Genomic DNA, 45893 nt, shown 5'->3' with positions numbered 1-45893 from the left:
CCGCCGGGCAGTAGCACGCCGCCGCCGAAGGAGTCCACCACGTCGTCCCGGTAGACGGCCACCCGCGCCGCAGGCAAACCAAAAGTGCAACTAGTTGCATAAAAGAACCCAGCGCCCTACCGTTGCCGTCATGACCGCATACCCGCACCTGCTGACCCCCCTCGACCTCGGTTTCACCACCCTCCCGAACCGGGTCCTGATGGGCTCCATGCACGTGGGTCTGGAAGAAGCAGAGAACGGCTTCGAACGCATGGCGGCCTTCTACGCCGCCCGCGCCCGCGGCGGCGTAGGCCTCATGGTCACCGGCGGCATCGCCCCCAACGCCGAGGGCCGCCCCTCCCCGCACGGCGCCAAGCTCAGCACCGCCGCGGAAGCGGACCAGCACCGCACCGTGACCTCCGCCGTGCACGCCGCAGGCAGCCGCATCGCCCTGCAGATCCTCCACTTCGGCCGCTACGCCGCCCACCCCGACCTGGTCGCGCCCTCCGCGCTCCAAGCCCCGATCAGCCGCTTCACCCCCCGCGCGCTCACCGCCGCCGACGTCGAACGCACCATCGACGACTTCGTCCACACCGCGGCCCTGGCCCAGCAGGCGGGCTACGACGGCGTGGAGATCATGGGCTCCGAGGGCTACCTGATCAACGAGTTCATCGCCGCTGAGACCAACCACCGCACCGACGCCTGGGGCGGCGACTTCCGCAACCGGATCCGCTTCCCGCTGGAGATCGTGCGCCGGGTCCGCGCCCGGGTCGGAACGGACTTCATCCTCATCTACCGGCTGTCGATGCTCGACCTGGTCCCCGGCGGCTCCAGCCTCGACGAGGTGGTCACCCTCGCCAAGGAGATCGAGGCGGCCGGCGCGACCATCATCAACACCGGCATCGGCTGGCACGAGGCCCGTATCCCCACCATCGCCACCTCCGTCCCGCGCGGCGCGTACACCTGGGTCACCCGCAGGCTGATGGGCTCGGTCGACATCCCGCTGGTGACCAGCAACCGGATCAACACCCCTGCCCTGGCCGAGCAACTCCTCGCCGACGGGGCTGCCGACATGGTCTCCCTGGCGCGGCCCCTCCTCGCCGACCCTGACTTCGTCGCCAAAGCGACAAAGAACCAAGCCGACACGATCAACACCTGCATCGGCTGCAACCAGGCCTGCCTGGACCACACCTTCAGCGGCCGGATCACCTCCTGCCTGGTCAACCCCCGCGCCTGCCACGAGACCGAACTCCTGCTGACCCCGACCCGCCGCCGCAGGCACATCGCCGTGGTCGGCGCCGGTCCGGCCGGTCTGGCCTGCGCCGTCTCCGCCGCCGAACGCGGCCACACGGTCACCCTCTTCGACGCCGCCGCCGACATCGGCGGCCAGCTGAACGTGGCCCGCAACGTCCCCGGCAAGCAGGAGTTCGACGAGACGATCCGCTACTACCGAAGCCAACTGACCCGGCATCAGATCACCCTCCGGCTCGGCGCCGAAGTCGACGCGGCGACCCTCACCGCCCCCGGGGCCGACTTCGACGCCGTGGTCCTGGCCACCGGCGTCACCCCGCGCACCCCGGACATCCCCGGCGTGGACCACCCCAGCGTCCTGGGCTACCTGGACGTGCTCCGCGACGCCGCCCCGGTCGGCCTACGGGTGGCGATCCTCGGCGCGGGCGGCATCGGCTTCGACGTCGCCGCCTACCTCACCACCCCCGCCGAAGAGGACTTCCTCGCCCACTGGGGCGTCGACACCGACTACGCCGCCCGCGGCGGCCTGCGCGAGCCCCGTCGCACCCGCGCCCCCCGCACCGTCCACCTGCTCCAGCGCCGTACCGGCAAGGTCGGCGCGGGCCTCGGCCGGACCACCGGCTGGATCCACCGCACCGAGCTGAAGCACCGCGGCGTCCGCACGCTCTCCGGGGTGCGCTACGACCGCATCGACGACGCCGGTCTCCACCTCACCGTGGACGGCGAGAGCCGCACCCTCGCCGTGGACACCGTCGTCCTCTGCACCGGCCAGGAACCGCGCCGGGACCTCCATGCCGCGCTGCTCGCCGCGGGCCGCGAGACGCACCTGATCGGCGGAGCCGACCTCGCCGCCGAACTGGACGCCAAGCGGGCCATCCTCCAGGGCACCGAGCTGGCCGCGACGCTCTGAGCACACCGCTCTGAGCACACCGCTCTGACGCTCACACCGCTCTGACAGACTGAGCCCCGCACCCCCGCACGCATTCCCCGAGAGGCCGACCCCGTCGATGTCGCTGCCGCACGCGATCCTCACCGCCCTGCTGGAGAAGCCGTCCTCAGGCCTGGAGCTGACCCGTCGGTTCGACAAGTCGATCGGCTTCTTCTGGTCCGCCACCCACCAGCAGATCTACCGCGAACTCGGCCGACTGGAGGACGGCGGCCTGATCGAGGCGCTCCCGCAGCCGCCGTCGCGCGGGCAGCGCAAGGAGTACCGCGTCCTCCCGGACGGCCGCGCGGAACTGTCCCGCTGGGTGGGGGAGGGGCAGGACCCCAAACCGATCAGGGACCCGCTACTGCTGCGGCTCCGCGCCGCGGCCGTGGTCGGCACCGACGGCCTGGACGCGGAACTGCGCCGGCATCTGACCGTCCATCAGCAGCAGCTCGACGAGTACACCGCGATCGAGGCACGGGACTTCCCGGCCGAGACGTCCGCGCAGGAGAACCGACTGCACCACACGGTCCTCCGGGCCGGTATCGCTCTAGAGACCTTCTGGGTCGACTGGCTGTCCGAGGCCCTCGCCGCCCTCACGCCGCCCGCCTCCTAGGATGCTCAACAGAGATCACCCGCAGGGTCACCTCGCAGAGATCACCCCGCAGACCCAGGAGGCACCCCCGATGCAGCAGCGCCCCGTCACCGTGGTCACCGGCGGCAGCCGCGGCATCGGCGCAGCGATCTGCCTGCGCCTGGCCGCTGACGGCCACGACCTCGCCATCGGCTACCGCACCGACGCCGCCGCGGCCGAGGCGGTCGCCAAGGCGGCCCGCGCCGCCGGAGCGGCCTGCGTCACCGTCGCGGTGGACACCGCCGACGCCGACTCGGTGGACCAGCTGTTCCGCACCGCCGCAGCCGCGCTCGGCCCGGTCACCGGCCTGGTCAACAACGCCGGGGTACGCGGCCCGGTCGGCCGCCTCGCCGACGCCGACCCGGAGGGGATGCGCCGCGCGCTGGAGGTCAACTTCCTCGGCTACCTCCTCTGCGCCCGCCGCGCCGTCCAGGACATGCTGCACAACGCCGCACCGCGCGGCGCCATCGTGAACATCTCCTCGGCCGCCGCCACCATCGGCGGCGCCGGGGAGTACGTCCACTACGCCGCCGCGAAGGCCGCCGTGGACGGGATGACGGTCGGCCTGTCCCGGGAACTCGCAGCGGACGGCATCCGGGTCAACTGCGTCGCGCCGGGCATCATCTGGACCGAGTTCCACGAGGACCCGCAGCGCCCGGCGAAGCGCGCCCCGATGATCCCGCTGGGCCGCGCCGGTCAGCCCGAAGAGATCGCCGGGGCAGTCTCCTGGCTGCTCTCCGCCGACGCCTCCTACGCCACCGGCACCGTCATGCGCGTGGCCGGCGGAATCTAGGACCGGCCCGGCGGACGGTGCTCAGGCTGCCAGCGCGGCACGGAAGAACTCGCGGAGTTCCTCGTCCGTGACGGCGTCCGTGTCCGCGGCCGTGCCCGGGTCTGTGTTCGGGCCCGCGTCTCCGGAGCGGAGCTGGATCGTTGCCTTTCCGCTGAGCAGCTCTGGATGGCGGGAGGTGAATCCGGCGTCCCGGTCGCCGCCCCAGCCGTAGATCGAAACGCCGTGCTTCCACACGCCGACGTGCAGCTTTCGCTTGCCGACCCGGTAGGTCGGCATCCCGTACGACAGGACGGGGCGCGCCTCCGGGTGCAGTTCCAGGATCAACCGGTTCACGCGGTCGAACAGCGGACGGTGTTCGGCAGCGATCCCGTCGATGTACGTCTGCGCATCGGCTTCAGTGTCCATGGACCCATTCTGGCAGCGACCGCGATTCCCGGCGCAGCGGCGAAAAAGGGTTTGCCGTCCGCCGACTCGTTCGGATAGGAAGCATGCATGCTAAAGGGCGGCAAGGTCGGGCTCAGGGCCCGATACGAGGAAGACATCCCGATCCTGCGAACCGAGCTGTACGACGACGTGGTGAACTCCTCGCGGTCCGAAGGGCAGCCCTGGCGGCCGATCCCGCCTAGCGCGAGGGACTCGCGGCTCACGGCGGACGACGACGACCGGTCGCGCGTCCCGTTCTCCGTGGTGGAGCTGGACGGCGGCACGCTGATCGGCACGGCGACGCTGTGGGGCATCGACACCCACAACCGGTACGCGCACCTCGGTCTCGGCCTGCTGCCGTCCGCCCGGGGCAAGGGCTACGGCACCGACGTGGTCGCGGTGCTCTGCTACTACGGCTTCGTCGTGCGCAGCCTGCACCGGCTGCAGATCGAGACCCTGGCGGACAACGCCGCGATGCTGGGCTCCGCCGAGCGCAACGGCTTCGTCCGCGAGGGCGTGCTGCGCTCCTCGGCCTGGGTGATGGGCGAGTTCCTGGACGAGGTGCTGCTCGGGCTGCTCGCCCGGGACTGGAAGCCGGGCCCGGCGGTCCGGCCGACGGCGCTCTAGCCTGCGGCGCTCCAAGCCACGGTCCGGCTCGCAGGGGTCCAGCCTGCGGGGCTCCAAGCCGCGGTCCGCGCCAGGGCGGTGCGGTGGACTGCGGGCGCGATGGAGATGACCGGGTGCTGAGCGGGGTCGATCCACTTCATGACCCTGGTCATCACCGCCGCGGGCAGCGCCACGCAGCCCGCGGTGGGACCGGCCTGCGGGCCGAGGTCGTGCAGGAAGATGCCCGCGCCGCGACCGTGCACCGCCGGGTTCATGTTGAAGTTGACGACCAGTGCGTTGTGGTACTGGGTCGGGTAGTTGATGAGGTGCTCGCTGCCGTTGGCGCCGGACTCGGTCAGGTGGAAGCCGCCCAGCGTGGAGCTGCGCATCTGGTTGTAGTAGGCGGAGGTGGGGTCCTCCACCCACCAGTCGGTTGAAGTGACCTTGTGGTACGGCATCTTGGTGCCCGGGTTGGCGCCGACGCCGAAGCCCTGGGTGAGGGTGAAGACCCCGGACGGCGTAGTGCCGGTGTTCTGGACCCGGGCCGCGCCGTCGGTGATCCCATGGGCGCCGATCCGCGCCGCGGTGGTGCTGAACTCGCTGACCCAGCGGGCGCCGACCAACTGCCAGGCGGTGACCACCGCGTCGCTCCCGGTGGCCTGCACGGTGATGAGCTGTCGGGAGGCGGCGAACGCGGCGGGCAGCGTCGGCGGCGACGCGACGGGCGTGCTTCCGGCCGTGCCGAGTACCGGAGGGCGCGCCCCGACCGGGACCGCCGCCTGCGCCTGCGCGGTCCCCGCGCCGAGCAGACCGGCGACGGTGAGGGCCCCGAGCGCGGCGGCCCCGGCCGGGGAAGCGACGGCGCGGGCGGTCCAGGCGGGACGCGAGCACGCGTGGCGTCCCGGAGCGTGGCGGGTCATCAGGTCCGGCCGTCCTTCCGCGAAGCAGTCGGCGGTGCTGGTGCGACAAGCAAGTCGTACGACACGTTAGTGCCGCCGGAGTGGACCCGCGCGGCGAATGCGCACCGGCGAATGCGCACCGGGGAGTGCGCACCGCGAATGCGCAGAGCCGCCACCTGCCCGTCCCTGGACTCCGCGCGGACGGCTGCGTACCGTGACGGAACGTCCGACCCCGCCCAGCCCAGGAGCCCCCGTTGACCGACGCGCAGCCGGCCCGGCCCGTCCCCGCAGGTCCGCTCGCCGGGGTCAGGGTCGCCGAACTCGGCGGCATCGGGCCCGTCCCGTTCTGCGGCATGCTGCTCGGGGACCTCGGCGCCACCGTCGTCCGCGTGGACCACCCCGCCACGGCCGGACGCCCCAGCCCGTTCCCGGTGCTGCACCGCAACCGCCGCTCCATCGCGGTGGACCTCAAGCAGCCGCAGGGCGCGGACCTGGTGCTGCGCCTGGTCGAGGACTGCGACGCGGTGATCGAGGGCTTCCGCCCCGGCGCGGTCGAACGCCTGGGCCTCGGCCCCGACGCCTGCCTGGCCCGCAACCCACGCCTGGTGTACGGCAGGATGACCGGCTGGGGCCAGGACGGCCCGCTCGCGGCCGAGCCGGGGCACGACATCAACTACATCGCCCTGGCCGGCGCCCTGCACACGATCGGCCCGGCCGACGGCGACCCGGTGCCGCCGCTGAACCTGGTGGGCGACTTCGGCGGCGGCGGGATGCTGCTGGCCCTCGGCGTGCTCGGCGGTGTGCTCAGCGCCCGCGCCACCGGACGCGGCCAGGTCGTCGACGCCGCGATGACCGACGGCACCGCGCTGCAACTGGCGATGACCTACGGCTTCCTGGCCCAGGGCCGCTGGGAGGACCGACGCGGCGTCAACATGCTGGACGGCAGCGCTCCGTACTACGGGGTGTACCGCTGCGCGGACGGGCGGCATGTCGCGGTCGGGGCGATCGAACCCCCCTTCTACGTCGCGCTGCTGCGGGTGCTCGGGCTCACCGACGATCCGCTGTTCGCCCGGCAGCAGGACCGGGCGGCGTGGCCGGCCATGCGGGCCCGGCTGGAGCGGATCTTCGCGGACCGTCCCCGGGACGAGTGGGCGGGGCTGTTCGAGGGGCAGGGCGCCTGCGTGACCCCGGTCCTGTCCCTGACCGAGGCGGCGGAACACCCGCACAACGCTGCGCGCGGCACCTACCGCCCGCTGCCGCCCGGCGGCGGGTCCGAGTCGGCGTCGGCGTCCACCGCCGGGTCTGCGTCCACCGCCGGGCCCGCGCCTGCCCCCGCGCCGCGGTTCAGCGGCACGCCGTCCGCGGAGCCGTCCGCGGCGGTGCCGGTGGGTGCGGACACCGACCAGGTTCTGACCGGCCTGGGCGTCGCCCCGGCGGAGATCGCCGCGCTGCGCACCAAGGGCGTCCTGGGCTGACGCCCTGCGGGCCCCACCGTCCGCCGCTCGCCCGCCCCGGCCGACCACGCCCGTCAAGCGATCCGACCGACCGTCAGGCGATCCGACCGACCGTCGGGCGATCCGACCGACCGTCAGGTCATCCCGCGGCGGCTGCCGCGACCGTCTGGTTGTAGAGCGTCTGCACGGTCGTGCCGAACAGTGCCGCGTACGAGACGTCCTCGGTGTCGCCGCCGGTCTGGTAGCCGCCGATGACCCCGATCAGCGAGCCGGTCCCGGTCGCCGGGTCGTAGTTCTCGACCCACCCGCTGCCGCTGGTGCCGTTCGCGTAGCCGGTGCAGTAGACGGTGAGCTGGGTGGCGCTGAACGTCTGGCTGGTGCCGGTGCAGCTGATCGGCTCGTCCGTGGACGTCGGGTAGCCGGTGATCTGGACGGTGGTGTTCCCGCTCGCGGCCGTGTCCAGGCTGTAGCCGCCGACCACGGACTCCAGCGACTGCCCGTTCAGCGGCTCGACCAGGGCGAACGCCACGTCGCTGTCCGGATCCTGGTCGGACGTCCAGGCGCTGTCCTCCAGCACCTGGGAGATCTGCCAGACGCCGTAGGGCGCGGTGCCGTCCCGGTAGTCGGGGACGAAGACGTGGCCGCTCGCGCCGCTGCTCAGGCAGTGCGCGGCGGTGACGATGACGTCCCCGGCGGGGCTGTCCACGACGCTGGCGGTGCAGTGGTGGCCGTCGCTGATGGCGCCCGCGAAAAGCGCGCCGACCTGGCTCGGCTGCTGGGCCGCGGTGAGGGTGATCGACTGCCCGGTGCCGGTGATCGGGGGAGCGTCGGCCTGGGGCGCGAGGGTCGCCGTCGCGGACGACATCGCCGGAGACAGCGACGTCGTCTGCTGCGGCGCCGCGCTCCCCGCGGCGGCGGTCCCGGCCGGAGCGGTCGCCGCGGGGGTGGCAGGCGCCGCGGTCGCGCCGGCCGCGTCGCTCGCCGCCCCGGCCTGACCGCTCGCGTTGACGAACACGCCGCCACCGAGCAGCACCCCGAGCACCAGTCCCAGCGCCGCCCGCCGCTTGGTCCGCCCCGGGCGTGCTGCGCGTGCCGCGGACACTGTGCGCTCCGCGGGCTCCGCGGGCGCTGACTCCTCGTCCGGCATCGGTGGCTCCCAGGGGTCGGTGACGGGGACCCTCCTGATCATTGACGCTGCCGCTGAGAGCGTCGTAGGAGCAGCCTGAGAGGTTGATGAGGCATTCGGCCGACTTCGCCCCCTGGACAGTTAGCTCTCCTTAAGAGCTAAAATAGGGGAGTGGCCGAACAACGGGAAGAGGACATCACCGAACTCGCCGAACTCCTGGTCGGCATCCATCGGTTGATCCGGCGCAGGCTGCGCCAGGACCTGACCGGACCGCGCCTGCGCGGTGCCCAGGTGGAGCTGCTGCGCCTGGTCCGGGGACACCCGGGGATCGGGGTCGCCGCCGCCGCGAGGGAGCTGCATCTCGCCGGGAACTCGGTGTCCACCCTGGTCAACCAGCTGGTCGCGGACGGGCTGCTGGTCCGCGAACCCGATCCGCAGGACCGCAGGGCGGTCCGGCTCACGGTCAGCGGCGCAGCCGCCGAGCGGATGGCCGGATGGGACGCCAAGCGCGGGGACCTGGTCAACCGCCGGATCGCCGCGCTGTCCGAACAGGACCGGGCCGCGCTGTCCGCCGCACTGCCGGCGCTGCGCGGCCTCGCCGAGGGACTGCACAAGGAAGTCACGGAGGGGACATGACGCTACCGCTGCCCGACGAGATGACCGAGCCGCCGCAACGAGCGCGGGCCGAGGAGCCGGAACCGGCCGACGAAGCCGACAGGGCAGACGAAGCCGGCGAGGCCGAGGAGTCGGCCGGGACCGGCGAACCGCCCGCCGTCCGCTGCACCGGCCTGCGCTACTCCTTCGGCGCCACCAAGGCCGTCGACGACCTCGACCTCGCGGTCCGGGCCGGGGAGGTGTTCGGGCTGCTCGGGCCCAACGGCGCCGGGAAGACCACCGCGATCCGCGCCGTGACCACGCTGCTCCCGGTCCCGGCCGGGATGATCCGGGTGTTCGGCCACGACGCCGCCAAGGAGAAGATGGCGGTCCGCCGCCTCCTCGGCTACGTCCCGCAGGCGCTGTCCGCGGACAGCGGGCTGACCGGGCGCGAGAACGTCTCGCTGTTCGCCCGGGTCTTCGACGTCTCCCGCCGCGAGCGCGCCGCCCGGGTCGCCGAGGCACTGGAGGCGGTCGCCCTCACCGACGCCGCCGACCGGATGGCCGCGACCTACTCCGGCGGCATGGTCCGCCGCCTGGAACTGGCGCAGGCGCTGGTCAGCGCCCCGCGCCTGCTGATCCTGGACGAGCCGACGATCGGCCTGGACCCGATCGCCCGGACCAGCGTCTGGGACCGGATCAACGAGATCAAGCGGGCGACCGGGATGACCGTCCTGGTCACCACCCACTACATGGACGAGGCCGAGCAGCACTGCGACCGGGTCGCCCTGATGCACCGGGGACGGATCCGCGCCCTCGGCACTCCCGAGCGCCTCAAGGCGGACCTGGCCGACGTGCTGGAGTCGCCGACGCTGGAGGACGTGTTCCGCCACCACGCGGGCAGCGGCCTCACCGGCAGCCCGTCCGACAACGCCGACGGAGAGGACTTCCGCGATGTCCGCCGCACCCGCCGCACCGCATCCCGTGTCGGCTGACGCCGCCGTCGGCGCGACCCCCGTCACCGCCGCTCCGGGCGGCGGCTCGCTGTCGCTGCTGCTGGCGCCGCCGCGGGCCCGTACCGGGTGGCGGATCGTCCCGGCCCGGGTCGGCGCGATGTGTATCGTCGAGCTGCAGAAGCTGCGGCACGACCGCACCGAGCTGTACACCCGCGCGGTGCAGCCCGCGCTCTGGCTGCTGATCTTCGGTGAGACCTTCAACCGGATCCACGCCATCCCCACCGGGAGCGTCCCCTATCTGGACTTCCTCGCGCCGGGCATCATCGCCCAGTCGGCGATGTTCATCGCGATCTTCTACGGCATCATGATCATCTGGGAGCGGGACTCCGGCGTCCTGACCAAACTGCTGGTCACGCCGACCCCCAGAGCCGCGCTGGTGACCGGCAAGGCCTTCGCCGCCGGGGTGAAGGCGGTGATCCAGGCGCTGGTGGTGGTGGTCTTCGCGGCGATCCTCGGGGTCGGCATGACCTGGAACCCGCTGAAGCTGCTCGGCGTGGCCGCGATCGTCATCCTGGGCGGGGCGTTCTTCTCCTGCCTGTCCATGACCATCGCCGGGATCGTGCTCACCAGGGACCGGCTGATGGGCATCGGCCAGGCCATCACCATGCCGCTGTTCTTCAGCTCCAGCGCGCTCTACCCGGTCAGCATCATGCCCGGCTGGCTGCAGGCGATCAGCAAGGCCAACCCGCTCAGCTATCAGGTCGACGCCCTGCGCGGGCTGCTGCTCGGCACTCCGGCCCACATCGGGACCGACTTCGGGGTGCTGGTGGTCGCCGCGGCCTGCGGCATCGCCGCGGCCTCGGCACTGCTGGGGCGGCTGGCCAAGTAGCCCGGACGGCCAGTAGCCCGGACGGCGCGTCCGACGCGGCGCGCGGGGGTGTCCCGACGTACGGTGGCTCGCAGTAAGCGAACTGACGGGCGATCGAGGACGGGATACCCCAGGCGTGTCGGCGAAGTCGGCGAAGTCCGCCAAGCAGGAGAAGCGCAAGCCGCAGGAGAAGCAGCCCAAGCTGGAAAAGCTGCCGAAGAAGCCGTACGAGCGTGAACTCGTGCGGCTGCAGGCCGAGCTGGTGACCCTTCAGGAGTGGGTGCGCAGCACCGGCGCCCGGGTCGTGGTGGTCTTCGAGGGACGCGACGCGGCCGGCAAGGGCGGGGCGATCAAGCGGGTCACCGAGCACCTCAGCCCGCGCGTGGCCAGGGTCGCCGCGCTGCCCGCGCCGACCGAGCGGCAGCGGACCCAGTGGTACTTCCAGCGCTACGTGGACCATCTGCCCGCCGCTGGGGAGATCGTCCTGTTCGACCGCAGCTGGTACAACCGGGGCGGGGTCGAGCGGGTGATGGGCTTCTGCACCCACGACGAGTACCAGCGCTTCCTGCACCAGTGCCCGATCTTCGAGCGGATGCTGGTGGAGGACGGGATCCACCTGCTGAAGTACTGGTTCTCGGTCAGCGACCACGAGCAGGAGCGGCGCTTCCGGGCCCGCCGGGACGACCCGATGCGCCGCTGGAAGCTCTCGCCGATGGACCTGGAGTCGATCACCCGCTGGGAGGACTACTCCCGGGCCAAGGACGAGATGTTCGTGCACACCGACATCCCCGAGGCGCGCTGGCACGTGGTCGAGAGCGAGGACAAGCGCCGGGCCCGGATCAACATGATCGCGCACCTGCTCAGCGCCGTCCCCTACACCGAGATCCCGACCGAGGAGCTGGACTTCCCCGAGCGCCCGCCCTCGGCCGGCTACCAGCGCACCCCGCGCGAGGAGCAGCTCTACGTCCCCGACCACGCCGAGACGCTGCTGTAGCGGTTCGTCGCCTCAGCGATTTGTCGCTTCAGCGCTTTTCCTCGGTCACCCAGTAGAGCTGCTTGTGGCCGCGTGCCTCGAACTCCTCGGCGGCGGCCATGGCCGAGTCCTGGTCGGCGTAGCGGGCGACGGTGTAGCGGTTGCCGTTGTCGTCCTGACGCATCAGCAGGAAGCGGCGCGCGGCGCTCTCCGGCAGGACTGTCGAGAGGTGGGCGAGGTTGCGGAGGTCTTCCGGGTCCTGGCTGGGGACGCCGGTGAACCAGGCGTCGAGGATCTCGGTCAACAGCGCCGCCGTGGTCAGCCGCAGGCTGAGGGCCAGCACATTGGCGTCGTTCCAGCGCCGCGCGCCGTCCGCGGTGGCGGCGTCGCCGCAGAGCGCGGCCCGCACCCCGGAGACCTTGTTGGCGGCGATGGACGCGCCCGTCCCGGTCCAGCAGCAGACCACGGCCTGGTCCGCCCGCCCCTCCGCCACATCGCGCGCGGCGGCCTCGCTGCAGTAGGCCCAGCCGGAGTCGTCCGGTTGCTGCCCCGGCTCCCGCTGCCGCAGCGCGCCGTGTGCGACCACGGTGTGCCCACGGCCCCGCAGCTCCGCGGCGAGCAGCTGTGCGGCGCCCTGGTCCAGGTCCGAGGAGATCGAGATACGCATGGTCCCAACCTAGACCGGGCGCACCCGGACCGGTGGCCGTTCCGGTGGCCGTTCAACCGGCCGTCGCGGTGAGGCGGCGGAGCGAGGCGTGGCCGGGCGGGCCCCAGCTGGGCTTGCCGCCGGGGCGGCCGTGGTCGCCGGCGTCCCCGATCAGGACGCAGGCGAGGGCCTTCAGCACCGCGCAGCCGCGGGCGCGGCGCAGCGTCGCCTGATCTGCGGCGGGCCGGTAGGCGGCGTGGAAGCGGTCGGCGGCGCCGTCCGGCAGCAGCAGCCAGGCGGCGGCGAGGTCCCAGGCCGGATCGCCCGCGAAGAGGTCGCCGAAGTCGATCACGCCGCAGAAGGTGCCGTCCGCGGTGAGGATGTTGGCCGGATGCAGGTCGCCGTGGAGCCACAGCGCTGGGCCCGCCCAACCCGGCGCGGCGACGGCGTCCTCCCAGACCGCGCGGACGGCGTCCGGGTCGGGGAGCAGCCCCGCCTCGGTGGCCGAGGCGAGCATCCGGGCGAACCCCTCGGCATGGTCGGTCAGCGGGCCGCCGCGGTCGCGACCGGCGGGCGCCCCGGCGGGGGCGGGCCGGTGAAGCGCCGTCAGGAAGCCGGCCAGGCTGTCGGCCGCCGCCGCGGCGCGGGTGGCGGGGGCGCGGTCGGCGGGCTCGCCCGGCACCCAGGTGGTGACGATCCAGGAGCACGGGAACCGCTCGGAGGGCTCCCCGAGCCGCTGCGGGACGGGCACCGGCAGCGGAAGTCGCGGGGCGAGGGCGGGCACCCAGGCGTGCTCCTTGCGCAGCAGCGCGTCCGAGGACCGCGCCGCCCAGGGCAGCCGGACCACGAGGTCCTCGCCGAGCCGCCACAGCTGGTTGTCCCACCCCAGCGCGCCCAGCTCCAGGGGGTGGTCGGCCAGGTCGGGGTGCTGCTCCCGGAGCAGCTCCCGGACCAGCTCCGCGCTGACCTCGACCTCGGTGTGGGTCATGCCGTCCCTTCGGATACGGAGAGGCCCCCGCCCCGCCAAGCGGGGAAGGGGCCTCGGTGGAACAAGCGCAGACCGGGCGCGGGGCCGGGACGGTCAGAGCGCGGCGGTCGTGGTCGCGCCCGCGGCGCTCCCGGCCAGCCACTGGGACCAGCTCAGGTTGAAGGCCGCGTAGCCGTTGTCACCGGCCGCCTTGCCGCGCGGGGAGCCGGTGATGGTGACCGGGTCGCCCTGCTTGACGTAGTTGTAGTACCACTCCGCGTTGGCCAGCGACAGGTGCACGCAGCCGTGCGAGCCGTAGCTGTGGCCCGGGTACGGGTCGCCGGTGGAGTAGTGGATGTAGGTGCCGGAGAAGGTGAGGTGCACGTCCCACGGCAGGGTGAGGTCGTAGTAGTTCGGGTCGCTCTTGTCGCAGGCGATGCCGACGCTGCACGAGGTCATCCGGACCTCTTTCGCCTTGTCGGTGATCGCCATGGTGCCGTCCCAGGACGGGAAGCTCGGGCTGCCGGCGTCGATCGGCATGGTCTTCACCAGCGCGCCGTTGCGGTAGACCTTCATCGAGTGGCCGGGCACGGAGACCGTGGTCTCGGTGTCGGAGCCGATGGTGAAGTCATGGGTGTAGCTGTGGGTGCCGTAGCGGCCGTTGCCGTCGCCCACGTCGGTGAGGTCGGCGACGACCTGGACCTTGGTGCCGGGCTTCCAGTAGTTCTGCGGACGCCAGTCGACCCGCTGGCTGCTGAACCAGTGCCACGCGCCGGTGACCGGCGTCGAGGTGGTGACCTCGAGGTGCTGCTCGATCGCCTTGCGCGCGGAGGTGGCCACGGCCTTGGTGAAGACGATCGAGATGGGCATCGCCACGCCCACGGTGGTCCCGCTGGCCGGGGTGATCGAGTCCAGCTGCAGCGGCGGCCCGGACGGGTGCGTCGGGGTGGGACTGGTGGTCGGGGTGGCGCTCGCGCTGGTGCCGGCGCTCGCCCCCGCACTGCTGCCGGCGGTCGCGCCGGTACTGGCCCCGGCGACCGGGGAGGTCTGCTGCCCCGAGCCGGTGGCCGAGGCCGCGCCGCCGCAGGCGCTCGCTGTTGCCAGGACGGCACCCGCAAGCAGTGCTATCCCGATGCTGTTCTTGATCCGACCCACGCCCCTGCTCCACTCGCGTCACGTCACGCCATCCGAGGTCTGACGTCAGTAGGACCCCGATCCCCGCGTCGGCGGTTGCAGTGAAGCCTATATTTCAAAAATCAAGATTCGGACTCGATCACTCCAGGAGCAGCGAGAACTCAGGAAACTCCTAGAATCGGCCGCCGTCCCGGGGCGCGTCCCAGGCGGCCCCGAGGGCGAGCAGCCGCTCCCGGTACTCGATCACCCCGGTCCATGCCTCGGGCCAGGCCCCCGCCCCCATCCAGGCCCCGGCGAAGGCCCCGGCGAGCGCCGCGACGGAGTCGGAGTCGCCGGACGAGTACGCGCCCCGGCGCACCGCGCCCGCCGGGTCGTCGGGCTGCTGCAGGAAGCAGTACAGGCCGGTGGCGAACGCCTCCTCGGCGATCCAGCCGGCCCCGGTGGCCAGGCAGGGGTCGGCGTCCGGGTCCGGCGCGGCCAGGGCCGCCCCGAGCCGGTCCAGCACCGCCAGGCAGTCGTCCCAGCCCCGGGCGGCGAACGCGGCCCGGTCCCGGTCCTGGGCGTGTTCGGCCAGGTCGCCGAGCCAGTCCTGGCGGTAGACGCCGCGGTTCTGCTCGGCGTACCCGCGCAGCAGCGGCAGCAGTTCGGACGGCTCGGTGCCCTGCGCCAGCAGCAGCACGGCGTGCGCGGTGAGGTCGCTCGCGGCCAGCGCGGTGGGGTGGCCGTGGGTCAGCGCGGACTGGAACTGGGCCGCGCCGGACCGCTGCGCGGCGGTCAGACCGGGGACCAGCCCGATCGGCGCCACCCGCATATTGGCGCCGCAGCCCTTGGAGCCGACCTGGCTGGCCTGCTGCCAGCGGACGCCCCGGTTCAGCTGCTCGCAGGCGGTCAGGCAGGTCATCCCGGGCGCGCGGTTGTTCTCGGGGGAGCACCACCAGTCGACGAACGCCGCCCGGACCGGGCCCTCCATCCGCTCGGCGGTCAGCGGCCCGGCCGCCAGCGCGGTGACCAGGCCCTCGCCCAGCGCCAGCGTCATCTGGGTGTCATCGGTCACATACGCGGTCCCGGCCGAGACCGGGAGCCCCAGTTCGCGCCAGGGACCGTACTTCCGGCTGATCTGCTCGACCGTCTGGAACTCGGTGGGGAACCCCATCGCGTCCCCGATCGCCAGCCCCAGCAGTGCGCCTGTCGCGGCGCGCTTGTCCGTCGCCACCGTCATCGCCCGGCCCCCGTCCCGTGTCGTCCACCGATGAACCCCGCCCCGAGGGGATCCGCCCCGCGAACCCGCGAACCCGTCCCGCGGCGATCCAATCATGGCGGGCCGAGGATTCACCTGATCGGGCGGAGTGTCCGCGACATCGCCGTCCGTCCTCCGGCCGCCGCCTACGGTCGGAGCCGATGGAGGTCGGACGAGGAAAGGCCACAACTCGATGGCACAGCCGTTCACGCTGCCTGACTTCTACATGCCGTACCCGGCACGGATCAACCCCCACCTGGAGGAGGCCCGCGAGCACTCCAAGGCCTGGGCCCGCGGGATGACGATGGTGGAGGGTTCCGGCATCTGGGACGAGGCCACCTTCGACGCGCACGACTACGCGCTGCTCTGCGCCTACACCCACCCGGACTGCGACGGCCCGGAGCTCTCGCTGATCACCGACTGGTACGTGTGGGTGTTCTTCTTCGACGACCACTTCCTGGACATCTTCAAGCGGACCCAGGACATGGCCGGCGCCAAGGCCTACCTGGACCGGCTGCCGCGGTTCATGGCGGTCCAGGGGGTGCCCGAGCCGACCAACCCGGTCGAGCAGGGCCTGGCCGACCTGTGGGCGCGGACCGTCCCCGCCATGTCGCGGGACTGGGCCGAGCGCTTCGCCGAGAGCACCCGCGCGCTGCTGGCGGAGTCGCTCTGGGAGCTGAACAACATCAACGAGGGCCGGCTGTCCAACCCGGTGGAGTACATCGAGATGCGCCGCAAGGTCGGCGGCGCGCCCTGGTCGGCCGACCTGGTGGAGCACGCGGTGGGCGCTGAGGTCCCGGCCGGGATCGCCGCGAGCCGTCCGATGCAGGTGCTCAAGGACACCTTCGCGGACGGCGTGCACCTGCGCAACGACCTGTTCTCCTACCAGCGCGAGGTGGAGGACGAAGGCGAACTGGCCAACTGCGTCCTGGTGCTGGAGCAGTTCCTGGGCTGCTCCACCCAGCAGGCCGCGGAACTCACCAACGACCTGCTGACCTCCCGGCTGCAGCAGTTCGAGCACACCGCGCTGACCGAGGTCCCGGCGCTGCTGCTGACCCACGGCGCGGACCCGCGGTCCTGCCTGGACGTCGGCCTCTACGTCAAGGGCCTGCAGGACTGGCAGTCCGGCGGGCACGAGTGGCACCTGCGCTCCAGCCGCTACATGAACGGCGCGGGCGGGGCGGGCGGGCCCGGCGGCGGGCCCTCGGTCACCGACGGTCCGCTCGGCATCGGCACCTCCGCCGCCCGGCTGCTGGAATCGCTGGCCGGTTCGCTGCCGACCCGGGCCCGGCGGCACGGCAACGTCCCGCACCGCCCGGTGGGCCACCTGCCGGTGCCGGACGTCTTCATGCCCTTTCCGCTCCGGCTCAGCCCGCACCTGGACGCGGCCAGGGAGAACCTGGTGGAGTGGGCCGCCCGGACGGGCATCCTGGACGCCGTCCCCGGCCTCCCGGGCTCGGAGGTCTGGAGCGAGGAGAAGATCCGCGACTACGACCTCCCGCTGTGCGCGGCCGGGATCCACCCGGACGCGACCCCGGAGCAGCTCGACCTCACCAGCGGCTGGCTGGCCTGGGGCACCTACGGCGACGACCTCTACCCGGTGCTGTTCGGCCGCACCCTCGACCTGGCCGCGGCCAGGATCGCCACCGAGCGGCTCTCCCTGTTCATGCCGCTGGAGCAGGGTGACCCCGGCCCGCCGCCGAGCAGCGCGCTGGAACGCGGCCTGGCCGACCTCTGGCAGCGGACCGCAGGGCCGATGACCCCGACCGACCGCCGCACCTTCCGGACCGCGGTCGAGGAGATGGCGGACAGCTGGCTCTGGGAGCTGGCCAACCAGAAGCAGAACCGCATCCCGGACCCGGTCGACTACGTCGAGATGCGCCGGAAGACCTTCGGCTCGGACCTGACCATGAGCCTGTCCCGGCTCTCGCACGGCCTGGCCGTCCCGCCGGAGGTCTACCGCTCCCGGCCGCTCCGCGGCATGGAGAACGCCGCGGCGGACTACGCCTGCCTGCTCAACGACGTCTTCTCCTACCAGAAGGAGATCCAGTTCGAGGGGGAGATCCACAACGCGGTGCTGGTGGTGCAGAACTTCCTGGACTGCCCGCCGGACCAGGCGGTGACCGTGGTCAACAACCTGATGACGGCCAGGTTGCAGCAGTTCCAGCACATCGTCGAACGGGAACTCCCGGCCCTCTACGACGACTTCGACCTGTCCACGGAGAGCCGCCGACTGCTGGACGGCTACGCCGCCGAGCTGAGGGACTGGATGTCCGGCATCCTCAACTGGCACCGCGGCTGCCGCCGCTACGACGAGGCCTCGCTGCTGCGCCACCACGGCGTGGCGGCGCCGGAGGCGGCGCTGTCGGAGGCGGCGCTGCCGCCGGTCCGGATCCCGGCTCCGCTCACCGGCCTCGGCACCTCGGCTGCCCGGCTCACCGAGGCCCTGCGGGTGGGCTCACCGCTCTGATCCGGCCGGTCCCGCTGACGCCCCGACCGCCGCCGAGGCCAGCACGTCGAGTGCCCGGTCGACGTCGGCGGAGCTGTTGTGCAGATGGAAGGAGACCCTGAGGTTCCCGGCCCGGTCGGAGGTCACCACGTCCGCTCGGGCCAGCCTCGCCGCGGCCGGGCCCAGCCCGGGGACGGAGACGATGGCGGACCGGCCGGGCACGGGGGTGTGGCCGAGTTCCGCCAGGCCCTCGCGGAAGCGCTCGGCCAGCGCCAGGTTGTGCGCGCCGATCCGTTCCGGCGTCAGTTCCTCGATCAGCGACAGCGAGGCCGCCGCCCCCACGAACGCGGACCAGGCCGGGGCGACGTCGAACCGCCGTGCGCTGAGGGCGAGTTCGACCGAGTCATAGCAGTTGGCCCAGGGGTCCTCGCCGGCGTACCAGCCGGGGGTGATCGGACGCAGGGTCGCCGCCGCCTCCGGGGCGACCGCGAGGAACGCGGCGCCGCGCGGGCAGAGCAGCCACTTGTAGGCGGCGCAGACCAGGAAGTCGGCGTCGTCCGCGCGCAGCGGCAGCCAGCCCGCCGACTGGGTGGCGTCGGCGAGCAGCCGGGCGCCGTGGACGGCGGTGGCGGCGCGCAGCGCGGGCAGGTCGGTGACCCGTCCGTCCGCCGACTGCACCACGCTGACCGCGACCAGCGCGGTCGACGGGCGGACCGACTCGGCCAGCCGCTCCAGCGGGACGGTGCGGACGGCCAGATCGCCCCGGCCGTGGAAGGGCTGGGTCAGCGAGGTGAAGTCGCCCTCGGCGAGCAGCACGTCGGCCCCGGCCGGCAGCGCCGCCGCCACCAGCGCGACCAGCGACGACGCCTGCGCCCCGATCGCCACCCGCTCGGCGGTGCCGCCGACCAGCCGGGCGAACGCCGCGCGGGCCGCGCCCACCGGGACGTCGTAGCCCCTGGGGTCGCAGCGCCCGGCGGACCAGGCGGCGAGGTCGGCGCTGAGGGCCGTTCGGGTGCGCCCGGGAAGAAGACCCATCGAGGCGGTGTTCAGGTACAGGGTTTCGGGTGCGAACTCGTCGGGGGCGAGGGAGGGAATCTGGTCCGTCGTCATGGCTTCCAGCATTCCCGTTGCCGTCTGATAAGTCTACGGCGACTTTCGCACGAGAACCCAAAGCAATGCTTATGCGTGCAGTGAGCCCGACCGAGAACGTGGAGACGTTTCACCCATGACCACCACCATTCCCGCGTACGCAGCCCCCGCCGCCAAGGCCCCGCTGGAGCGCACCACGGTGTCGCGCCGCGCGGTCGGCGAGCACGACGTCCTGATCGACATCAAGTTCGCCGGGATCTGCCACTCGGACATCCACCAGGTCCGCGACGAGTGGGGCGGCGCGAGGTTCCCGATGGTGCCCGGCCACGAGATCACCGGCCTGGTCGCCGAGGTCGGCCCCGGGGTCACCCGCTACGCGGTCGGCGACCGGGTCGGCGTCGGCTGCTTCGTCGACTCCTGCCGTGAGTGCGCGAACTGCCTGGCGGGGGAGGAGCAGTACTGCCTCAAGGGGTTCACCGCCACCTACAACTCGGTCGGCCGCGACGGCGAGCCCACCTACGGCGGCTACAGCACCCAGCTGGTGGTGGACGAGAACTACGCGCTGCGGATCCCCGAGGGGATCGGGCTCGACGTCGCCGCGCCGCTGCTCTGCGCCGGGATCACCCTCTACTCGCCGCTGAAGCACTGGAACGCCGGTCCCGGCCGCAAGGTCGCCGTCGTCGGCATGGGCGGCCTCGGCCACATGGGCGTCAAGATCGCCGCGGCGCTGGGCGCGGACGTCACCGTGCTCAGCCAGAGCCTCAGCAAGAAGGCGGACGCGGAGCGCTTCGGCGCGCACCACTACTACGCGACCAGCGACGCCGACACCTTCGAGCAGCTCGCCGGGCACTTCGACCTGATCGTCAACACCGTCTCGGTCAACCTCGACCTGGACGCCTACCTGTCGCTGCTGGCCCTGGACGGCACCCTGGTCAACGTGGGCGCGCCGGAGCACCCGGCCTCGCTGAACGTGTTCTCGCTGCTGGGCGGGCGCCGCAGCCTGGCCGGCTCCAACATCGGCGGCATCCGGGAGACCCAGGAGATGCTGGAGTTCTGCGCCGAGCACGGTCTCGGCTCCGAGATCGAACTCATCGCGGCCGACCAGGTCAACGAGGCCTACGACCGGGTGGTGGCCAGCGACGTGCGCTACCGCTTCGTGATCGACACCGCCACGATCTGACCCGCGGTCTGACCGGGGAGGCGTCCGGGCCGGAGCGATCCTCCCCGGCCCGGACACGGTCAGGCCTTCGGGCCCGGTCAGGCCTTCAGCGCCTCCAACTGGGCGGTCAGGGTGGGGACGTCACGGAAGGTCAGGCCGAGCGCGGCCACGTGCTTCCAGCGGAGCACCCCGTCCGCGTCGACGATGAAGACCGCGCGGCGCAGCATGCTGCCCAGGCCGATCCCGTAGGCGGAGACGGCCTCCCGCTCGGTGTCGGCGAGCAGCGGCATCCGCAGCTGGAACTTGCGGGCGAAGCTCTCGTGGCTCTCGACGCCCTGCGGGCTGATGCCCCACACCACGGCGCCGAGGTCGGTGAACGCCTCGAAGCCGGAGGAGTACGAGCAGAGCTGCTTGGTGCAGACGGAGGTCTCGTCGCCGGGGTAGAAGGCGAGGACCACGGGGTGGCCGCGCTCCTGCGACAGCGTCAGGTCGGAGCGGACCAGTTCGCCGTCGACGAGTTGGACCGCGGGGAGGGTGAAGTCGGGGGCGGGTCGGCCGACCTCGGGTGTCTTCGCCATAGCGGGGGTCTCCAAGGGCTCGGGGCGGCGTGGAGGGGGCGCCGCCTGCCCCCTCATGGTGCCAGCAGGCCGCCGGGCGGTGGTGGTCGCGGTAGCGTGTGCCGACACCGGACGGCTCCGGATTCCTTCCCGGGTTTCTGTGATTCCGCCGTGCCCGCGCCGTCTCCTGACCGAGCGGAGCAGCACGGCAAGCGAGAGGATCCAGGGCGACATGCGCGTAACCGGTCGGAGCACCACGGCCCGAGGGACCGCACTGGGCGGCGCGGGGCGCGGGACGGTCCTCGCCGCGCAGGAGGGCGACCAGCGGGCCCTGGACGAGCTGGTGGCCGCGTCGCTGCCGCTGGTCTACAACATCGTCGGACGCGCCCTGAACGGGCATCCCGATGTCGACGACGTGGTCCAGGAGACGCTGCTCCGGGTGGTCAGGGGCCTGGGCGAACTGCGGCAGCCGGAGTCCTTCCGGTCCTGGCTGGTGGCCATCGCGGTGCGCCAGGTGCACGACCGGGAGCGGGAGCGGATCAGCTCGCGCAGCCACCGGGCCGACCTCGACGCGGCCGAGCAGATACCCGATCCGGCGTCTGACTTCGCCGGGTTGACCATCCTCCGGCTCGGCCTCACCGACCAGCGCCGCGAACTCGCCGAGGCGACCCGCTGGCTGGACGAGGACGACCGGGCGCTGCTCGCGCTGTGGTGGCTGGAGGAGACCGGGGAGCTGCGGCGGGCCGAACTCGCCGAGGCCCTCGGCCTGTCGGGCCGTCACACCGCGGTCCGGGTGCAGCGAATGAAGGAGCAGCTGGAGACCGCGCGCACCGTGGTCCGCGCGTTGCGGCTCGCCTACCAGCGGCCCTGCGAGGAGTTGGCGGAGCTGACCCGGGGCTGGGACGGGGCGCCGAGCCCGCTCTGGCGCAAGCGTCTGGCCCGGCACATCCGCGGCTGCGGGGACTGCGGCGAGCGCGGCGGGGTGCTCTACCCGATGGGCCAACTCCTGGGCGGGCTACCGCTGCTGGTCCCGCCACCGCAGTTGCTGCAGGTGCCGTTGCCGCAGCTGGGCCTGGCGGCACCGTCCCTGCCGGGCACAAGCGGCTCCACCGCCTCCGGGGACCTCGGCGGTGTCGGGCACGGCTCCGGTGCCGCGGGCGGCGGCCGTCGCGCCGCGCGCCACGGGGCCCGGCGCGGGGCCCGTTCGGCGCTGCACGGGCGGCTGCTGCCGCTCTCGGCGGCGGGCGCCACCGTCGCGGCGGTGGCGGTGGCCGCGGTGCTGGTGTCCGGCCTCGGCGGCGGTCCGGCGAAGCCGGTCCCGGTCGCCGCGGCGTCCGCGCCGGGCCGGGCGCTGCCTGCCGCCCCTTCGGCCGCCGCCGTCTCCTCCTCGGCCTCGCCGACGCCCAGTCGCTCGGCCACCCACCCGCCCAGCGCCGAGCCGTCCAGCGGCAAGCCGGTGGCGGCGGCGCCGAAGCCGGTCACCGTGTCCTCGTCCTCCCGGAAGGGGGTCAGCGTCTGGAGCTTCTCCGGCGTGGACGCGGCGCTGAGCCAGTCCGGGGCGAGCTGGTACTACACCTGGTCCACCACGCACTCCGGGATCAGCGCCCCGGCCGGGGTCGGCTTCGTCCCGATGATCTGGGGCGCGGGCTCGGTCACCCCGGCCGCCCTGGCCCAGGCGAAGGCGGCGGGCCCGTACCTGCTCGGCTTCAACGAGCCGGACATGAGCGCCCAATCCAATATGACGGTCGATCAGGCACTGTCACTCTGGCCGCAGTTGATGGCCACCGGCAGCAAGCTCGGCAGCCCCGCGGTGGCCTACGGCGGCGACACGGCAGGCGGCTGGCTGGACCGCTTCATGAGCGGTGCCAAGGCCAAGGGCTACCGGGTCGACTTCATCACCCTGCACTGGTACGGCGGCGACTTCAGCACCCCGGACGCGGTGAACCAGCTGCGCTCCTACCTCCAGGCCGTGTACAACCGCTACCACCTGCCGATCTGGCTCACCGAGTACGCCCTGATCGACTTCTCCAACGGCGGCAGCCGCTTCCCGACCGGGGCCCAGCAGGCCGCCTTCGTCACCGCGTCCACCGCGATGCTGGACGGCCTGCCCTACCTCCAGCGCTATGCCTGGTTCGCCCTGCCCGCCTCCGACACGGCGCCCAGCACCGGCCTGTTCCGCAGCGGCCCGGTGGCCACCGAGGCCGGCCGCGCCTTCGAGGCGGCCCGCTGATCATCCGTCAGAACGTACCGGTGACACCGGCGGCGCCGTTCTCGACGTGGCCGGTGAGGCGTTGCGACCAGGCGGGGTCGAGGTCGCAGGTGAGGGTGAGGTCGTACCAGCCCTGGGCCGCGCCGGTGACGGCGGCGCTGTAGACCGAGGTGGCGCCGGGGGCCACCGTGAGCCTGGCCGGGGCGGCGCTGCTGTAGTGGTTGGCGGTGACGGTGAAGGTGGCCTGGGCAGCGGCGCCGTTGCCGAAGGTGAGGTACAGGCCGTTGCCGGCGCTGCCCGCGCGCTGGTAGGCGACGGTGGCGGTGAGCGAGGCGCCGGCCGTGCTGGAGTTGCCCTGGTAGCGGCGCAGGAAGCGGTTCGGGCCGACCACGGTCAGGTCGTAGTGGCCGTTGCCGTAGCCGGTGCCGCAGTTGAAGAAGTCGCTGACCGAGCCGCCCGCGGGGACGGTGTACTGCCAGGGGCCGCCGCTGCGGTAGGCGTTGGCGTAGATCGAGAAGTGCGCGGCCCTGGTGGCCTGGGCGCCGGTGTTGTCCATCTCGATCCACACCTGGGCGCTGCCGCCGCTGCCGAAGGTGTACGTGCTGACGTTGCCGTTCGGCTGGTACGGCAGTGCGCGGGCCGGGCGGGTGCCCGGCTCCTGGGCCGGCAGCGCGTTGTTCGTCGGCGCCGGGTTGGGCAGCGGGCCGCAGGCGGCCAGGCCGATGGTGGCGGAGGTGTCCGGCAGGGCGGGCATGCCGAACACCGGCGCGGTGAAGTCCAGCGTGCTGGTGAGGTCGCCGCAGACGGAGCGGCGCCAGGCGCTGATGTTGGGGCAGCTGGCGGGCTTGCCGATGGCCTGGGTCCACTGCTCCAGGAAGCGGATCACCGAGGTGTGGTCGAAGACCTCCGAGTTGACCCAGCCGCCGCGGCTCCAGGGCGAGATGACGGTCATCGGGACCCGGATGCCGAGCCCGATGTTGGCGCCGCCGTAGAACTCGTCGGTGGTCCCGGCCGGGGCGACCGGCGGCGGGACGTGGTCGAAGAAGCCGTCGTTCTCGTCGTAGTTGAGGAACAGCACGGTCGAGTTGAAGACGTCGGGGTCCGCGTTCAGCGCGTCCATCACCAGGTGCACGAAGTGCGCGCCGTCCTGCCGGGTGGCGTAGGGGTGTTCGGAGCTGGCCTGGTCCGACACCACCCAGGAGACCTGCGGCAGGCTCCCGGCCAGCACGTCGGCGCGGATCGCGGCGGCGATGTCGTCCGGGGTGCGGCCGGTGGCGGGCGGGACGCTGCCCATGCCGCGGGAGCTGAGCGGGCTGCTCGCCGGGGCGCTGCTGAACTGCTTGAAGTAGGCGAGGCCGTTGTCGCCGAAGTTGTCGTCGGCGTTCTGGTAGACCTTCCAGGTCACCCCGGCGTTCTGCAGCGCCTCGGCGTAGGTCTGCCAGCGCAGCCCGGACTCGTCGCCGCCGTCGTAGGCGGGCCCGCCGGCCTTCCCGGCCGGGTCGATCGTCCCGCTCCACAGGTAGGTGCGGTTGGGGCCGGTCGCGCTGATGATCGAGCAGTGGTACGCGTCGCAGATGGTCCAGTTGTCGGCCAGCGCGTAGTGGAACGGGATGTCGGCGCGGGTGAGGTGGCCCAGCGTGCGGACGTTGCCCTTGGCCGAGACCCAGGAGTCCAGCTTGCCGTTGTTCCAGGCCGCGTGCTGGTCGGACCAGGAGTGGGCCAGGTCGCCGTTGCACTGCGCCAGCCGCTCCGGGTCCGCGCCGCCGGCCGCGGTGGTCGAGCTGAAGGCCCACGGGTACTGCCGGGCCGAGCCGTTGGGCTGGTTGAAGACGCTGTAGCCGCCCGCCAGTTGGATGGTGGCCCGGTCGCCGAAGCCGCGGACGCCGTTCAGCGTGCCGTAGTAGTGGTCGAAGCTGCGGTTCTCCTGCATCAGCACCACGATGTGCTTGGCGTCCTGGAGGGTGTGGGTGAGCCCGCCCGCCGCCGCGGCCTGCGCGGTGGCCGCGAGCGGCGTCGCGGCCTGTGCGTCGGGCGTCCCGGCGGCCACCCCGGCCCCGGCCGCGACGGCCGCGGCGCCGGCCGACGCGGCGATGAAGCTGCGTCGGCTCCACCCGGCCCGCTCCTGCTCCGGCTGCTGCGACTGCTCCGACGTGGGCACGGACGGCTGCTGCGACTGCTGATCCATGGTCGGCCACTGCTTTCTCCGCGGGTGGTTCAGCACAAGTCGGGCCACTTGTCTGAACAAGTCGGAGCTCAGTAAGTCGGAGGAGCATGGCCTCCCCGTGAACGGCAAGCAGCCGCGCGGCACCCGTCGTGCGAATCCCGGTGCGGGGCCTCAGAGGTAGAGGCCGTCGCGGGGAGCCGACGGCGCCGGGAGCAGGGTTCCCGGGCCCTGGCGCAGCGCGTACAGCTCGGCCAGGGTGGCGCCGCCGGCGGGCGGGGCGACGGGTGTGCCGGCGAGCCAGTGCGCGGCCTCGGCGCCGGTCAGCGGGCCGACCTCGACCCGGCTCAGGCAGCGGCCGGGACGGACCACGGCCGGGTGCAGCCGCTCCAGATCCTCGTTGGTGGTCACCGCGACCAGCACCTTGCGGCCCTGGCCGAGCAGACCGTCCGTCAGATTGAGCAGCCGGGACAGGGCCTGGCCCGCCGCGCGCTTGGCGCCGCCGCGGATCAGTTCGTCGCAGTCCTCCAGCAGCAGCAGTCGCCACTGCTCCTCCGCGGCCTCGTCCTGCGGGCCGTGGTGCTGGCGCTGCGGGCCGAGGGCCACCTCGATCAGATAGCCGGGGTCGGCGAACAGCCGCTCCGGGTCGAGCACGCACTCCACCGTGCACCACTCGCGCCAGGCGCGGGCCAGGGTGCGCAGCGCCGTGGTCTTGCCGGTGCCGGGCGGCCCGTGCATCAGCAGCAGTCGGCCGTTGACCTGGTCCGGCTTGAGGCGCATCAGCCCGTCGAAGGCGTCGACCACGCTGCGGCTGTAGTTGCCGCGCACCGCGTCCCAGCCGGGGGCCTCGATCCTGCGCCGGGCCCGGACCGGGCCGCGACCGGCGGCGAGGTGCCAGAAACCCATGGCGACCACGTCCTCCTCGGTCGGCTTGGCCTCCTCCGCGCCGTCCACCGCCTCGGCCAGCACCCGCTCGGCCAGCCCGTCGTCGGCGGCGGTGACGGTGACGTCGGCGTTGACCGACCCGCCGTTGCGCCACCAGGACGCCTTGAGGGTCCAGCCGGGCCCGTCCGCGAGCAGCACGGTGCGGCTGTCGGTCTCGCTGCGCCGGATCACCCGCGCGCCCGGCGGCAGCAGGGTGGCGTCCGGGCGGGCCGGGTTGATGCTCGCCGAACGGGCCCACGGCTGCGCGCCGGTGGTGAAGGAGGCGAGTGCGAGCGCGTCGACCACGTCGCCGGGCCCGTTGCCGTCGTCCAGGCCGACCCGCAGCGGCAGCAGGTCGGCAGGATTCACCGACGGTTCGACGGAGGGGGCCGTCCCGTCGCCCGGACCGGCCTGGTGCAGAAGAGTCATGGAGGAGATGATCCGCCACGGGGCCCGTTCGGCACAGCGGTTTTTCCCCGGGACGGGGGCACACGTGTGGTCCCCCCGACCCTCAACGGGGGGACCGACGTGGGCGCCGAGGGGTGGCTCGGCTGGCCGGGGGTCATTCAGGGCTTGGAGCCATGAGCGGCCTGCGGCGTTGACACCTATCAAGCCAGCCTGCTGAGGCGGCGTCAAGGGGCCCGGCTGTCTTCAAGAGTCGAACACAACATGGCTGACCTTCAAGCGCTGGCCACACGTTGTGTCGCCAGCAGTCGGTCCACCGCGGCGGCGGCGGCCCGGCCCGCGCGGTTGGCGCCGACCGTGCTGGCCGAGGGCCCGTAACCGACCAGGTGGATCCGCGGGTCGTCCGCCGCGGCGGTGCCGTCCAGCCGGATGCCGCCGCCCGCGGTGCGCAGTCCGAGCGGCGCCAGATGGGCGGTCTCGGGGCGGAAGCCGGTGGCCCAGACGATCGCGTCGAAGCGCTCGGTCCTGCCGTCCGGCCAGACCGCGCCGTCCTCGGTCAGCCGCTCGAACATCGGCAGCCGGTGCAGCGCGCCCAGCTCGCGGGCCCGGCGCAGGGCCGGGGTGGGCGGCAGCCCGGTGACCGAGACCACGCTGGCCGGCGGCAGCCCCTCGCGGACCCGGCGGGCCACCATGGCGACCACCGACCGGCCCAGCTCCGGGGTGAACGCCTCGTCCCGGAACACCGGCGGGCGGCGGGTGACCCAGAGCGTGCGGGCGACAGCCGCGGTCTCGGCCAGGATCTGCACGGCCGACGCCCCGCCGCCGACCACCAGGACCCGCCGCCCGGCGAACTCCTCCGGCCCGGTGTAGCCGGAGCTGTGCAGCTGCCGTCCCCGGAACGCCTCGACGCCCGGGTAGTAGGGGAGGAAGGGACGTGTCCAGGTGCCGGTCGCGTTGATCAGCGCCCGCGCGGTCCAGCGCCCGGCGTCCGACTCGGCCACGAGCCGCCCGCCGGTTCCCGGCCCGCCGTCCCCGGCCTCCCGCACCGTCGAGACCCGGGCCGGGCGGACCACCCGGAGGTCGTTCGCCCGCTCGTACGCGGCGAAGTAGTCGGGCAGCACCTCGCGGGCCGGGCGCTGCTCCGGGTACTGCGGCAGCGGCATCCCGGGCAACTCGTAGAAGCCGTGCACCGCGGCCATGGTCAGCGTGCGCGGACGGTGCGCCCAGGCGCCGCCGGGGGCGGCGTCCGCGTCCAGGACGGTGAAGCCGGAGCCCGGCTCGAAACCGCGGCGGCGCAGGTGGAAGGCCGCCGAGAGACCGGCCTGCCCGGCGCCGATCACCAGCACGTCCGTTTCGCGTTCAAGCATCACACTGATGCAACACCCGCGCCGCCGCGACCCTTCCCGGGTGCGCCCCACCGCTCACCGCACCGCCGTTCTCGTCCCGCAGGGGGACCGGGCCGGGGCCCGACCCTGAGATTCCTGGGGGTTCCCGGCAGCCTCTGGTCTGATCACACCCGTCCCGCCCGCTCCTACCTTGGTATGCATGGACCAAGCGAGCATCGACCGACGAGTTCTGGCACAGCGCGACGCGGACGGGTGGCTGTTTCTGTTGGAGGCGGCGCAGACTGGGGTAGGACACGGAACAGAGATGCTGCGCGCGGCCTGGCGGTCCGTCGTGCGCGGCGGCCGACGCCCTCCAGTACCCGAAGGCGGTCCACGGTGAACTGGATCCAGCACCTGCTGCTGCAGCTTCCGCCGCCCGCGGTGTACGGGGCGGTCGCCGCGGTGGTGCTGGCCGAGTCGGTGCTGCTGCTGAGCGCGTTCGCGCCGTCGCTGACCACCCTGCTCGTCGGCGGCTTCCTGGCCAGGACCGGCACCGGCTCGGAGACCGTACGGCTCCCGCTGCTGATCGCCACCGCCGTCGCCGCCGTGCTGATCGGCGACCTGCTGGCGCAGCGCACCGGACGCGCCCTCGGGCCCCGGCTGGGAACCGGGGCGGTCGGCCGCCGCATCCCGCAGCCGCTGCTGCGCCGCACCTACCGGCTGCTGGCCGCCCGCGGCGGCGCGGCCGTGTTCGTCTGCCGCTTCCTGCCGGTGATGCGGACGGTGGCGCCGCACCTGGCCGGCGCGGCCGGGCTGCGCTACCGCAGGATCGTCCCGTACAGCCTGGCGGCCGGGCTGATCTGGGCCTCCGCGGAGGCCGGGGCCGGCTACGCGCTGGGCGCCTCGTACACCGCGCTCGCCTCCTGGGCCACCCCGGTGCTCGGCGGCCTGGTGGCCGCGCTGCTGCTGACCGCCCTCCTGGTCAGCCGCCGCCGCAACGCCCGCGAGGACGCGAACAGTTCCGCCGACCGGCAGGCCGGCGCCCCGGCCACCGCCCCGGCCGACCCGGACGCCGACCACCCCCTCTGCCTGCGCCGCTGAGCGCTCCCCGTCGGCGCCACCGGAAGCCTCGTCCCTGTCGGGCGGCCCGCAATACCTCTGGTGAGGTTGGGAGTTGGGCTGCGGGTGGCCCGGTGGTGGTTCTACGGTGTTGGCACCGATATGACGTGTGTGTTCGTGTGAGGGGTGGGGCTCCGTGGATATTCCCTTGGTGGACGCGGTGGCTGCGGTGCGGGACGAGTTGATCTCAGCGGCGGCCGTGGGTGGGAGTCACCCGGACCTGGTGTTCGCGGTGGGCCCGGTGGAGATGGAGTTCGAGGTCGAGATCCGCGCGGACGCGAGCGTGAAGGCCGGCTTCCGGTTGTGGGCGGTGGGGGCCGAGGCCAAGGCCGGTGTCTCCCGCGGGCGCACGCACCGGGTGCGGTTCACGCTGACGCCGCGCAGTACGCACGGCGGTGACCTGCTGGTCAGCGGCAGCTCCGACCGGGCCGGGGGCCCCGGGGACACCTCGGGACGCATCGCGGACTGACCCGCGACGAGTGTGGGCCGGGGGGCGTGGGTGCGGGTCGGTGACGGGTTGACGGGGGTGCTGGCGTGGAGCGGTCGCGCCTGATCGGAGTGACCGGGCCGGGGGGCCCGGGGTCGGGGTACGCGGTGGGCGGGCGACTGGTGCTGACCTCCGCACACGTCGTCTCGGTCCCCGGGGAGGAGGACGCGGCGCCGCTCGGGCGGCGGGTCCAGCTGTTCCACCCCGGCGGGGACCGGGTGTTGGGCGGTGCGGTGGTGTGGTGCGGCAGACCGGCCGGCCGGGACGATGCCGCGCTGGTCCTGGTCGACGACGGGCCGGGGTGGAACGCCCCGGCCGCCCCGGTGCGCTGGGGCCGTCTGGTCACCGATCGGCCCGGTGCCGAGTGCGAGACCTGGGGTGTGCCCGATCTCGCCCAGCACCGGGGCCGGGCGGTGGAAGCCGTCCAACTGAGCGGCAGGCTGAACCCGGGCACCGGGATCGCCGGCAACCAGTACGTGATGGACCTGCTCCAGCATCCGCCGCAGTGGTCGGAGCCCGGCAGCTCGCCCTGGGGCGGCCTGTCGGGCGCCGCGGTCTGCTGCGACCGCCTGCTCGTGGGAGTGGTGGCCTCCGACCGGGCCCACTCCGGCCACGGACAGGTGAACACCGTCCCCGGTTACGTCCTGCACCACGACGCGGCCTTCCGCGCCGCCCTGGCCGTGCACGGCGCCGCGCCGGCCGGGTTGGACGCGGTCGAACTGCAGCACCTCGCCGACCCCGCTTCCGTGCCCGGGAGCACCGGACCGGTGCGCTCACCGGCCGCGCTGCTGGCCGCCGCACGGCAGACCGTTCCCTTCCACGGCCGACGGCAGCTCCTGGAGGAGCTGACCGCCTGGTGTGACCGGGGCGGGTTCGGGGCGTGGCTCCTGCACGGGCCCGGCGGGCAGGGCAAGACCCGCCTCGCCCACCACCTCGCCTCGCTGCTGACGGCCGACCGGTGGGCCGTGCTGTGGCCGCGCGCTGACGCCACCGCGGACCAGCTGCGGCGGCTACGCGACGTCTCCAAGCCGCTGCTGGTGGTCCTCGACTACGCCGAGGTCCGCACCGGCCAGTTGGCCGCCCTGGTCGAGGCCGCCGCCGACCACCCCGGCGAAACTCCGTTCAAGGTGCTGCTGCTGGCCCGCACCGACGGCGACTGGTGGCGCCAGGCCGTCACCGCCGGCAGCCTCGCCCAGGACTACCTGGACGCCGCCCCCACCCGCCTGCTGGCACCCCTGGAGGGCGACCCCGGCGCCCGGCCGGACGCCTACCGTGCCGCCGCCGTCGCCCTGGCCCGCGCCCTGGCGCAGGGCGAGGGACCGGCGGGCCGCGACTGGCCCGCCACCGCGAGCGGCCTTCCGCTGCCGGTGCGGCTGCACGAGGACGCCTACGGCAATGCGCTCACCCTGCACATGACCGCCCTCGCCGACCTCCTGGACACCACCACGGCCGGGCTCGTCGACCCGGCCGGGGCGGCGGAGGGGGTGGAGGACCGGATGCTCGGACACGAACGCCGCTACTGGCACCAGAGCGCCGCCGCCCGCGGCCTCACCCCGGGCCTGTCCACCGCCACCCTGGAGTCGGCCCTGGCCGCCGCCCACCTGGTCGGCGCCGCCGACCGGGAGCAGGCCGACCTGCTCTGGCGGCGCCTGCCCGCCCTGGCCGACCAGCCCCGGGACCGGCGCGACACCGTCACCGCCTGGATCAGCGCCCTCTACCCGGCCAACGCCCCGCTGCCCTGGGGCACCCTCCAACCCGACCGCCTCGCCGAACGCCACGTCGGCCGCTCGTTGGACGCCGGCCCCGCGCTCGCCGACCACCTCCTCGACGGCGCCGACGACACCCAGACCAGCCAACTCCTGACCGTCTACAGCCGCGCCGCCGCCCACCCGGTCTTCAACCACCGCCTGGACGGCCGGCTCACCGACCTCTGCACCCGCCGCCACCAGCAGCTCGTCGCGCAGATCATCGCCACCGCCACCCGCACCGACCACCCGGCCCCGCTCACCGCCGCGCTCGACGCCGTCATCACCGCTCCCAGCACCACCCTGGACGAGCTCACCGCCCTCTACGACCGGTTCCCGCAGTCCAGTCACCGCCTGGCCCACACCACGCTGCGCCTCGCCCAGACCCTCACCGAGCGCTTCCGGGCGCTGGCCCAGGCGGATCCGGACACCTACCTGCCGGACCTGGCCGGCTCCCTGAACAACCTGTCGGCCCGTCTGGGGGCGGTGGGGCAGCGGGAGTCGGGGCTGGCGGCGATCGGCGAGGGGGTCGGGCACTACCGGGAGCTGGCCCGGGCGGATCCGGGCACCTACCTGCCGGACCTGGCCGGGTCCCTGAACAACATGTCGGCGAGTCTGGGGGCGGTGGGGCGGCGGGAGGAGGCCCTGGCGGCGATCCGTGAGGCGGTCGGGCACTACCGGGCGCTGGCCCAGGCGGATCCGGACACCTACCTGTCCTACCTCGCCATGTCCCTGAACACCCTGGCGGCGAGTCTGGGGGCGGTGGGGCGGCGGGAGGAGGCCCTGGCGGCGATCGGTGAGGGCGTCGGGCACTACCGGGCGCTGGCCCAGGCGGATCCGGACACCTACCTGTCCTACCTCGCCACCTCGCTGAACACCCTGTCGGCAAGTCTGGGCGTGATGGGGCAGCGGGAGGAGGCCCTGGCGGCGATCCGTGAGGCGGTCGGCCACTACCGGGCGCTGGCCCAGGCGGTACCCGACGCCTACCTGCCGGACCTGGCCATGTCCTTGAACACCCTGTCGACCAGCCTGGGCGCGGTGGGCCGGCGCCCGGAAAGCCTGGCGGCGATCCGTGAGGCGGTCGGGCACTACCGGTCGCTCGCCCGGACGAATCCGGACGCCCACCTGCCCTACCTCGCGGCGTCGCTGAACAACCTGTCGACCAGTCTGGGCGTGACGGGGCAGCGGGAGGAGGCCCTGGCGGCGATCCGTGAGGGCGTCGGGCACTACCGGGCGCTCGCCCGGACGAATCCGGGCGCCCACCTGCCCAACCTCGCCACGGCCCTGAACAACCTGTCCGCCCGGCTGGGGGAGATGGGCCAGCGGGAGGAGGCCCTGGCGGTGAGCCGTGAGGCGGTCGGCCACTACCGGGCGCTCGCCCGGGTGAACGCGGACGCCTACCTGCCGGACCTGGCCGCGTCGTTGAACACCCTGTCGGCGAGTCTGGGTGTGATGGGGCAGCGGGAGGAGGGCCTTGCCGTGAGCCGTGAGGCGGTCGGCCACTACCGGGCGCTCGCCCGGGTGAACGCGGACGCCCACCTGCCCAGCCTCGCCACGGCCCTGAACAGCCTGGCCGCCCGATTGGGGGAGATGGGGCAGGTGGAGGAGTCCCTGGCCGCGAGCGGTGAGGCCGTCGACATCCGACGGGCGCTCGCCCAGGCGAACGCGGACGCCCACCTGCCGGACCTGGCCGCGTCGTTGAACAACCTGTCGGCGAGTCTGAGCGCCCTGGGGCGGTACCGGGAGGCGCTGGCGGTGAGCCGTGAGGGTGTCGGCCACTACCGTGGGCTGGCCCAGGCGAGTCCGGACGCCTACCTGCCCAACCTGGCCGGCTCCCTGAACAACCTGTCGGCCTGCCTGGGCGCGGTGAAGCAGTGGGAGGAGGGTCTGGCGGTGAGCCGGGAGGCCGTCGACATCCACCGGGCGCTGGTCCGGGCGAACGCGGACGCCCACCTGCCGGACCTGGCCGGCTCCCTGAACAACCTGTCGGCCAGCCTGGGCGCGGCGGGGCGGCGCCGGGAGGGCCTGGACGCGATCCGGGAGACCGTCGACATCTACCGGGTGCTGGCCCAGGCGAGTCCGGACGCCTATCTGCCGGACCTGGCCGGCTCCCTGAACAACCTGTCGACCTGCCTGGGCGCGATGGGGCAGCGGGAGGAGGGCCTGGCGGCGAGCCGGGAGGCCACCGATCACTACCGTGCGTTCGCCGAGGCGAACGCGGACGCCTACCTGCCGGACCTCGCTGCGTCCTTGACCACCCTGGCCACCCGGTTGGGGGAGACGGGGCAGCGGGAGGAATCCCTGGACGCGATCCAGGAGGCCGTCGAGATCCGGCGCGCGCTGGCCCAGGCGTATCCGGACGCCTACCTGCCCGACCTGGCCGTGTCCTTGAACAGCCAGTCGGCCCTGCTGGGCGCGGTGGGCCGGCGCGACGAGGCCATGGTCGCGATCCGGGAGGCCGTCGAGATCCGGCGTGCGCTGGTCCAGGCGTATCCGGACGCCCACCTGCCCAACCTGGCGACCTCCCTCAATGTGCTGTCGGCGAGTCTGGGCGCGATGGGGCAGCGGCAGGAGGGCTTGGCGGCGAGCCGTGAGGCCACCGGTCACTTCCGCGCGCTCGCCGAGGGGAACCCGGACGCCCACCTGCCCAGCCTCGCCGCGTCCCTCAATGTGCTGTCGGCCAGTCTGGGGGCGGTGGGCCAGCGGGTGGAGGGCCTGGCCGTCAGCCGGGAGGCCGTCGACATCCACCGGGGGCTGGTGCAGGAGAACCCGGACGCCCACCTGCCCACGCTCGCCCTGGCGCTCAACATGCTGTCGGCCAGTCTGGGTGTGGTGGGTCAGCGGGCGGAGAGCCTGGCGGTCAGCCGGGAGGCCGTCGACATCCACCGGGGGCTGGTCCAGGAGAACCCGGACGCCCACCTGCCCAACCTCGCCATCTCGCTGAGCACCCTGTCCGCCAGCCTGGACGGGGCGGGCCGGTCCCAGGAGGCCGTGGTCGCGGCCCGGGAGGCCGTGGACATCCGGCGCGCGCTGGTCCAGGAGAACCCGGACGTCCACCTGCCGGACCTGGCCGCCTCCTTGAACGCCCTCTCCGCGGGCCTCGGCGGGGTGGCACGGCGGAAGGAGGCGCTGGCGGTGAGCCGGGAGGCGACCGGTCACTTCCGGGTACTCGCCGAGGAGAACCCGGCCGTCCACCTGCCCAACCTGGCTGTCTCCCTGGACAACCTGGACACCCGGCTGAGGGAGGCGGGACGGCGCAAGGAGGCCGTGGCGGTGATCCGGGAGGCCGTCGACATCCGGCGCTCGCTCGTCCGGCAGAGTCCGGACGCCCACCTGGCCGGTCTCGCCACCTCCCTGAAATCCCTGGCCACCCGGCTGGAGGAGACAGGGCGGCGGAAGGAGGGCCTGGCCGCGCGGCGGGAGGCGACCGCCTGCCTGTCCCGGCTCTACCTGGGTCCCGGTCGGGACCGGGCCGAGGCCGCCCCGGAGGCCGACGCCCCGTCCCGGACGACCGGCGGCTGACGTGCGGGGCAGCCTGCCGGCCGACCCCGGGTCATGGGCGCCGTGTCGCCACCGGCTCGGAGACGCGGACGACCCGGTCGACGGCTCCCCCTCAAGAGTCGTCGGCCGGGTCGAGTTCGGCGGGGCGGTGCGGTCCTGACGTGGCGTCAGGCAGCGGGTGCCGCGGGCGGGCCCGGGGCTCAGGCCCCCGGGTGCAGCCAGCAGGCCACGGTGCGGTCGCCGTCCGGGTGGTCGGCCGGGACCACCAGCGGGGGCAGGTCGGTCCGGCAGGGGTCGAAGGCCTTGGGGCAGCGCGGGTTGAAGGCGCAGCCGGTCGGCATCGAGCGCAGATCCGGCGGGGAGCCGGGGATGCCGGTCAGCTCGCGGCGCTCGCCCCGCAGCGGGGGGAAGGCGTTGAGCAGGCCGTCGCTGTAGGGGTGCAGCGAGTCGCGGTAGAGCTTGGCGGACGGGGCCTCCTCCACGATCCGGCCGCCGTACATGATGGCGATCCGGTCGGAGAACTCGACCAGCAGCGACAGGTCGTGGGTGATGAAGAGGACCGAGAAGCCCAACCGCTCGCGCAGGTCCACCAGCTGGCGCAGGATCTGACGCTGCATCACCACGTCCAGCGCGGTGGTGGGTTCGTCCATGATGACGACCTGCGGCTCCAGCGCCAGGGCCATCCCGATCATCACCCGCTGGCGCATTCCGCCGGACAGCTGGTGCGGGTAGCTGTTCAGCCGGTCCGGGGAGATGCCGACCAGCCGCATCAGCTCCTTGGCCCGGTCGAGCCTGGCCTCGCGGCTCATCCCCGGCTCGTGCGCGGCCAGCACGTCCATCAGCTGGGCGGCGACCGTGTGCACCGGGTTCAGCGAGTTCATCGCGCCCTGGAACACGATGGACGTCTCGGCCCAGCGGAACCGCCGCAGCGCGTCGTCGTCCATCTGCAGCACGTCCACCGGCGGCTCGCCCGGCGGGTGGTAGATCACCTTGCCGCCGGTGATCACCCCGGGCGGCGGCAGCAGCCGGGAGAGGCCGTACGCCAGCGTGGACTTGCCGCTGCCGCTCTCGCCGGCCAGGCCGAGCACCTCGCCGCGGTGCAGCGTCAGATTGACGTCGCGGACGGCCTGGACCGAGTCCTCGCCGAAGCCGTAGTCGACGCAGAGGCCCTTGATGTCGAGTACCGGGTCCTTGCTCACTGCGTCTCGTCCTCACTGCTCGTGCTGCTGGTGCCCTGCTGCTGACGCGGAACCGACGGTGTCGACGCGACGACCTCGTCGGTCTCGATCGTGCCGGTGCGGACCGGGGTGAACACCACCGGCTCCGGATCGGCGGACCGGGCGATGACGACCGGGGTGAAGCCGACCCGCATCTTCACCGGGCGGCCGTCGGCGGTCTTCAGGCCGCGCTCGGTGTTGTTGCGCAGCCGCGGGTTGACGAACTCGTCGATGCCGAAGTTCACCAGCGCCAGCGCGGTGCCCAGCAGGGCGATGGCGAGACCGGCCGGGACGAACCACCACCAGGCGCCGAGGTCCAGCGCCTGCTGGCTCTGCGCCCAGTAGAGGATCTTGCCCCAGTTCCAGGCGGCGAGGCCCTGGACGCCGATGAAGGCCAGGGTGATCTCGCTCATCACCGCGTAGATCACGGTGCCGATGAAGCCGGAGATGATCACCGCGCTGAGGTTGGGCAGCAGCTCGAACAGGATGATCCGCCAGGTCGACTCGCCGGTCGCGCGCGCGGCCTCGATGAAGTCGCGCCGTCGCAGTGACAGCGTCTGTGCCCGGACCACCCGGGCGCCCCAGGCCCACGAGGTGAAGCCGATCACCAGCGCGACCAGGGTCTCGCCGCCGCTGGGCAGGCTGGAGGTGATGATGATGATCAGCAGCAGCGCCGGGATCACCAGGAAGATGTTGGTCAGCGCCGAGAGCAGGTCGGCGGCAAGACCGCTCAGGTAGCCGGAGCTCACCCCGATCAGCACCGCCAGCGCGGAGGCGACCGCGCCGGAGAGCAGGCCGACGTACATGACGCTGCGGGTGCCGTCGATGACCTGGCTGAAGATGTCCTGGCCGAGGTGGGTGGTGCCGAAGATGTGCTTGGCCGAGGGGCCCTGCAGCAGGTCGTACGAGCGCGCGGTCGGGTCGTGCGGGGCGATGGTCGGGCCGAAGATCGCGATCAGGGTGAAGAACAGCAGGATGAAGCTGCCGGTCGCCGCCTTGGGGCTGGACAGGAAGCGCAGGTGCCGGCGCTTGGCCCGGCCCTTCCCGGGGGCCGTCGCGGACGGGTCCGGCGGCGGGACCGCGCCGCTGGTGGACAGCGCGGTACTGGACGCTGCGGTGGTCATCGCTCAGCCCTCCTTGCGGGTGCGCGGGTCGAGGATCAGGTAGGCGATGTCCGCCAGCAGGTTGGCCAGCAGCACGGCGAGCGTGATGAACAGGAAGATGCCCTGCATCAGCGGGTAGTCCGTCGAGCCCACGGCCTGGAGCATCTCGAAGCCGATGCCGGGGTAGTTGAAGACGATCTCCACCAGCAGGGTGGAGCCCAGGATCTGACCGAGCGACAGCGACAGCCCGGACACATTGGGCAGCAGCGCGTTGCGGGCCGCGTAGTTGAACATCACCCGGCGGTCGCTCAGGCCCTTGGCGTGCGCGACGGTGATGTAGTCCTCGGCGCCGACGGTCACCATCATGTTGCGCATGCTGAGGATCCAGCCGCTCATCGTGGTGACGACCAGCACCAGCAGCGGCAGCCAGCTGTGCTCCAGCGCGCTGCTGAGGAACTCGGTGTCGGTGCCCGGCACCAGCGAGGGGTCGTAGCCGCCGGAGACCGGGAACTGGCTGTGCGTGGCGATCACCGCGGCGATGGCCAGCAGGCCGAGCCAGAACGCCGGGATGGAGGAGACGAAGGTGGTGATCGGCAGCAGGAAGTCCAGCCGCGAGCCGCGCAGCCAGCCGGACAGCACCCCGAGGAAGGTGCCGGTGGCGAAGCTGATGATGATGGCGACGCCGGCCAGGCCCACCGTCCAGGGCAGGCTCTGCCACAGGATGCTGGAGACCGGGGTCGGGAAGTTGGAGAAGGAGATGCCCAGGTTGCCGTGGACCAGCTGGTCCAGGTAGGAGGTGTACTGCGACCACAGGCTCTGGTGCTTGTTCAGCCCGAACAGGACGTAGAGCGAGGCGATCGCCTTGGTGTCGATCTGGCCCCGGTTCTTGTTGATCAGGGCCATCACCGGGTCGCCGGGTATCAGCCGCGGGATGAAGAAGTTGATGGTGATCGCGGCCCAGGCGGTGAACACGTAGAACGCGACGCGCTGCAGGAAGTACTTCACTGGGAGGCCTCCGTCCCGGCCGGCACGGTGGCGCGGGTCTGGTCGAACAGCCAGCAGGCCGCCCAGTGCGGCGACTCCTCGCCGACCGGGGCCCCGACCGTCGCGGACAGCTCGACCGGGACCGGGATGTCGAAGCGCGGCGGCAGCTCGGTCCGGCAGATCTCCATCGCGTGCGGGCAGCGCGGGTTGAACCGGCAGCCGGACGGCGGGTCGATCAGGCTCGGCGGCTCGCCGCCGCTGGTGTCCTCGGTGTCGTCCGGGGTGCCCTCGCCGAGGATGCGGTCCGGGTCCGGCGCCGAGTTGATCAGCAGCTGGGTGTAGGGGTGGGCCGGGTGCTGGGTGACCACCTCGCTGGAGCCGCCCTCCACCATCCGCCCCGCGTACATCACCATGGTGTCGTCCGCGAAGTAGCGGGCCGAGGCGATGTCGTGGGTGATGTAGAGGATGGCCAGGCTCAGCCGCTCCTTGAGGTCGCGCAGCAGGTTCAGCACGCCGAGCCGGATCGACACGTCCAGCATCGACACCGGCTCGTCGGCCAGCAGCGCCTCGGGATCGGCCGCGAGGGCGCGGGCGATCGCGACGCGCTGGCGCTGGCCGCCGGACAGCTCGTGCGGGAACTTGTCCAGGTAGCGGGTGGCCGGGGTGAGTTGGACCCGCTCCAGCAGCTGCTCCAGGGCCTGCTGCAGACCGTCCGCGCCCTTGCCGGCGTTGCCGTGGATCCGCAGCGCCCGGGTCAGGTGGTAGCGGATGGTGTGGACCGGGTTCAGCGACGCGAACGGGTCCTGGAAGATCATCTGCACCTTGCGGTTGTACGCCCGGAAGCGCCGGCCGCCCTTCACCGTCACCGACTTCCCGTGCAGCCGGATGTCGCCCCCGGTGCGCGGGTACAGCTGCGCCAGCAGCCGCGCCACGGTGGACTTGCCCGAGCCCGACTCGCCGACCAGCGCGGTGACCCGCCCGCGGCGCAGCTTCAGGGTGACGTCGTCGACCGCGTGCACGACGCGTGGAGCGCGGGTCATGGCCTGCCGGCCGCTCTTGCGCACCGCGAAGTGCTTGGTGAGGCCGTCCGCCTCAAGAACCGTCTCGCTGTCCGGTGGCGCCGGTGGAGAGGACGTTTGGCTCAACGTCATGCCCGGTATCCCATCGTGATGTCGGTGGCCCCCGGTCCTCCGCCCCGGGGAGGGGGCGGAGGACCGGGAACGGGGAGGAGGTGCGGCTGGCTGCTTACTTCGCCGGGGTCAGGTGCAGGACGACGTCCAGCGCCTCGGGGATGGTCGGCTGGGCGCCGGCGTAGCTGTTGCTGTCGTCCGGCCAGCCCACCCAGTTCTTGGTGGAGTACTCGGCGCCGAGGTTGCCGGCCGAGGTGGCGATCATCGGGACGTCGTTCACCATCAGGTCCTCGAGGGTGGTGAGGGCGGTCAGGCGGCTGGCGTCGTCGGGGGCGTTGGCGTAGGCCTTCAGCGCGGCGGTGGCGGCCGGGTTGTTGTAGCGGCCGTAGTTGCCGTTCTGGCTCTGCGTGCCGATCGGCTTGAGGTTGGCGCCGTCCATGATGTTCTCGTAGTAGTCGTACGGGGTGGAGCCGCCGTTGGTCCAGTGCATCGCCGCCTGGAAGTTGCCGGACGCGATGTCGGTGGTCCACTTGTTCTCGTCGGCGGCGTCGACCTTGGCCTTGATGCCGATCTTCGAGAAGTTGTCGGCGATGATGGTCAGGTCGGTCTGGTAGTCGGACCAGCCGGCCGGGTCGGTCAGGGTGATGGTGACCGGCTTGCCGGTCTTGTCCTTGAGCACGTTGCCGGTGAGCGTGTAGCCGGCCGCCTTCAGCTTGGCTATCGCGCCGGCGACGTCGACCTTGGCGGTCTGGCCCTTGTACTTGTCCACGATGAACGGGGTGCCGGCCGGGGTGGGCAGGCCGGTGATGCTGTCGACCAGCGGCTTGAAGTAGCCGGACTCACCGATGTTGAAGATGTCCTCGCGGTTGACCACCATCGACATCGCCTGGCGCAGCACCGGGTCGTTGAAGGGCTTGACCGTGGTGTTGATCCACAGGCCGTCCGCGCTCATGTTCGGCGGGAAGAACAGGTGGTTGTGCGCCGGGTCCTTGGCCACGTAGGCCTGCTGGGCCTTGGCGATGAAGACGTAGGACCACTCGGACTGCCCGGCCTCGAGCGCGGTCGTCTGCGCGTTGTTGTCGGTGTAGGAGGTGTAGAGCAGCTCCTTCACCTTGGGCAGCGCCTGCCAGTAGCCGGTGGTGCGGGCGACCAGGTCGGCGTTCTGGCTGGTGATCGACTTCAGGGTGTACGGGCCGGTGCCGATCGGGTTCTTCACCACGTCGGTGGTCGGGTCGGCCATCGCCGACCACTGCGCCTTCGGGATGACGAAGGTCTTCAGGACCTTGGCCTGCGAGACGAACATCGAGTCGGTGAAGTTGACGGTGACCGTGTTGCCGGTGGTGCTGACCGAGTCGATCGGCAGCGCGTTGTAGTTCAGCGCCGACTTGTCCTTCAGGATCTGGAAGGAGTAGGCCACGTCGGCGGGGGTCATCGCGGAGCCGTCGGAGAACTTCACGCCGTCACGTACGGTGAGGGTGATGGTCTTGTAGTTGTTGGTCCAGTCCCACTTGGTGGCGAGCCACGGCTTGGCCGGGTCGGCGGGCTTGGTCTCGTTCACCATCGCGATGGGCTCGTAGATCATGAAGCGGTAGCCGAGGGCCGAGCTGGCCGAGGAGCTCAGGTACGGGTTGTTGTTGGCGGTGATCTGACCGTCGGGCATGCCGATTCTCAGCGGCTGCACCTTGGCGCCGGTGCTGGCGCCGGCCTTGTGGGAGGCATTGGTGCTGCTGCAGGCAGCGAGGCAGGTGATCGCCAGGCCGCCGGCGATGGCGGCGGCGGCAGTGCGGTTGAGGCGCATGAATCCCCACTTCAGAGGTGTCGGGCAAGGAGTGAGCGTGGTTTCGGTGGTGCGGGTGCTGCCGGCAGTGCGGGTGGTGCGGCTACGGGCGGTCGCTGTCCCCGGTTACCGGGGCGCGGGCACGGTGGCGGTCCTGGGCCGGGTGGAGTCCCGGACCACCAGGTGGGTCGGCAGGACGCTCGCCGCAGTCGGCAGCGGGACGCCCTTGAAGTGCGCGAGCAGCATCCGGGCGGCTGCGTCGCCCATCTCGCGCAGCGGCTGGTGCACGGTGGTGAGCGCCGGGTCGCTGTAGGAGGCGAGCGGCACGTCGTCGAAGCCGACCACGGCCACGTCCTCCGGGACCCGGATCCCGGCCTCGCGCAGGGCGAGCAGGACGCCCGTCGCGGAGAGGTCGTTCTGGGCGAACACGGCGTCGAAGGTCATTCCCGTGCTCAGGACCGCGGTGACGGCGGCCCTTCCCTGCTCGAAGGTGAAGTCGCCGACCACGACCTGCTCGGGGAACAGGGGGTGCCCGCTCTCCGCGTAGGCGTCGGCGAAGCCGGCCAGCCGCTCCTGGGTGCAGCCGAAGCTCTCCGGACCGGTGAGCACCACCGGCCGCTCCCGGCCGAGTTCCAGCAGGTGGCGGGCTGCCTGCTCGCCGCCGCTCCGGTCGGTGGTGGCGACGGAGGGGAACAGCGGCCGGTGGCCCCGGTCGTCGATCAGGACGACCGGCAGGCCGGCGTGGTGCAGTTCGGTGATGTAGTCCAGGGTCCCCTCGGGCTCGATCACCAGGAGGCCGTCGAAGGACTTCGCCGACACCTGCTTGGCGAAGCGCCGCAGCGAGTCCTCGCCGCGGTCACAGGTGAACAGCAGCAGTCCGAACCCCTCCGCCTCCACGACGTCGATCACGCCCTGGAGCACCTGCCCGATCCACGGCCAGGTCAGTGAGGGGACCAGCATTCCGACGATCTGGGTGCGCCCCCGGGCCAGGCCGACCGCGCCTGCGCTGGGGACGTAGCCGAGTTCGGCGATCACCTGGCGGACCCGTGCGGCGGTGGCCGCGTTGAGCTCGCCCTTGCCGTTGAGGACCCGCGAGACCGTGGTCTTGCTCACCCCGGCATGTGCTGCCACATCGGCGATGGTGATCGGCACGTCCGCCTCCGTTCGTCATTGATCGGTGGTCGTAGTTGTCCTACTCAGGGTGATTCGGGGTGAATTGCCAAGTCTTGGAAGCCAGTTCGGGAACCGGTTACGGAACCGGTTCCGCCGCAGAGTCAACCAAGGTAATCTCCGTCACGTCAATCACGTTCCGGCAACAAAGAGTTAACTTGAGGCCAGGGCCTGGAGAGCGCTCTCTGCCTGCCCGGAGCTTGCCTCGGGGTGCGGTTGCTGTCAAGACTCGAAGTCAACGACGTTGCAGGGATGTGACCTGTCTTCATGTCTCGCATGCAAACGACTGGTTCTACTCTGGGCCTTGACGCTCATGGAGGTCTGGCGCGACACTCCACTCAGTGAGAGAGCGCTCTCTCTTGATCGCGTGCTTGGCCCCGCCCTGAACCAGCGCCCCGCTCACCCGTCCCCGCCGTATCCCACTGGAGAACCATGACGACCAGCCTCGACCGCTCGTCCGCGCCCGAACCGCGCGCCGACGTCGGCTCCCGCTTCCCCACGGACTTCCTGTGGGGCGTCGCGACCTCCGCGTACCAGATCGAGGGAGCGGAGCTGGAGGACGGCCGGACGGCGTCCATCTGGGACACCTTCAGCCGCGTCCCCGGCGCGACCTTCGGCGGCCACACCGGTGAGGTCGCCTGCGACCACTACCACCGGATGCCCGAGGACGTGGACCTGATCGCCGGCCTCGGCGTCGACTCGTACCGCTTCTCGCTGTCCTGGCCGCGGATCCAGCCGGGCGGGAAGGGCCCCGCCAACGCGCGCGGCCTGGCCTTCTACGACCGTCTGGTGGACCGGCTGCTGGAGCGCGGGGTGCTGCCCTGGGTCACCCTGTACCACTGGGACCTGCCGCAGGAGCTGGAGGACGCGGGCGGCTGGCCGGCCCGCGACACCGCCCACCGCTTCGCCGACTACGCCGAGATCGCGATGAACGCGCTCGGCGACCGGGTCAGCTGGTGGACCACCCTGAACGAGCCCTGGTGCTCGGCCGTGCTCGGCTACGAGACCGGCCGGCACGCGCCGGGGCGGCAGGACTTCGGCGACTCCATGGCCGCGGTGCACCACCTGCTGCTCGGCCACGGCCTGGCCGCGCAGCGGCTGCGGGAGACCGCGCCGGGGCCGATCCAGGTCGGCATCACCCTGAACACCGCGCACACCCTGCCGGCCACCGACGCCCCGGAGGACGCGGTGGCGGCCCGCCGCGCCGACGGCCTCGGCACCCGGGTCTACACCGACCCGCTGGTGCACGGCAGCTACCCGGTGGACGTGGTGGACGACCTCGCCGCGCGCGGGGTGCAGCTCCCGGTGCAGGACGGCGACCTCTCGGTGATCGCCCAGCCGCTGGACTTCCTCGGCGTCAACTACTACACCAGCCACTACTTCTCCGGCACCGACGAGGACGGCCGCCGGGAGGTGGACGGCCTGCCGGTGGTCCGCCAGGTGCTGCAGGGCCTCCCGGTCACCGCGATGGACTGGGAGATCACCCCCCACGGCTTCACCGACCTGCTGGTCCGACTCGGCCGCGACTACCCGGGCGTCCCGCTCTACGTCACCGAGAACGGCGCGGCCTTCGACGACCGGGTCGGCCCGGACGGCGGGGTCGACGACGCCGACCGCACCGCGTACTTCGTCGAGCACCTGGCCGCGGTCGCCGACGCGCGCGAGGCCGGGGCGGACATCAGGGGCTACTTCGCCTGGTCGCTGCTGGACAACTTCGAGTGGAGCTACGGCTACGACAAGCGCTTCGGCATCGTCCACGTGGACTACGAGACGCAGGCGCGGACCGTCAAGCAGAGCGGACTCTGGTTCGCGGACACGATCCGCCGCAACCGCGAGGCCTAGCGCGTCCGGCGCAGGGGCACCGCCCGGCCCAGGCCGGGCGGCGGCTCCTGCCCGTCTCCGGCCGACGGCACAGGCACCATGCCCAGCACCATCCCCGACTGACCATCAGTCCCCGCCCCGAGAGGACCCCCCGTGCGCATCGAGCTCCGTGACGGCGTACTGCACACCGACGGCGCCCCCGGCCTGCTCGCCACCGCCGACTACCCCTACTACCGCGACGATCCGTCGGTGTGGCGGGAACGGCTGCGGACCCTGCGCGACGAGACCGGGATCCGCGTCGTCACCAGCTACTTCCCCTGGCGGCACCACCAGCCCGACGCCGACGTCCCGCCGGACTTCACCGGCGCCACCAGGCCCGACCGCGACCTGCTCGGCTACCTGCGGATCTGCGCGGAGCTCGGGCTGAGCGTGATCGCCAAGCCCGGTCCCTTCATCCACGCCGAGACCAACTACGGCGGCCTGCCGGACTGGATCTGCCCCGCGGTCAACCCCGAGGTGGAGCCGACCCTCGACGCCTACGGCGACCCGGTGCTCTGGAACGGCTCGGTCCTCGGCGCGGACGGCCTGGTCGAGCGCTGGCCGCTGCCGTCCCCGCAGGGCGCGTACTTCTCGGCTCGGGTCGGCGAGTGGATGCGCGCCGTCGGCAAGGAGGTGCTGCAGGCCGCCACCACCCCGGAGGGACCGGTGGTGCTGGTCCAGATCGCCAACGAGGGGCTGTTCACCGACGGCGCCCTGCCGCTCTGGTCCTACGACTACAGCGCCCCGGGGCTGGCCTTCTTCCGCAGCGGCCTGAGCGAGCACTACGGCAGCCTGGACGGCTACAACCAGGTGCACGGCACCGCGCACACCGACTGGGCCGAGGTCCAGCCGCCGCGCGAGCGCCGGGCGGCCGGCAGCGTCCAGGAGCAGCTGGCCCGCGCCGACTGGGGCCGGTTCCACTCCGACCTGCTGGCCGAGGCCTACCACAGCTGGACCGAGGCGCTGGCGCCGGAGGTCCCGGTGCTGGTCAACCTGAACCCGCCGGCCGAGCACCCGCACTCGTTCGACGGCTGGCTGTCCCGGGTCCGCCCGGAGCGCTGGAACGGCATCCACTACGGCTTCACCAACTGGATGGGCGTGGTCTCCGCCGACCGCACCTCGCACGCCCGCTACGTGCTCGCCGCCAAGCGCGCCCCCGGCCCCAACCTGGAGGAGAACTGGGGCTTCTCCGAGCTGTACGACCGGGCCTACGCGGCCGGGGCGACCAGCTTCCACCAGAGCCTGCTGGCGCTGGCGGCCGGGGCCACCGGGATCAACGTCTACACCGGCGTCGCCACCTCCGGCTGGGGCGACGACATGGACGTCATGCACAGCGCGCCCTACCCGGACTGCCCGCCGATCGACCAGCACGGCAACCCGACCGACAAGGCCGGCACGGTCCGGATGCTGGCGGACTTCTTCGCGCTGCACGGCGCCGAGTTCCTGGCCGCGACCCAGGTCACCGGGCCGAGCTGGGGCCTCTACGCCCCGTACGCCGCGGTCGCCGCCTGGGCGGCCGACGACGACAGCGGGACCGGCTGCGGCCGTCAGCTGCGCGCCTTCCACGAGCGGATGCGCGGGACCGGGCAGGACTACCGGATCGTGGACCTGGAGAGCGCCGACCCGCAGACCCTGGCCGGCCACCCGCACCTGGTGCTGCACGGCGGCCCCTTCATGCACGCCTCGGTGCAGCGGCTGCTCGCGGACCACCTGGCGGCCGGGCACACGGTCGAGCTGAGCGGGGAGGTGCCGCGGCTGGACGAGCTGCTGCGGCCGTGCACGGTGCTGGCCGAGGCGCTGGCGGCGGTCGCCGGTGCCCCCGCCGCTGACAACCCGTCCGCCGAGGCCGCCGCGGGCGCGCCGACGGTGCTCTCCGGCCACGCGGACGCCTACTGGCGGACCGTCGGCCCGGACACCGGCTATCTGACCGTGCTGGTGCAGAGCGACAGCGAGGGCCCGGTCACGGTCGCGCTGCCGCTCGGCGGCGACCGGGTCGGGACGGTGACCCTGGAGGGCGCCAAGGGCGGCGCGGCGCTGCTCCGGGTGGTGGCGGG

34 protein-coding genes and 1 pseudogene (1 of these 35 running past the window's edge) are annotated in these 45893 nt (G+C 72.7%); 17 read left to right on the top strand and 18 right to left on the bottom strand.

What is annotated here, in order from left to right; all coding sequences use genetic code 11:
• The first annotated feature begins 130 nt into the window (after positions 1-130).
• The 3 genes from ACEZDE_RS23290 (at position 131) to ACEZDE_RS23280 (ending at position 3585) form a co-directional block, all read left to right on the top strand.
• On the top strand, positions 131-2140 hold the full coding sequence (locus tag ACEZDE_RS23290) for an oxidoreductase (protein WP_380538956.1): 2010 nt from the start codon (positions 131-133) through the stop codon (positions 2138-2140).
• 97 nt (positions 2141-2237) lie between these two features.
• Positions 2238-2774 carry a PadR family transcriptional regulator gene (locus tag ACEZDE_RS23285; RefSeq protein ID WP_380538953.1) on the top strand — a complete coding sequence of 179 codons (537 nt, stop codon included), beginning with the start codon at positions 2238-2240 and terminating at the stop codon, positions 2772-2774.
• 70 nt (positions 2775-2844) lie between these two features.
• Positions 2845-3585 (top strand): SDR family NAD(P)-dependent oxidoreductase, encoded by a 741-nt coding sequence (locus tag ACEZDE_RS23280; RefSeq protein ID WP_380538949.1) that lies wholly within the window; start codon positions 2845-2847, stop codon positions 3583-3585.
• 21 nt (positions 3586-3606) lie between these two features.
• Here the strand turns inward: ACEZDE_RS23280 and ACEZDE_RS23275 are convergent, their stop codons facing one another.
• On the bottom strand, positions 3607-3990 hold the full coding sequence (locus ACEZDE_RS23275; protein ID WP_380538946.1) for a DUF1801 domain-containing protein: 384 nt from the start codon (positions 3988-3990) through the stop codon (positions 3607-3609).
• A gap of 87 nt (positions 3991-4077) precedes the next feature.
• Between ACEZDE_RS23275 and ACEZDE_RS23270 the strand changes: the two genes are divergently transcribed.
• Positions 4078-4635, top strand: a complete 558-nt coding sequence (locus ACEZDE_RS23270; RefSeq protein WP_380538943.1) for a GNAT family N-acetyltransferase — start codon at positions 4078-4080, stop codon at positions 4633-4635.
• Here the strand turns inward: ACEZDE_RS23270 and ACEZDE_RS23265 are convergent.
• Positions 4632-5534 (bottom strand): L,D-transpeptidase family protein, encoded by a 903-nt coding sequence (locus ACEZDE_RS23265; RefSeq protein ID WP_380538940.1) that lies wholly within the window; start codon positions 5532-5534, stop codon positions 4632-4634. The two genes, ACEZDE_RS23270 and ACEZDE_RS23265, sit on opposite strands and share 4 nt — an antisense overlap.
• A gap of 233 nt (positions 5535-5767) precedes the next feature.
• On the opposite strand from ACEZDE_RS23265, the gene ACEZDE_RS23260 reads away from it, so the two are divergent.
• On the top strand, positions 5768-6988 hold the full coding sequence (locus ACEZDE_RS23260) for a CaiB/BaiF CoA transferase family protein (RefSeq protein ID WP_380538937.1): 1221 nt from the start codon (positions 5768-5770) through the stop codon (positions 6986-6988).
• Between the two features lie 118 nt (positions 6989-7106).
• On the opposite strand, the gene ACEZDE_RS23255 is transcribed toward ACEZDE_RS23260, so the two are convergent.
• Positions 7107-8069 carry a trypsin-like serine peptidase gene (locus tag ACEZDE_RS23255; protein WP_380538934.1) on the bottom strand — a complete coding sequence of 321 codons (963 nt, stop codon included), beginning with the start codon at positions 8067-8069 and terminating at the stop codon, positions 7107-7109.
• A gap of 195 nt (positions 8070-8264) precedes the next feature.
• Here ACEZDE_RS23255 and ACEZDE_RS23250 point away from each other — a divergent pair, with 195 nt between their 5' ends.
• The 4 genes from ACEZDE_RS23250 (at position 8265) to ppk2 (ending at position 11505) form a co-directional block, all read left to right on the top strand.
• Complete coding sequence (locus ACEZDE_RS23250) at positions 8265-8729, top strand: MarR family winged helix-turn-helix transcriptional regulator (protein ID WP_380538931.1); 465 nt, start codon at positions 8265-8267, stop codon at positions 8727-8729.
• 20 nt (positions 8730-8749) lie between these two features.
• Complete coding sequence (locus tag ACEZDE_RS23245; protein ID WP_380538983.1) at positions 8750-9682, top strand: ABC transporter ATP-binding protein; 933 nt, start codon at positions 8750-8752, stop codon at positions 9680-9682.
• Positions 9642-10532, top strand: a complete 891-nt coding sequence (locus tag ACEZDE_RS23240) for an ABC transporter permease (RefSeq protein WP_380538928.1) — start codon at positions 9642-9644, stop codon at positions 10530-10532. The genes ACEZDE_RS23245 and ACEZDE_RS23240 overlap by 41 nt, the downstream gene beginning before the upstream one ends.
• 181 nt (positions 10533-10713) lie before the next feature.
• On the top strand, positions 10714-11505 hold the full coding sequence (gene ppk2, locus ACEZDE_RS23235; RefSeq protein WP_380538980.1) for a polyphosphate kinase 2: 792 nt from the start codon (positions 10714-10716) through the stop codon (positions 11503-11505).
• A gap of 205 nt (positions 11506-11710) precedes the next feature.
• Here the strand turns inward: ppk2 and ACEZDE_RS23230 are convergent.
• The 4 genes and pseudogenes from ACEZDE_RS23230 to ACEZDE_RS23215 all read right to left on the bottom strand — a co-directional run.
• Positions 11711-12151, bottom strand: a pseudogene (locus ACEZDE_RS23230) (RpiB/LacA/LacB family sugar-phosphate isomerase); the annotation flags it as partial.
• Positions 12152-12203: 52 nt separating this feature from the next.
• Positions 12204-13118 carry an aminoglycoside phosphotransferase family protein gene (locus ACEZDE_RS23225; RefSeq protein WP_380538925.1) on the bottom strand — a complete coding sequence of 305 codons (915 nt, stop codon included), beginning with the start codon at positions 13116-13118 and terminating at the stop codon, positions 12204-12206.
• Between the two features lie 93 nt (positions 13119-13211).
• Positions 13212-14252, bottom strand: a complete 1041-nt coding sequence (locus ACEZDE_RS23220) for a L,D-transpeptidase (RefSeq protein ID WP_380538922.1) — start codon at positions 14250-14252, stop codon at positions 13212-13214.
• A gap of 151 nt (positions 14253-14403) precedes the next feature.
• A complete protein-coding gene (locus ACEZDE_RS23215; protein ID WP_380538919.1) occupies positions 14404-15450 on the bottom strand; it encodes an ADP-ribosylglycohydrolase family protein in 1047 nt (348 codons plus the stop codon).
• Positions 15451-15661: 211 nt separating this feature from the next.
• On the opposite strand from ACEZDE_RS23215, the gene ACEZDE_RS23210 reads away from it, so the two are divergent.
• Positions 15662-17938 (top strand): terpene synthase family protein, encoded by a 2277-nt coding sequence (locus ACEZDE_RS23210; RefSeq protein ID WP_380538916.1) that lies wholly within the window; start codon positions 15662-15664, stop codon positions 17936-17938.
• Here the strand turns inward: ACEZDE_RS23210 and ACEZDE_RS23205 are convergent.
• On the bottom strand, positions 17927-19027 hold the full coding sequence (locus ACEZDE_RS23205) for an aminotransferase class V-fold PLP-dependent enzyme (protein ID WP_380538913.1): 1101 nt from the start codon (positions 19025-19027) through the stop codon (positions 17927-17929). The two genes, ACEZDE_RS23210 and ACEZDE_RS23205, sit on opposite strands and share 12 nt — an antisense overlap.
• A gap of 115 nt (positions 19028-19142) precedes the next feature.
• Here ACEZDE_RS23205 and ACEZDE_RS23200 point away from each other — a divergent pair, with 115 nt between their 5' ends.
• Complete coding sequence (locus ACEZDE_RS23200; protein WP_380538910.1) at positions 19143-20186, top strand: NAD(P)-dependent alcohol dehydrogenase; 1044 nt, start codon at positions 19143-19145, stop codon at positions 20184-20186.
• Between the two features lie 77 nt (positions 20187-20263).
• Here ACEZDE_RS23200 and ACEZDE_RS23195 read toward each other — a convergent pair whose 3' ends face one another.
• Complete coding sequence (locus ACEZDE_RS23195) at positions 20264-20743, bottom strand: peroxiredoxin (RefSeq protein WP_380538907.1); 480 nt, start codon at positions 20741-20743, stop codon at positions 20264-20266.
• Between the two features lie 211 nt (positions 20744-20954).
• On the opposite strand from ACEZDE_RS23195, the gene ACEZDE_RS23190 reads away from it, so the two are divergent.
• Complete coding sequence (locus ACEZDE_RS23190) at positions 20955-22952, top strand: sigma-70 family RNA polymerase sigma factor (RefSeq protein ID WP_380538904.1); 1998 nt, start codon at positions 20955-20957, stop codon at positions 22950-22952.
• A gap of 7 nt (positions 22953-22959) precedes the next feature.
• On the opposite strand, the gene ACEZDE_RS23185 is transcribed toward ACEZDE_RS23190, so the two are convergent.
• From ACEZDE_RS23185 to ACEZDE_RS23175, 3 genes are all read right to left on the bottom strand, one after another.
• Complete coding sequence (locus tag ACEZDE_RS23185) at positions 22960-25116, bottom strand: phosphocholine-specific phospholipase C (protein WP_380538901.1); 2157 nt, start codon at positions 25114-25116, stop codon at positions 22960-22962.
• 150 nt (positions 25117-25266) lie between these two features.
• Positions 25267-26445, bottom strand: coding sequence for a DUF5925 domain-containing protein (locus ACEZDE_RS23180; protein ID WP_380538898.1), 1179 nt, complete (start codon positions 26443-26445; stop codon positions 25267-25269).
• Positions 26446-26696: 251 nt separating this feature from the next.
• On the bottom strand, positions 26697-27788 hold the full coding sequence (locus ACEZDE_RS23175; protein WP_380538895.1) for an FAD-dependent oxidoreductase: 1092 nt from the start codon (positions 27786-27788) through the stop codon (positions 26697-26699).
• A gap of 354 nt (positions 27789-28142) precedes the next feature.
• Between ACEZDE_RS23175 and ACEZDE_RS23170 the strand changes: the two genes are divergently transcribed.
• The 3 genes from ACEZDE_RS23170 (at position 28143) to ACEZDE_RS23160 (ending at position 34619) form a co-directional block, all read left to right on the top strand.
• A complete protein-coding gene (locus ACEZDE_RS23170) occupies positions 28143-28847 on the top strand; it encodes a DedA family protein (protein WP_380538892.1) in 705 nt (234 codons plus the stop codon).
• A 154-nt stretch (positions 28848-29001) separates the two neighbouring features.
• Positions 29002-29334, top strand: coding sequence for a trypco2 family protein (locus tag ACEZDE_RS23165; RefSeq protein ID WP_380538889.1), 333 nt, complete (start codon positions 29002-29004; stop codon positions 29332-29334).
• A gap of 65 nt (positions 29335-29399) precedes the next feature.
• Entirely contained in the window at positions 29400-34619 is a 5220-nt protein-coding gene (locus ACEZDE_RS23160) for a tetratricopeptide repeat protein (protein WP_380538886.1), read from the top strand.
• A 179-nt stretch (positions 34620-34798) separates the two neighbouring features.
• On the opposite strand, the gene ACEZDE_RS23155 is transcribed toward ACEZDE_RS23160, so the two are convergent.
• The 6 genes from ACEZDE_RS23155 to ACEZDE_RS23130 all read right to left on the bottom strand — a co-directional run bounded on the left by ACEZDE_RS23155 (position 34799) and on the right by ACEZDE_RS23130 (position 41961).
• Positions 34799-35797, bottom strand: coding sequence for an ABC transporter ATP-binding protein (locus ACEZDE_RS23155; RefSeq protein WP_380538883.1), 999 nt, complete (start codon positions 35795-35797; stop codon positions 34799-34801).
• Positions 35794-36939, bottom strand: a complete 1146-nt coding sequence (locus ACEZDE_RS23150) for an ABC transporter permease (protein ID WP_380538880.1) — start codon at positions 36937-36939, stop codon at positions 35794-35796. The genes ACEZDE_RS23155 and ACEZDE_RS23150 overlap by 4 nt, the downstream gene beginning before the upstream one ends.
• 3 nt (positions 36940-36942) lie before the next feature.
• Entirely contained in the window at positions 36943-37923 is a 981-nt protein-coding gene (locus tag ACEZDE_RS23145) for an ABC transporter permease (protein ID WP_380538877.1), read from the bottom strand.
• The gene (locus ACEZDE_RS23140; RefSeq protein WP_380538977.1) at positions 37920-39047 is read right to left on the bottom strand and encodes an ABC transporter ATP-binding protein; all 1128 of its coding nucleotides are present in this window, start codon (positions 39045-39047) and stop codon (positions 37920-37922) included. The genes ACEZDE_RS23145 and ACEZDE_RS23140 overlap by 4 nt, the downstream gene beginning before the upstream one ends.
• A 100-nt stretch (positions 39048-39147) precedes the next feature.
• Positions 39148-40830, bottom strand: coding sequence for an ABC transporter substrate-binding protein (locus tag ACEZDE_RS23135; RefSeq protein WP_380538874.1), 1683 nt, complete (start codon positions 40828-40830; stop codon positions 39148-39150).
• A gap of 105 nt (positions 40831-40935) precedes the next feature.
• Entirely contained in the window at positions 40936-41961 is a 1026-nt protein-coding gene (locus ACEZDE_RS23130) for a LacI family DNA-binding transcriptional regulator (protein ID WP_380538872.1), read from the bottom strand.
• 450 nt (positions 41962-42411) lie between these two features.
• On the opposite strand from ACEZDE_RS23130, the gene ACEZDE_RS23125 reads away from it, so the two are divergent.
• A complete protein-coding gene (locus ACEZDE_RS23125; RefSeq protein WP_380538870.1) occupies positions 42412-43821 on the top strand; it encodes a GH1 family beta-glucosidase in 1410 nt (469 codons plus the stop codon).
• Between the two features lie 132 nt (positions 43822-43953).
• Positions 43954-45893: the 5' portion of a beta-galactosidase gene (locus tag ACEZDE_RS23120; protein ID WP_380538868.1), read on the top strand. It continues 151 nt past the right edge of the window; 1940 of the gene's 2091 nt are visible here — the first part of the coding sequence; it begins with the start codon at positions 43954-43956; its stop codon lies beyond the right edge, outside the window.

The organism is Streptacidiphilus cavernicola, assembly GCF_042510955.1.
In the GTDB taxonomy this organism is placed as follows: Bacteria; Actinomycetota; Actinomycetes; order Streptomycetales; family Streptomycetaceae; genus Streptacidiphilus; species Streptacidiphilus cavernicola.
This window is presented reverse-complemented; position numbering and strand designations above follow the sequence as displayed.

Excerpts from the sequence above, each read along its gene's own strand:
- ACEZDE_RS23205 (WP_380538913.1), bottom strand. The coding sequence starts at position 19,027 with ATGACGACGGACCAGATTCCCTCCCTCGCCCCCGACGAGTTCGCACCC.
- ACEZDE_RS23185 (WP_380538901.1), bottom strand. The coding sequence starts at position 25,116 with ATGGATCAGCAGTCGCAGCAGCCGTCCGTGCCCACGTCGGAGCAGTCG.
- ACEZDE_RS23175 (WP_380538895.1), bottom strand. The coding sequence starts at position 27,788 with ATGCTTGAACGCGAAACGGACGTGCTGGTGATCGGCGCCGGGCAGGCC.
- ACEZDE_RS23270 (WP_380538943.1), top strand. The coding sequence starts at position 4,078 with ATGCTAAAGGGCGGCAAGGTCGGGCTCAGGGCCCGATACGAGGAAGAC.
- ACEZDE_RS23210 (WP_380538916.1), top strand. The coding sequence starts at position 15,662 with ATGGCACAGCCGTTCACGCTGCCTGACTTCTACATGCCGTACCCGGCA.
- ACEZDE_RS23265 (WP_380538940.1), bottom strand. The coding sequence starts at position 5,534 with ATGACCCGCCACGCTCCGGGACGCCACGCGTGCTCGCGTCCCGCCTGG.
- ACEZDE_RS23215 (WP_380538919.1), bottom strand. The coding sequence starts at position 15,450 with ATGACGGTGGCGACGGACAAGCGCGCCGCGACAGGCGCACTGCTGGGG.
- ACEZDE_RS23290 (WP_380538956.1), top strand. The coding sequence starts at position 131 with ATGACCGCATACCCGCACCTGCTGACCCCCCTCGACCTCGGTTTCACC.
- ACEZDE_RS23150 (WP_380538880.1), bottom strand. The coding sequence starts at position 36,939 with ATGACCACCGCAGCGTCCAGTACCGCGCTGTCCACCAGCGGCGCGGTC.
- ACEZDE_RS23125 (WP_380538870.1), top strand. The coding sequence starts at position 42,412 with ATGACGACCAGCCTCGACCGCTCGTCCGCGCCCGAACCGCGCGCCGAC.
- ACEZDE_RS23240 (WP_380538928.1), top strand. The coding sequence starts at position 9,642 with ATGTCCGCCGCACCCGCCGCACCGCATCCCGTGTCGGCTGACGCCGCC.
- ACEZDE_RS23180 (WP_380538898.1), bottom strand. The coding sequence starts at position 26,445 with ATGACTCTTCTGCACCAGGCCGGTCCGGGCGACGGGACGGCCCCCTCC.
- ACEZDE_RS23200 (WP_380538910.1), top strand. The coding sequence starts at position 19,143 with ATGACCACCACCATTCCCGCGTACGCAGCCCCCGCCGCCAAGGCCCCG.
- ACEZDE_RS23135 (WP_380538874.1), bottom strand. The coding sequence starts at position 40,830 with ATGCGCCTCAACCGCACTGCCGCCGCCGCCATCGCCGGCGGCCTGGCG.
- ACEZDE_RS23245 (WP_380538983.1), top strand. The coding sequence starts at position 8,750 with ATGACCGAGCCGCCGCAACGAGCGCGGGCCGAGGAGCCGGAACCGGCC.
- ACEZDE_RS23285 (WP_380538953.1), top strand. The coding sequence starts at position 2,238 with ATGTCGCTGCCGCACGCGATCCTCACCGCCCTGCTGGAGAAGCCGTCC.
- ACEZDE_RS23275 (WP_380538946.1), bottom strand. The coding sequence starts at position 3,990 with ATGGACACTGAAGCCGATGCGCAGACGTACATCGACGGGATCGCTGCC.
- ACEZDE_RS23280 (WP_380538949.1), top strand. The coding sequence starts at position 2,845 with ATGCAGCAGCGCCCCGTCACCGTGGTCACCGGCGGCAGCCGCGGCATC.
- ACEZDE_RS23195 (WP_380538907.1), bottom strand. The coding sequence starts at position 20,743 with ATGGCGAAGACACCCGAGGTCGGCCGACCCGCCCCCGACTTCACCCTC.
- ACEZDE_RS23225 (WP_380538925.1), bottom strand. The coding sequence starts at position 13,118 with ATGACCCACACCGAGGTCGAGGTCAGCGCGGAGCTGGTCCGGGAGCTG.
- ACEZDE_RS23190 (WP_380538904.1), top strand. The coding sequence starts at position 20,955 with ATGCGCGTAACCGGTCGGAGCACCACGGCCCGAGGGACCGCACTGGGC.